We start from the raw sequence: 56,120 nt of genomic DNA on the forward strand, positions 1-56,120 counted from the left end.
TCACCGACGCGGACGGCACTCCCGTCGCGGACGCCGACGTCCGAGTCGAGCAGCGGCGGCACGCGTTCGGCTTCGGCAACATCGGCTTCGACTTCGTCGGGCTGGCGAACGGCGAGCCGGACGTCGGGACGCCGGAGCTCGCGGACCTGTGGCTCGACGTCTTCAACACCGCGACCCTGCCGTTCTACTGGGGCCGGTTCGAGCCGGAGCGCGGGCAGCCGGACACCGGACGACTCCGGCGCACCGCCGGGTGGTTCCGCGACCGGGGCGTCGCGACGAAGGGACATCCCCTCGTCTGGCACACCGTGCAACCGGACTGGCTGCTCGGCCTGGGGAACGACGAGGTCGAGCGCCTGCAGCGCGAGCGGATCCGCCGGGAGGTCAGCGACTTCGCCGGGCTGGTGGACACGTGGGACGCGATCAACGAGGTCGTGATCATGCCGCACTTCGCGAACGGCGACAACGCGATCACGCCGCTCGCACTGGCACGCGGCCGCCTGGCGATGATCCGGATGGCCGTCGAGGAGGCCCGCACCACGAACCCCGCCGTCACGCTGCTGCTCAACGACTTCGACCTCTCGGACGCCTACGAGTGCCTGATCGAGGGCGTCCTCGAGGCCGGTATCCGCATCGACGCGATCGGGCTGCAGACCCACATGCACCAGGGCTACTGGGGTGAGGACACCATGCTCGCGATGGTCGACCGGTTCGCCCGGTACGGCCTGCCGCTGCACCTGACCGAGACGTCACTCGTGTCCGGCGAGCTCATGCCCGCGCACATCGTCGACCTCAACGACCACGTGGTCGGCTCGTGGCCGTCGACGCCCGAGGGCGAGGCACGTCAGGCGGACGAACTCGAACGGCACTACCGCAGCCTGGTCGGGCACCCGGCCGTCGAGGCGATCACCTACTGGGGCATCACGGACGAGGGGGCGTGGCTGGGCGCACCGATCGGGCTCGTCCGGGCCGACGGCACCCCGAAGCCGTCCTACGACGCCCTCCGTCGGCTGGTGAAGGACGAGTGGTGGACACCGCCGACCACCCTGCGCACCGACGACGCCGGGCGGGTGGTGTTCCGCGGGTTCCGCGGCGAGTACGCCGTCCGCGTCGGGGCACAGGAGACCACCGTCACCGTCGGCGACGACGGCCCGGCGCAGGTGCGGGTCCGCGCCGCCGGCTGACGGCCGCGCTACGGTGCTGTCATGCGAGCGACCGTGCGGGACGTGGCCGCCCTCGCGGGGGTGTCGCCGAAGACGGTGTCCAACGTCGTCAACGGCGGTGTCGTCGTGCGCCCGGAGACGCGGGCCCGGGTGGAGGCCGCGGTCGCCGAACTGGCGTACGTGCCGAACCTCTCCGCCCGTGGCCTCCGCAACGGCCGGACCGGCGCCATCGCCCTGACGCTGCCGGAGCTCGCGAGCGCGTACTCGGCGGACCTCGCGCGGTGGTTCGTCGAACTCGCGCACGACCGAGGGCTCGTCGTGCAGTTGGAGCAGACCGCCGACGACCCGGAACGGGAGCGCGAACTGGTGTCGCGCGCGCGGGCGCACCTGGTGGACGGACTCGTGCTCAACCCGGTGTCGCTCAGCGCGAGCACCCTCGCGAACACCGAGGGGTTGCCGCCGACGGTCGTCATCGGCGAGGTCGAGCCCGAGCAGGTCGACCAGGTGCACGTGGACAGCCGAGCAGCGGCCCGGGAGGTCACGACGATGCTCCTCGACCGAGGGCACCGGCGCATCGCCGTGGTCGGGGCACCACGGCGTGACGGGGTCACCGCGACGGCGCGGCTGCGGCAGCTCGGCCACGACGACGCGGTCGGCAGCGCAGACCTGCACGTGGACCCGGCGCTCCGGGTCCCGCTCCCCGAGTGGACCACCGCGGCCGCCGCCACCGCCTTCGCCACCTGGCTCGACGGGAACCCCCTGCCCGACGCCGTGTTCGCGTTCACGGACTCCATCGCGTTCGGCGTGCTGCACGTCCTCGCAGCTCGGGGTGTGCGGGTTCCCGAGCAGGTGAGTGTCGTCGGGTTCGACGACGTCGACCAGGCCGCGTTCGCGATCCCCGCGCTCACCACGGTGTCGTTCGACCGTCGGGCCTTCGCGGACGCCGCCCTCGACCTGCTGGAGCGGCGGATCGCCGACCGGGAGGCACCGGTCCGGACGGTCGTCGTGCCGCACCGGATCGTGGAGCGCGCGAGCGTCGCGACGCGCTGACGAACGGGCCCCGGGGGGGGGGGGGGGGGAGTGGGCACCGGAGGAGTGGGCGCCGGACGAACGGGCCACCGCAGGAGTGGAGCCCGGAGGAGTGGGGCCCGGAGGAGTGGCCAGCGGGAGCAGCACACCGCGGGACCGGACGCCGCGGGACCGAGGAGGTCGCCCGCTCAGTCGCCGTCCGCCGCGCGCAACACCGCGACCGCCGTCCGCCGGTCGGCGAGGATCCGGAAGTGCCCGCCGAGTTCGAGCCGCACGTTCTCCGCGCCGGCGAGCTCACACCCACCGGGGATGAGCGTGTCGTACACCCCGTACACCGAGGTGATGCGGCTGTTCGCGTCCAGCTCACGCGCCAGCCCGGCGAGCACCGGGTCCGCAGCCCGGAAGACCCGGAGGTGCCGCACGGGCGCGAGCACCGCGTACTTCGAGCCGGCGAACGGCGTCGACACGGCGACCATGCGGTCGATCCGCCCATGCGGATCGAGTCGGGTCATCGCGTACTTCCCGATCAGCCCGCCCTTGCTGTGCGCGAGGACGAGGACGTGCTGCAGGTCGTGTTCGTCGAGGTACGCCATGACCGCCTCCGCCGACACCGGGACGGGTCGGACGTTGTGGCGCAGGTCGGTGAGCACGTGCACGGGGTGGCCGCGGTCGTGCAGGACGTCCATCAGGGGGGCGCATGAAGTGCCACGTCTCGTACACGCCCGGGATGACGACGACGGCCTGCCGGTCGCCGGTCCGGTAGTCGTCGGCGGTGGTCGGGCCGAGGCTCCGGACCTGCCACACCGCGGCGTAGAGCCAGTCGAGCAATGCCCACCGCACGCGTCGGAGGAGGCCGACCCGGACGGGAGGCCCACCGGCGGACACGTCGGTCGGCGCACCCTGGTGCGGGGCCGGGCCGGTCACAGCACGACTCCGTCGCGCGCCGACTCGAGCGTCTGGACCCGACGGAACTCGTCCACCAGTCGGGCGACGGCGACCGGCTGGTGTTCCTGCACGTGGTGCGGCCCGGGCAGTTCGACGAGTGCACCGCGCACCGCGGTCTCCGCGAGCCGCACGGCCCAGTCGTGCTTCGCGACGGGGTCCTGTGCACCGCGGATGACGAGCACCGGGACGGTCAGGGCCCGGACGCCGTCGGTCATCCGGAAATCCCGCATCGGCCGGAGTTCGCGGAGGTACTGGGGCATGCTCCGGAGGTAGTCGGAGAGGACGATCGCGTTCATCCGGGCGCCCTCGAGCAGGACGTCCACGCCGAGTGCGGCGGCGAGCCGGACGAGGGAGCGGCGGCGGTCGTCGACGACCGGACCGACGAGGACGACGGAGCTGACGACGTCGGGGTGACGGAGGGCGGCCTCGACGGCGATCTGCGTGCCCATCGACTGTCCCAGGACGACGACGTCCTCCGCTCCACGGGCGGTGACCGCGCGCACGACGAGGTCGGCGTACTCGTGCTCCTCGAACCGACGGCGGCCGTACGGCAACCCGCCGAACCCGGGCAGGTCGACCGACACGGTCCGGTGCGTCCGGGACAGCGCCGTCTGCACCCGGTGGAAGGACCGGTGCGACATCCCGATGCCGTGCACGAGCACGACCGTGGGGGCGAACGAGTCCCGCACCCGACCGGCCGGCGCCATCGTCCGCAGCCGGACGGGGTGTCCGTCGACCTGAACGGTCTCCACCAGTGCACGCATCCCCCGACCCTATGCCGACCGGGCCGCAGTGCCTGGGAACCGTTCCGCTGCCGGGCTCCAGGCGCTACCCTCGCCCACATGCGGAAGGTCACTGCGGGACTGTTCACCTCGGTCGACGGCGTCGTGCAGGACCCGTACGAGTTCCAGTACGACAGCTTCGACGACGAGCTCGGTGCCGCGATGACCGCGTGGATGGCGGCCACCGACACGGTGCTGCTCGGTCGGAACAGCTACCTGGAGTGGTCCGAGTGGTGGCCAGCGCACGCGGACGACCCCTTCGGCCAGTGGATCAACCCGATCGAGAAGCACGTCGCGTCGACCACCCTCGGCGACGACCTGGCGTGGGAGAACAGCACCCGGATCCCCGGCGACGTGCCGGCGTTCGTCCGGGAGCTGCAGCGACGGGACGGAGCCGACATCGCCGTGTGCGGCAGCGTCACCCTCGTCCGGAGTCTGCTCTTCGCCGGGGTGCTCGACGAGTTGCAGCTGATGGTGCACCCGGCGATCGCCGGACACGGTCGGAAGCTGTTCGAGCCGACGGACCCGCCGACGCGGCTCCGCCTGGTCGCGAACGCCGTGACGAGCAAGGGGAACGTGCTGAGCACCTACGGGCGGTTCGACGCCTGACGGCGGTGATCCGCGCCTCCCGGCTCTTGTCCGGAGCGTGGACAGCGGGTCTGCCTGATCGGCGTACCCTTCTGGGTGGCCCAGACCGCACGACCCCCGGAGCTCACCATGCCGCAGGACACCCGCCCGCACGTCGTCGTCGTCGGCGGTGGATTCGCCGGGATCGCCGCGATGCGCGAGCTCAAGGACGCACCGGTCCGGGTGACCCTCGTCGACCGGCACGTCTACAACATGTTCCAGCCCCTCATGTACCAGGTGGCGACCGGCGGGTTGAACGCCGGCGACGTGACGTACTTCCTCCGCAGCCTCCGCGCACGCCAGGCCAACGCGGACTTCCGGCACGGGCTGCTCACCGGCATCCGGCACGACGAGCGCATCGCCGAGATGTCCGACGGCGAGCACCTGCACTACGACTACCTGATCCTGGCCAACGGCGTGAACACGAGCTACTTCGGGACGCCCGGCGCCTACGAGTACGCGTACTCGATGTACTCCCGCTCCCAGGCCCTGCGCATCCGGGACGAGCTCTTCACCCGCCTGGAGCAGGCCGCGGCGAAGCAGGGTCCGGACGAGATCCGCGTTGTCATCGTCGGCGGCGGTGCCACCGGCGTGGAGATGGCCGGTGCGCTCGCGGAGCTCCGCGACCAGGCGCTCGTCGGCGCCTACCCGGAGATCGAGCGCGGCAACATCTCGATCACGCTCGTGCACCGCAGCGGCGAGCTCCTCAAGCCGTTCGCCCCGCGCCTCCGCCGGTACGCGGCCAAGATCCTCCGTAAGCGCGGTGTCGTGCTGCGGCTCAACGCCGGTGTCGAGGAGGTCCTGCCCGACGGCGTCCGCCTGGCCGGCGGCGAGGTCATCCCGGCGTCGCAGGTCATCTGGGCGACCGGTGTCGCGGCGCACAAGGAGGTCGGCAACTGGGGCCTGCCGCAGACGCACGGCGGTCGCATCCAGGTGAACGACGACCTCAGCGTGAAGGGCGTCGACCGCATCTTCTCGGCTGGGGACATCGCCGCGCAGGACGATGCCCTCGCCCAGCTCGCCCAGCCGGCGCTGCAGGGCGGCAAGCACGTCGCCGAGCAGATCAAGCGACTGGTCGCCGGCAAGCCGACCGAGCGCTTCAAGTACTTCGACAAGGGCACGATGGCGACGATCGGCACGAACGCCGCCGTCGCCCAGCTCCGCGGCGGCATCACGATGGTCGGGCCGGTGGCCTGGGCCGCGTGGGTGTTCGTGCACATCACGAGCCTGCTCGGCAACGGCAACCGCATGTCGACGCTGACCCACTTCTTCGTCCGCTACGTCTGGTTCATGCGGAAGCGCTCGATCCCGATCGTCGGCGACGTCCGACCGGTGCGCCCGAACGGCGACCGCGAGCCGGAGCACTGGCAGCTGCAGAAGGCGGAGTAGCGCCCCGCGCGACCACGAATCGGACGGGAGGTCCGTCACCAGCGGGTGACGGACCTCCCGTCCGCCGTCCGGCCCGGTCCGTGCGGTCAGGGAACCGCGCGCTCAGCTCCGTGCGGCCGTGTAGGCGCCGGCCGCGATGTCCTCGAGCAGGGTCGGCCCGGTCGGCTGCCAACCGAGGAGATCCCGAGTGGCCGTCGACGTCGCGGCCATCTCCATGGCGTAGAACGGTCCGACGAAGCCGAAGTGGTCGACCGCGTCGGCCGGCTCGATCGTCGTCACCGGTACGCCCAGGGCGTCACCGATCGCTCGCGCGATGTCCCGGGTCGGCACGGCGTCCTCTGCGGTGACGTGCATCCGAGTGCCCGCCGGTGCGCCCTCGAGGCCGAGTCGGACCAGGCGCGCGGCGTCCGTGCGGTGAACCGCAGCCCAGCCGTTCGACCCCTCGCCGATGATCGCGGCGGCCCCGTGCCGACGGGCGGCCTCGGTGATGAGCGAGACGAAGCCGGAGTCGCCGGAGCCGTGGACGGTCGGGGCAAAGCGCGCGATCACGGTCCGGACGCCCTGGTCGACGAAGTCGAGCGCACGGTTCTCACCACCGCCGCGCATGGAGTGCGGACCGACGGCCGGGTTCGGGTCCGCCTCGGTCGCGGCCCGGTCGCCGGCCAGTCGGGCCACGCCGGACGCGACCACCAACGGTCGCCCGCTGCCCACGAGCGCTTCGCCGAGGGTCTCGACGGCGGCGCGCTCGGCAGCGTCGCTGACTTCGGGGTGCGCGAAGTCGTGCTTGTTGGCGAGGTGGACGACGCCGTCGGCGGCATCGGCCCCACGGCGGAGTGCCTCGAGGTCGTCGAGGTCGCCGCGGAGGACCTCGGCGCCCTTCGCCTGGACGGCCGCGGCTGAGGTGTCGGACCTGGCGAGCCCGGTGACGCGGTGGCCGGCGGTGAGGAGCTCGTCGACGGTGGCGGAGCCGATCCAGCCGGAGGCTCCGGTGACGAACACGTGCATGATGGTGCCCTTCTCGTTGATGTCAGTTGCTGACATCAAGACGGTACACCCGATGTCAGGCGCTGTCATCATGACCGGTCCGTCGGTACACTCGGAGGATGGCGAGATGGCAACCGGGCACGCGGGAGCGCCTCCAGTCGACGGCTCTGGAACTGTTCCTCGACCGGGGCTTCGAGGCCACGACGGTCGCCGACATCGCCCGTGCCGCTGACGTCACCGAGCGGACCTTCTTCCGGCACTTCGCCGACAAGCGCGAAGTCCTGTTCGCGAGCCAGGACGCCTTCATCGGGCTGTTCGTCGGACCCGTCGAGGACGCCCCGGCCGACATCCCGCCGATCGAGCTCATCGCACGGGCGCTCGACGGTGCCGGCTCGTTCTTCCCCGACGACCGCCGCGAGTGGTCCCGCCGCCGGCAGAACGTGATCGACGCCGAACCCGCTCTCGGCGAGCGCGAACTCGCGAAGCTCTCCGGTCTCGGACGCAGGCTCGCCGAGGTCCTCCGCGGGCGGGGCGTCCCCGAGCCGGCCGCTACCCTGCTGGCGCAGTCCGGTGTGACGGTGTTCCACCTGGCCTTCGCGCAGTGGATCGCCCCGGGCGAGACCCGCACCCTGCCGGAACTCGCGACCGAGCGGCTCGACGCACTGGCCGCGTCGATGGTTCGACAGCACGCCTGACGGGCCGGAGCCGGTTCATGGACAGCGGGAGCACACTGGGACGATGACGCGGATCGCACCCCCGACGGACACCGTGCCCGTCGTCGCGCCGTCCGTACCCGCCGCGGCCGCGCCCGTGGCGGCCCCGCCAGCTCCGGCGTCGCCGCCGGGTCGCGCCCTGGCGTTGGACGGCCTCCGGACCGTCGCGATCGTCATGGTGGTCCTGTACCACCTGCACGTCCCGCAGTTCGAGGGCGGGTGGATCGGCGTCACGGTCTTCTTCGTGCTCTCCGGCTACCTCATCACCACGCTGCTCCTCCGCGAGCGGCAGCGGACCGGCACCATCCGGCTCGGGTCGTTCTGGTGGAAGCGCATGCTCCGGCTCTACCCGGCACTCGTCGCCCTCGTCGTGGCCGGACTGCTGCTCTGGAACTGGGTCGGCGACTACAAGGGCGCGTCGCTCTCGGCAGGTTCGGCGGCGTTCATCGCCCTGACCTACACCGGGAACCTCTACCGCTCGTTCTGGGACACCACGCAGGGGGGTCTTCGCGCACACGTGGAGCCTGTCGATGGAGGAGCAGTTCTACCTGGTCTGGCCACCGGTGCTGCTGCTCCTGCTGTCGCTCGGACGTCGTCGGCGGACACTCGTCCTCGGCCTGTCCACCGTCGTCGTGGCGGCGTCGGCAGCGTCGTGGCTCAGCTACCGCACCCCCTCGGGCGGCTCGACCCCGGACGTGTACTTCTCCCCCGTGCTCGGCGTCGTGCCGCTCGCCACCGGGTGCGTGCTCGCGCTGCTGCTCGACGACGAGCGGTGCCGTTCGTTCGCCTCCGGCCTCGCCGGACACCTGGGCACCTGGGCGGGCGCCGCGGCGGTGGTCGGCGTGCAGTTCTGGATCGGTGACGACTGGACCGACCACGCCTGGACCTTCGGCCTGCTCATGCCGGCCACCGGACTGGCGGCGGCGGTCCTCATCGGCGGGCTGGTCTCGGTGCGGACCCCGGTGTCCGTGGCCCTGTCCTGGTCCCCGGTCGCCTGGTTCGGACGCCGGGTGTCGTACTCCGCCTACCTCTGGCACCCGCTCGTGATCGCCCTGCTCGGCACGTTCGCGATCGGCTGGTTCGGGAACGTCTGGCTCTTCGCCGCCGCCGTCATCGTGTCGATCGGGGCGGCGTACGCGATCGAGGTCCCGGTCGAGAAGCTCCGCGCGCGTGTTCGGGAGGCCCGTCGCCTGGTCGCCGAGGACCACGCCGCCCGCAGCGCCGCCGCGAGCTGACGCGGACCCGACAGCGGGGCCGGTCGGTCAGCGGCTTCGGTCGGTCAGCGGCGTCGGTCGGTCAGCGGCGTCGGTCGGTCAGCGGCGTCGGCTGGCCTGGCGTCGCGCGTGGTTGTGGTCGATCGCCCGTCGCACGAGCGCCTGCAGTGCCGGGACGTCGACGTCGTCCCCCCTCGGAGTACTTGATCGCGCGACGCTGGTTGCCACCGAGTTCGTCGTTGAACAGGCCGTCCGGGTCCTCGAGGGCCGCGCCGTACATGAAGCCGAGCTTCACGGCCGTCCTGAAGACGTTGCCGACGACGAGGATGCCGTCGAGTTCCCACACCGGAGCGCCCCGCCACTTCCAGGTCTCCTCGATCGCCGGGTCGACGGCCAGGACCGCCGCACGTGCGTCGGCGAGGACCGCTCCGCGCCAGTCCGCGTGCGCCGCGATCATCGCATCGATGTGCTGTGCCGGCGTCGGCTCCACTGCCGGTGTCTCGTCGGTTGCTGCCATGCGCACACGCTAGTGGTCGGCACCCCTCCGACGCCCGCCCGGTCGTGGTGCCGGTGCAACGACGGACGGGAGGCCCGGTGCCAGCCGGCACCGGGCCTCCCGGTCGTGCAGAACGCGACTCAGCGGCGGGTGGTGCCGTCCTCGTCGAGCTCGATCTCCTCGTGCGAGACGTCCTCGGAGACCTGCTGCTGCTCGGTGACGGTCTCGGTGCCGAGGCGGACGCGCTCGACCGGGACGGTCTCCTTGTCGACCACGACGCGCTCCTCGCTGAGGGTCACCTCGTGCTCCTCGTCGGACAGGGCCGGGCCGTCGGTCGCCGCGCCGACGTTGCCGTCGGTGATCGGCTCGGTCTCGAGGCGGACCTCTTCGTGCTGCACCGGCACGGTGACGGACTGCTGTTCCGTGACGACGTGCTTGCGGAGGCGGGCACGGCCGGTCTGGACCTTCTGGGTGCCGACGTCCAGGCGCTCCTCGGACCGCGTCATCGCGTCGTCCGTGTTCGCCCCGGACGTGTCGTGGCCGGCGCTGCGGTCGACGTCGGTGACGTCACCGGTCGTGCCGGAGCCGGAGGCCGTGCCTGTGGTGAGGTCCGGGTCGGTGCCGGTCGTGCCGGTCGTCGACTCGGTGCCGAAGCCGGCCGAGGTGTCGGTGCCGGTGGTGGTGCTGCTGCTGCTGCTGCCCAGGCCGTAGTGGTCGAAGATGCGGTCCTGCTCGTCGTCGCTGAGGTCGCCGTCGGCGTCGATGCGCGGTGCGTCCTTGATGCGGTCCTTGTCGTACGCGACGCGGAGTTCGTCACCGGTCAGGTCGGCGCCCTCGAGGGGGGACGAACGACTCCGAGGTGCCGAAGAGGCCGGTGGAGACGCTGGCGAACAGCGGGTGGCCGTCGGTGTTGTCGACGTAGACCTGCTTGACGGTGCCGACCTTCTGGCCGTCCGGGTCGATGACCTTGGCGTCGAAGACGCTGTTGATGTTGTTCGTGTCGATCATGGTCGTTCCCTTCGTCGTGCGGTGGTGGTGTGTCAGGTGGGTTCGTGGGGGGCAGAGCGCCCGGGGCAGTGCCTCGGCTCAGCGGCCGAGACCGACGCGGTCGACCTTGCGGTGGTACCGCATGCCCGTGAGGCCGCCGAGGACCGCGCCGACCAGGCTGATGACGGCGACGACGATCACGGTGATGATCCCGGTCACGGTGAGCGTGCCCTCGTCGACCGGGATCCGCGGGAAGCTGTTGAGGTTCCCGAGGACGTTGAACTGGCTGCCCGCGACGGCGGTGACGATCGCCACGACGATCGCGATGACGACCGCCCAGATCCAGACGGCGACGCCCTGCTTGGCACCGGAGAACCGGGCCATGCGGCCGGCGACGTAGCCGCCGGCGTAGTAGGCGACTAACAGGATCACGGCGAGTGCGATGGCGCCGACGATGCCGACGACGTCGCCGTTCTGCGTCACGTCCTTCGCAGCGTCGTCGACGTCGCCGCCGTTCTGGCCGAGGCCGACGCCCGCGCCGACGGCGGTGAGGAGGGCCGTCAGGATGACCGCGGTGCCGGTGGCGGTGAGCCAGCCGAAGAACGCCGAGCCCCACTTGAAGCCGGCGAACTCCTCCTTCTCGCGTTCGAGGACGGTCTCACGCTGGGTCGCACCGCGCTCGGCGCGTCCGGCAGCACCCGCAGCGACGCCGTCGTTCCGTGCGTGGTCGCGTCCGTCGTTCCGGTCGTCACCGGGAGCGGCGACCGCGTGAGCGGCGTCGCCGTCGTGGTGCGTCTCGTCACGACCCGTGCCGTCGTGCGCGCCGGTGCCGCGGACGGGCCGGGTGTCGTCGTCGGGTGTGCTCATGGGTGCCTCCTGGCGGTGGTGCTCGTGCTGGTGGTCGATCCGCACGGAACGGAACTCGGGTGCGCCCGTGAGGGCTGGCAGATCCGGCACCTGGTGCGGTTCGCGGACAGTCGGGAACCGGTCGGTCAGGAGCCCGCGGACTCCTCGACCGTCACGTGCCGGACGCTCCGGGTGGCGGCCGCTGCCACGGTGGCGAGGACGATGAGCGCGGCGCACCCGAGCAGGGTCGGCACCGCTCCCACGGTGTGCGCGAGCGGTCCGACGAGCGCTTCGCCGACGGGCACCGCGACGACCGAACCGACCGCGTCGTACGAGTACACGCGGGCGAGGACGTCGCGCGGCACGTTCGTCTGCAGGGACTGGTCCCAGGCGATGGAGAACACCTCGATCGCGACGCCGGCGGCGGCGAATGCGACGACCAGCGCGACGACCGACGGGGTCAGCGCGAGGGCGAGCACGGGCACGGCGGCGACGACCATCAGTGCGACCCCGATGCCGAGTGCGTGCCGGGGTCGCCACCGGAGCGCGATGCCCGCGCCGATCGCGAGCCCCACGGAGAGCGCGGCGACGACGAGCCCCCCACGCGGCCCGACCGAAGGACGCGTCCGCCACGACGGGCCCGAGGACGGCCGTCGCGCCGACGAACGCCGCGTTGAGCACCGCGAACTGCACCACGACGATCCACACCCACCGGCGGCTGGCGAACTCGCGCCACCCCTCCTGCAGGTCGGACACGACGGACCGCGACGTCCCGCTGTCCGCGTCGGCCGCTGCCGCGCCGGTCCGAGGCAGTCGCATCCGTGCGAACAGCAGGCCGGCGACGGCGAAGCCGGCCGCGTCGACCGCGAGTCCCCATCCCGGCCCGACGAGGGCGACCAGGCCGGCACCCGCCGAGGCGCCGAGGATGCTCCCGCCGTTGAGGCCGAGCCGGAGCATCGCGTTCGCGGGGCGGAGCATCGGCGCGGCCACGGTGTCCGGCACGAGTGCCGCCGCGGCGGGGAGGCTGACCGCCGCGACGGCTCCGTTCAGGACGCTGAGGACGACGAGGGTCGGGATGCTCGCCGACCCCGTGAGGACGAGCGCAGCCACCACGCCCTGCGTGACGGCGGCAGCGCCGGACGTCCCGACGAGGACGACGTCGCGGGGCAGGCGGTCCGCGACCACGCCGCCGAACAGCAGGACCGCGACGTTCGCCACCGACCGTGCGGCCACGACCATCCCGAGGTCGGCCGCCGACCCGGTCAGGTCGAGCACGGCGAACGCGAGCGCGATGGGCGCGACCGCGTTGCCGAGGATGCTCGTCGTGCGGGCCGCCAGGAGCCACCGGAAGGGTGCGTGCCGGAGCGGACCGAGACGGTCGACCGTGGTGCTCACCGTCGTGCTCACCGACGTCGCACCGGGAACAGCGCCGCCGTCATCGACACCGGCTGTGTCCCGGGTGTCCGCGGCGGACGTGCGGCGGCGTGCAGGAGGGCGGCGGTCTGCCCGACGTGGTGCACCGCGCGGCGCCACGTCTCCGGGTCCACCCAGAGTTCGGCGTCGGCGGACATGCCGGGGCCGTCGACCTGGTCGAGGGCTCGCCGCCGGAGCTCGTCCGCGACCAACCCGAGGTAGGCGACGCGCTCCTCCGCCGTGTCCGGGTCGAGCGGGTGCACGTCGTGGACGTCGAACGGCACCGACGACGCCTCGTGCCGGTAGCGCTTGGCGTCACCGCCCCGGAGCCGGACGACCTCGACGACCCGGACGAGTCCGGCACGCTCGAGCACGCGCAGGTGGTAGCTCGCGGTCGCCTGCGAGAGCCCGAGCTCCCGGCCGGCTTCGGCGGCGCTCATCGCGACGCCGGTCAGGAGCGAGAGCAGTCGCAGGCGGACGGGGTGAGCGGTGGCGCGGAGCTCGTCGATGGCGGACACGGCGTCATGGTGACACTCGCGACGCGGCACCGTCAAAAGGTTCTTTGGGGGTCGTGGTGGCGTTCCCGGCAACCGGTGGTCCGGCCGTGCGTAGGCTCGGCCCGTGACCACGGACACCACGGACGTCCTCGTCGTCGGCGGCGGACCGGTCGGCCTCTTCCTCGGCGCGCTCCTGGCGGCCAGGGGAACCGCCGTGCAGGTCTGGGAGCGCCGGACCACCGACCCGGTCGGCTCGCGGGCGATCGGGATCCACCCGCCGTCGCTCGACGCGTTCGCCGAGGTCGGGTTGGCCGACACGGTGCTCGCGGAGGCGGTCCTCGTGCGGACCGGGGTGGCCCGGAGTCGCGGTCGGGTCCTCGGCACGCTGTCGTTCGACGGCGCCTCCGACACGCACCCGTACGTGGCGACGCTCGACCAGCACCGGACCGAGGTGCTCCTCCGCGACCGGCTCGATGCCGGTGCACCCGGAGCACTCCGGACCGGCACCGCACTCGTCGGGCTCACCCGGCACCGCGACCACGTGGACGCGACCGGCACCGACCGCGACGGCCGACCGGTCGAGATCCGCGCGTCCTTCGTCGTCGGCGCGGACGGCGCCCGGAGCCTGGTCCGCGACCTGCTCGGCATCGGGACGACCGGCCGGGACTACCCGGACCGCTACGTGATGGGCGACTTCGCCGACCCGGAGGACACGGACGCCCGTTCGGCCGCCCTCGTCGACGTCGGGGCGGCGGGCGTGGTCGAGTCCTTCCCGCTCCCCGACGGCCGCCGACGGTACGTCGTGCTCCTCCCCCGGGACGACGCCCTGGCGGACCCGGCCGTCCCCGCGGCCGCAGCCGACGCGCCGGAGGCGGACCGGGCCTCCCGGCTGGCGGCGATCGTGCGGAACCGCACGGGTGTCGCACCGGACCCCGCCACCTGCTCGATGCTCAGCGCCTTCCGCGTGCGTCGCCGCACCGCGGACCGCGTCGGACTCGGCCGGGTGGTCCTGGTCGGCGACGCGGCCCACGAGATCAGCCCGATCGGTGGACAGGGCATGAACCTCGGGTGGCTGGACGCGGCGGACCTGGCACCGGTCCTCGCCGACGCGGTCCGCACCGGTGCGGCCGGACCGTGGCCGGCGTACGCGCGACGGCGGCAGGCCGCCGCACGACGGGCCGGACGGCAGGCGGAGGGGAACATGGCCCTCGGCCGTGCGGTCCCCGACGTGGTCGGCGTCGGCCGGGAGGCGCTGCTCCGGTCCGTCCTGGCGCTCCCGACCGCGGGTGCCCTGGCCCGGCTGTACGCGATGGCCTGGGCGTAGTCGACCTCCCGTCCGTCCGACCGGCCTGCGTGACGGGCCCGTCCGAGCGGGACGCCACCGAGTGGTCGGGACGCCGCGGGAGGTGGCGGCGTCTCGGAGCCATCGAGGCGTCCCGAGCAGACGCCGCCGTCAACCGATGACCGCGTGCGGGTAGGCCGCCGCGCGGCCCTGGAAGGCGAGGATCGCCTCGTTGCGGACCTGCCCGTGCTCGATCTCGATCGCCCGACGGATCGTGTCCGACTCCGCCCACGCCGACGGCCCCGACATCACCGTCCGGAGGAACGGCATCAGCGCCTCGCTGATCTCCCACGTCGACGAGTTCCAGAGCAGTGACGGGCTGTGGTCGACGGCGTAGTAGTTCGTCGACCCGCCGACGGTGACCATGGGCTCGGCGAACGACGTCGGCCGTGCCCAGCTGAAGCCCATCCCCCTCGTCGATCGAGACGTCGACGACCAGGCTCCCCGGGCGGAAGGCCTCGAGGTCCTCGGTGCGGAGGTAGGTCAGGGGCGCGTTCGGGTCCTGGAGGGTGCAGTTCGCGACGATGTCGTTCCGCGCCAGGTACGGCGCGAGCGGGACCGAGCCGTCCCGGGTCCGGACCGTGCTGCCCGTCGGTGCGTCCTCGTCGTGCTCGATCTGCAGGATGTCGACGGACGGGATCGGCGACCCGACGGCGGCGATGTCGCGGTTCGTGAGGACGCGGACGTCGTGGATGCCGTGGGCGTTGAGGGCGGTGACGGCCCCACGGGCGGTGGCACCGAAACCGATGACGACGGCGGTGAGCCGACGCCCGTAGTCCCCGGTGGAGCCGCAGAGCTGCAGCGCGTGGATCACCGAGCAGTACCCGGCGAGCTCGTTGTTCTTGTGGAAGACGTGCAGGCCGAAGCCGCCGTCGGCCCGCCAGTGGTTCATCGCCTCCCAGGCGATCAGGGTCAGGCGCTTCTCGATCGCGAGCTGCGTCAGCGTCTGGTCCTGCACGCAGTGCGGCCACCCCCCAGAGCACCTGGCCGTCCCGCAGGTCGGCGAGGTCCGGTGCCTGGGGCTTCGGCAGGAGCACGACGTCTGTGGTGGCGATGATCTCCGCACGCGTGGCCATCGCTCCGACGAGGGGTTCGAGCTGCTCGTCCGGGACGCCGAAGCGATCGCCGTACCCGCGCTCGAGGACCATCCTGGCGCGGAGGTCGGGGTCGATGCGTTCGACGTGTGCGGGGTGGATCGGCAGGCGACGTTCGTCGGCCTTCCGGGAGACAGCCAGCACCCCGAGCCGGAGCAGGTGGGGTGTCGGCGTGGTTTCGGTCATGGTGCACTGTACGGCCCGCACGGTCGAGGGCCCCGCGTACCCGGACGCGGGGGGGCCGTTCACTCCGCCGCGGTGAGAGCAGCCAGCGCGCGCTCCAGGTGGCGCCGACCCGCGTCGTCCAACGGTGCGAAGAGCTCGTCGAGCACGTGGACCGCGATCGCGTGGCCGTCGTCGAGCGCTGCGCGGCCGGCGTCCGTCAGGGTGTGCACGAGACGGCGCCCGAGTCCCGCCGACCGTTCGATGAGGCCGCGTTCGACGAGCCGTGTCGCGAGCGTGCCGAACGCCTGGTCGCTCTGGAACGTGGCGACGGCGAGGTCGTGGCCGGAGGCTCCGGGCATCCGGTCGACCGCACGGAGCGCGTCCCACTGCACGAGGCTGACCCCGACGTCGCGGAGCGCAGCGTCCATCGTCCGGTGGTTCCGGTACTGCGCCCGCTTGAGCATCTGTCCGAGCAGTTCGAGGTCCGTCGCCATGGTGCTACGGTATCAACATCATTACATCAACATGTTGAGACAGGTGGACCATGACCAGCACCCTCCCCACTGACCTCCCCGTCGACCAGGACGGCGACCCCGCCGCGCGGATCGCCCTGGTCCTCCACGGCGGCGGTGGCCCGCAGACCGTCGCACCGATCGTCGGGCACCTCGCGGCGACCATGCACGCCGTCGCGCCGACCCACCCCGGCTGGGACGGCACCGCCCGGCCGGAGGCCATCGCCTCGGTCGCCGACCTCGCGCACGCGTACCTCGACCACCTCGTCGACCGCGACGAGCACGACGTCGTCCTGATCGGTTCGTCGATCGGCGGGTGGGTCGCCCTCGAGATGGCCGTCCAGGCGGCCGCCGATGACCGGTACCGCGGACGGATCGGTGCCGTCGTGGTGATCGACGGCGTCGGCGTCGTGGTGGACGGTGAGCCGATCGCCGACTTCTTCGCCCTCGACGCCCGCGGACTGGCCGAGGTGGCATGGCACGACCCCGAGCGCGGGTACCGGGACCCGGCCGGCTCCACCGACGAGCAGCGCGCGGTCCAGCAGGCGAACGGCCGCACCATGGCTGCCGTCGCCGGCACGAGCATGAGCGACCCGACGCTCCTCGGCCGTCTGGGGGGCGGTGGACGTCCCGACCCTCGTCGTGTGGGGTGCCAGTGACCGCGTCGTCACGCCCGCGTACGGCAGGGCCGTCGCCGCAGCCGTTCCCGGTGCGCAGTTCGTCGAGGTCCCGGCGGCCGGGCACCTCCCGCACCTGGAGGCCCCGGACGCGACGTGGGCGGTCATCGACCCGTTCCTGCGCCGGTCCTGATCGGGCGCTCCGCACGCCCTGGCGTCGGTCTCGCCCTGGGGCTGGTGTGCGGGCGGCCGCGGCTCAGGCCACCAGGGCCGCTCCCGCGAAGCCGAGCTCGACGACGAGCACGAGCGACGACGCGATCACCAGGCGGAACAACGTGCGGGTCGGCGGCCCGGTCAGCACGAGTCGCACCCCGACCGCTGCCAGGACGACCACGACGACCGCACCCAGCACAGCCAGCACAGAGCCGACCCCGCGGACCGGGTCGTCGCCGCCGAGCTGGCCGACGAGCACCAGGACGGCCGCGACGACGAGCGAACCGAACGCGACGACCCCGGACGCGTGCAGGCCGAGCCGGTGCGGGAAGCCGCGCACCCCGGTCGCCTCGTCGTCGACGAGGTCGGGCAGGACGTTGGTGCAGTGGATCGCGACGCCGAAGACCGCACCGGTCGCGATCGCCCACGCGGCGGGCCACCTGACGTCGGGCCCCGCCGCGATCGCGACGACCGGGAGCAGCCCGAACGCGACGACGAACGGCGCGACCGACCAGACCGTGCGCTTCAGGCCGGCGTCGTACGCCCACCCGGCCGCGACGAGGACCACGTGTGCGACCGCGGCGACCGGCCCGAGGAACAGCGACAGCACGACGGCGATGCCCGCGGTGACGACGGCGGCGGCGCGGACCGTCCCCACGGCGATGAGCCCACGGGCCACCGGCTTGTCGCTCCGCCCCACGGCTCGGTCACGGTCGGCGTCGATCCAGTCGTTGGCGAGCCCGATCGAGAGCTGGCCGGCGACCACGGCGAGCGCCACGAGCACGACGGTCCCCACCGGGTGCCCCACCGCGGCGGCGAGGACGGTGGCGAGGACCGTCACCGTCACGGTCGGGCCGGGGTGCGAGGACGCTACGAGCAGGCGGACGGTCGAGGGCCTGCGCGGAGGGGTCACCGTGCCAGCGTACGGAGCGGACGTGCGCTCGGTCGCCACGAGCCATGCCACCGGGCAGTGCGACGGCCGGCGGTCCCCCCTCGTGAGATCCGCATGCCGGACATCCTGGACGAGCACACGACCACCTCCGGCCTAGGGTCCGATGGGCGTCGACCACGGGGCGCACGCGGGAGGGATCACCATGACCACGACGAGCATCCCGGCCGGACGGCGGGGGGTTCCTGCGCCGGATGACCTTCGCCTGCGCGTGGGGCGAGGGCCTCGACGGGTTCGACCTCGGCGTGATCAGCGTCGCCCTGCCCGCCATCACCGTGGCGCTCGGCCTGGACCCGGTGCTCGCAGGACTCATCGGTGCGAGTTCACTGATCGGCATCTTCATCGGAGCGCCGCTCGCCGGCTGGCTCACCGACCGGTTCGGCCGCAAGCGCGTCTTCACGATCGACGTGCTGGCGTTCATCGTCCTCGGTCTCGCGCAGGCGTTCGTCGCCGACGGCTGGCAGCTGTTCGTCGTCCGGGTACTGCTCGGGGTCGCGATCGGCGCGGAGTACGCGATCGGTGCCGCGATGCTCGCCGAGTTCGCCCCCCGCGAAGGACCGCGGCCGACGACTGTCCGGGTTGCTCGTGTGTTGGTACGGCGGCTACCTGATCGCCGTCGTCACCGCCTACGTGATGATCGACGCGTTCGGCCTGAGCTGGCGGTGGGTGCTCGTGACGAGCGCGCTGCCGGCCGTCGTCACCGCCGTCGCCCGGATCGGGTTCCCGGAGTCGCCGCGGTGGCTGCTCGCCCGCGGCCGGGTGGACGAGGCGCGGACGATCGTCGCCGAGCACCTCGGCGGCGACGCGTACTTCCGCGACGAGCAGTACGCGGCGGAGCAGCAGAAGGCCGGCGGGTACCGCGTCCTGTTCTCGAAGGAGAACCGGCAGCGTCTCGCGTTCATCTCCCTCTTCTGGGCGTGCAACGTCGCGCCCTACTTCGCGATCTTCACGTTCGCCCCGACGGTGCTGAAGTCCCTGCAGCTGCACGACGAGGCCGCGGGCACGATCACGGTGAACGCGATGGCGGCGGTCGGCGCACTCGTCGGCATGCTCACGATCGAGCGGCTCGGGCGTCGCCGGCAGCTGATCCCGCCGTTCTGGATCATGGCCGTGGCGCTCGTCGTCGTCGGACTGTGGGGATCCGCGCCCGGCGTCGTCGTCGTGCTGTGTTTCGCGGTGTTCTCGTTCATGAACGCCGTGCAGGGCAACCTGACCGCGGTCTACCCGATCGAGGTGCTGCCGACCGAGGTCCGTTCCACCGGCGTCGGGTTCGCTGCCGCGTGCAGCCGCATCGGCGCGGCCGCGGGGACGTTCCTGCTCCCGGTCGGCATCTCGACGATCGGCATCGGTGCGTGCATGCTCATCGCCGCGGCCGTCTGCGTCGCCGGCGGGATCCTGTCGCAGGTCATGGCACCCGAGACGACGGGCAAGGGGCTGCACGACACCAGCACGCAGCCGCTCCGGCAGCAGACGCCGTCCGCCGCAGGGCGCTGACGCGCGGGCTCGTCACCGGCCGGCCGCCGCCGCCCCTTGCTCACCGGCCGGCGCCGGAACCGACCGACGCCGTGACCCGATCAGTCCCGACGCCAGAGCGATGCCGAGAAGCACGACGAGACCGCCCACCGGCTCGTTCCACCGCAGCGGCTCCCCGAGCACGAGGACGCCGAGTGCGACCCCGACGACCGGCGTCAGGTAGGTCACGGTGGAGGCGCGCCCGGCGCCCCAGGCCCCGACCAGCCGGGTGTTCCACGCGTACGCCAGCCCCGTGCCCACCGCGCCGAGCGCCACCATCGCGGCTCCGATCCTCCAGTCCAGCCGCACCGGACCGGTCGCGATGACGGGTGCGACCAGGAGCATGAGCACCGCGGCGAGCGTCAGCTGCACCGTCGCGACGGTGGTCGGGTCGATCCCGCCGCCGACGCCGAAGCGGCGGAGCCACGCGAGGCCGATGCCGTAGGACGCCGTCATGCCGAGGAGCGCGAGCTGTCCCGGCACGCTCGCCAGGACCTCCGGGTCGCCGAGCACGTCCCAGGGACCGACGAGCACGAGGACCCCGACGATGCCGAGCACGATCCCCCCCGATCTGCCGCCGGTTCAACCGCTCGGTCGGCACCAGGACGGCCAGCGCGAGCAGCGTCATGATGGGCGTCGTCGCGTTGTAGATGCTGGCGAGCCCGGACGGCACGGTCTGCTCGGCCCACGCCATGAGGGACGACGGCACGGCGTTGAGGAACACCGCGACGACGAACAGGTGTCCCCACAGCCGCCGTTCACGCGGCCACCGACGGCGCGTGACGAGCAGCACGACGACGAGCGTCAGTGCGCCGAGCACCGTCCGGACCGTGGCGACCTGCTGGGGCGCCAAGCCCTCGAGCCCGATCTTCGCGAAGAAGAAGCTCGAGCCCCACGTGAGGGCGACGAGGACGTAGAGGAGGGCGTTCACGAGGCCTAGTCTCGGGAGTGTCCGGTCATGCGGCAAACGCATGACGCTCATGCCGTCATGAAGGAAGCGCATGACCGTATCGCTCCCCCCAGCTCCGCGCGTTCGTCGCGACCGTCGACGCGGGCTCCTTCACCGCGGCCGCGCTCGCGCTCGGTGTCGGGCAGTCGGCCGTCTCGCACGCGGTCGCCGGACTCGAACGCGAGGTGGGCGGCCCGGTCGTGCTCCGCGGCGCCGCCACCGCGCCGACGCCGCTCGGCGACCGCTTGCTCGCCCACGCCCGGAGCGTGCTCGCCTCGGTCGACGCCCTGGAGGCCGTGGTGCGGCCCGCCCCGGCACGCGGCACCGTGCGCCTCGCCGCCGTCCCGACGGTGTGCCAGGGGCTGCTCCCCCGGCTCCGCGCGGTCTGGGCGGTCACGCTGCCGGACGTCGACGTGCAGGTGTACGAGGGCGACGACGACGAGATGCCGGAGTGGCTCGAAGCGGGCACGGTCGACGCCGCGGTGCTCGTCGACCCGACCGCGGTACCGGACGGCGGGGTCGTCGTCGCACAGGACGAGATGGCCGCCGTCGTCCGCCGGGACCACCCGCTGGCCGAGCTCCCGGCGCTGACCCTCGACGACCTGCACGAGGACGGCCTGGTCGCGGGCGGCGGTGGCTGCGAGCACCAGATCCAGCTCATGCACGAGCGGGCCGGACAGCCGTTCCGCTACGCCCACCGCGTGCGGGAGATGAGCACGATGTTCGGCATGATCCAGCGCGGCGAGGGCGTCTCGATCGTGCCGACGCTCGGCCGCGTGATGCTGCCGCCGGACCTCGTCATGCTGCCGATGTCGCCCGGGTACCAGCGGACGCTGGTGCTGAGCGGGCCGTCCTCGCGGCCGTGGCACCCCCCTCGCCCGGGCCCTGGTCGACGCCGTCTGAACCCGGAGCCGTCCCCGGTCGGCAGGATGGGGTGATGGCCTCGACGCACACGAAGACCTTCACGGACCCGGACGAGGCCGCCGCCGAGGCGGCCGGCCTCGAGTGGCTCGCCGAGGCCGAGGAGACCGGTGGCACCCGGATCGCCCGCGTCCTGGGGCGTCCACACCCGACCCTGCTCGAACTGGAGCTCATCGCCGACGGGACCCCGACCCGTGCGCAGGCGGCGCGCTTCGGTCGCTCGCTGGCCCACACGCACGCCGCCGGTGCCGCGCACTGGGGTGCCCCGTCGCCCGGGTTCCCGGCGAACGGTCCGCTGCGGATGGGCCGCTCGCGCACACCGTTCGTCCCCGCGTCCGAGGCGCCGACGTCCTGGGGCGCGTTCTTCGCCGAGTACCGGATCCGGGACTTCGTCGAGCGGATCGTCGACGCCGGCGGGTACGACGGTGCCGAGGCCGCCGTGTTCGAGCGGGTCTGCGACCGCCTGGAGGACGGCTCGCTCGGGTCCCCGCAGCCGGCGCTCGTCGGGGACGGTCCGGCCCGACTGCACGGCGACCTCTGGGCCGGGAACGTGCTCTGGCCGCGAGAGGCGGACGCACCGACCGGCGCCGTGCTCATCGACGCGACCCCGCACGGCGGTCACGCGGAGACGGACCTGGCGCTGCTGGCACTGTTCGGCCTCCCGGAGCTCGGGACCGTGTTGGCCGCGTACGACGACGAGTCGCCGCTCGCGCCCGGGTGGCAGGACCGCGTGGCGCTGCACCAGCTCGCCCCGCTCCTGCTCCACGTGTTCCTGTTCGGTGGCTCGTACACCGACGCCGCACTGCGCGCCGCCCGCCGCTACGCCTGACGGCCCGGACCGCATCCAGGCCGGACGGGTGGCCATCCCCCCTGCCAGGCTGGGGAGATGACCTCCGTCCCCGAACCCTGGATGCAGCGACTCCGCGACGGCGCCTTCCCGCCCGTACGGAAGACCGTCGTCGCCGTCGCGGTCCTCGGCGTGCTCGGGCTCGCCGGCATCGCGCTCGAGCTCTCCAGCGGGGTCGGTGTCGGGTCCGGCGACGGCCGCAGCAGTCGGGGCTGGCTGCTGCCCTGGTTCCTCCTCTTCGCCGCGGTCGCGCTCGCGGTCGGCACCGCCCGGTACCGCCGTCGCGACCGTGCCGCGCTGGCCCGTGCCCGGGCGTGGCAGGTGCGGCCGCGCCTGTTCCTGCCGGCACACGTGAACCTCCGCGGTGACCTCGCCGCGTTCGGCATCGCTCCCCGCCGTCGGGCGCGACCGGCGCTCTGGACCGTCGACGAGGTCGGGCTGCACGCGTGGACACCCGACCAGGCCGAGCCCGTCGTCGAGATCCCGTGGGTTGACCTCCGCGACGTCGAACCCGACGAGCGCAGGACCATCACCGGGCAGAGCGGTTGGTCGCTCGCCCTCGTCACGGGGGCAGGACGCCTCGGGGTGATCGCGCGCCCCGCGCTGGGATCGCCGCTCGGCGCCAGCGCTCGGAAGCAGGACGAGCTCATGCGGGCCGTCCGGTCCCTGCGGCAGGAGCTCCAGCACGCACCGGAGCCCCGCGGCTCGTCCCTCCCCCTGACCCTCCCCGGAGAACGCGACTTCGGCGTTGACTTTGCGTTTACAGCGCTGTAAAACTGGGCTGGCGCGATGGAGCGCGAAAGGGAGTGACCATGGTCATGGGCAGCACAACGGCACGGACGGCACTCAGTCGGCGCGGGTTCCTCGCCGGCACGGTCGGCGGGCTCGGCACGCTGGCGCTCGCCGGGTGCTCGGCCCCCTCGGCAGGCAGCACCGCGGCGGGTGGCAGCACCCTGCGCTTCTACGAGCAGAAGCAGGAGGTCATCGCCTACTTCGACGACCTGCTCCGCCGCTTCGAGCGGGAGAACCCCGGCATGCGCGTCGTGCACGACAGCACCGGCGCCATCGCCCCGCAGTTCGTCCGCGGTGAGCCCGCGGACGTCGGCTGCTTCAACGACAACCTCGAACTCGCGCGCTACATCGAACGTGGTGTGCTCCGTGACCTGAGCGACCTGCCGTCCGCGGGCCGGGTGCGGAAGAGCATCGACGGCCTGACGAACCAGTACGCGAAGTACGAGGACCGCACCAGCGTGCTGCCGTTCTCGCTCGCGGCGGCCGGCGTCATCTACAACAAGCGCATCTTCGCCGAGCAGGGCCTGCCGGTCCCGACCACGTGGGACGAGTTCGTGGACGTCTGCACCGCGCTCCGGAAGGCCGACATCACCCCGGTGTACGCGACCGACCGGGACACCTGGACACTCTGGCAGGGCCTGTTCGACTACTCGGTCGGGAGCCTGGTGGACACCGGCTCGTTCTTCCGGAAGATGAAGGCCCTCGGGACCGACGTCGGGCCGGACGCCGAGGTGTCGTTCGAGAAGGACTTCGCCCTGCCCATGGAGCGCGCGAAGACCATCTCGTCGTTCTTCAACCCCGACCACGCCACCCGGTCCTACGCGGACGGCAACCTCGCCTTCGGGCAGGGCAAGGCGGCGATGTACCTGCAGGGACCGTGGGCGCTCGGGCAGATCGCCCTGGTGGACGACCGACTGCCGGTCGGCACGTTCGCCCTGCCCGTCTCGAACGACCCGGGCGACCGCAGAGCCCGGGTCAACATCGACCTCGGGTTGTGGATCCCCACCACGACCCCGCACCTCGAGCAGGCGCAGGAGCTCGTCGAGTTCCTCATGCAGCCCGACGTGATCAACGCCTACAACCGCGACAACCTGGCGTTCTCGACCACCGAGGACGCTCCCCCCGCAGACCGACGAGCGACTCGAGGGGCTGCAGCAGTACGTCGACGACGGCGCGTTCTACCAGGGTGCCGGCACCTTCATCCCCACCTCCATCCCGCTCGGCAACTACCTGCAGACCGCCATCCGCAGCGGCGACTTCGACTCGATGCTGCGGCGGCTCGACACCGACTGGCGACGACTCGCCGGCCGCTCGGCGACGGTCTGACCGGCGCGACCAGGAACAGCCGGACCGGACCCCAGGAGCGATCATGACCATGCAGACCCCCCCTGACCCCCCGAGACCGAGGACCCCCGTCCCGGCCCCGCCACCGCAGCGACCCGCGTCCACCGCCGCGTCGGCTCTCTGCACCGCACCGAGGGCATGTACTACCTGTTCCTCGTGCCCGCCCTCGTGCTGTTCACGGCGTTCGTCGTCGCGCCGGCATGCGTCGGCATCTTCTACAGCTTCACGGACTACCTCGGGTTCGGGCAGTGGCACTTCCTCGGCATCGAGAACTACCGCGCACTCGTGTCCGACCCGGCGATCCTCGGGTCGTACGGGTTCACGCTCGGCTTCGCGGTGGTGACCGTCATCGTCACGCAGACGATCGCGCTGTCGCTCGCCATCGCCCTGTCCAAGCGGGTCCGTTTCGCCGCGGGTCTGCGGTCGGTGTTCGTCATCCCGATGGTCGTGTCCGGCATCATCGTCGCCTACGTCTTCAACTACCTGTTCTCGAACACGTTGCCGGCCCTGGCCACGTCGGTCGGGTTCGGCCCGCTCGAGCAGAGCATCCTCGGCGACCCGAACCTGGCGTGGCTCGCCATCGTCATCGTCTCGGCGTGGCAGACCATCCCGGGCGCGCTCCTCATCTACACCGCCGGACTCACCTCGATCCCGGCCGACGTGTACGAGGCCAGCTCCCTCGACGGCGCCGGGACGTGGAAGCAGCTCCGGTCGATCACCCTGCCGCTCATCGGTGGCTTCATCGTCATCAACACCGTGCTCGGCGTGAAGGGCTACCTCGGCGCCTACGACGTCATCGTCGGCCTGACGAACGGCGGGCCCGGCTCCGCGACGAGCAGTGTCGCGATGACGATCTTCACCGGCTTCACCAGCGGTGACTACGCCTACCAGATGGCCAACGCGACCGTCTTCTTCATCATCACCGTCCTCATCTCGGTCCTGCAGCTCGCAGTGACGCGCGGAAGGAACCTCCGACTCGCATGAGCGCCATCGACACCCGGTCCCCGGCCACCGCAGCCGCCCGCACCGCCCCCGACCAGCCGCGCCGCCGCCGCCTCGAGCGCGTCAACTGGCCGCTGACGATCATCCTGGCGCTCGCGTCCCTGACCGTCCTCGTCCCGCTGTACGTCACGGTCGCCATGGCGTTCAAGACGAGCGCGCAGGCGGTCGACGGCAACGCGCTGTCCCTGCCGACCCCGTTCAACCCGGCGAGCTTCGCCGAGGCGTGGGCGCTCACCCGCTTCCCGGTCTCGTTCTCGGTGTCGCTCGGCGTCGCCGCACTCACCGTCGTCGCGACGCTCCTGCTCAGCTCGTTCGCCTCGTACGCCATCGTCCGGAACTGGCACCGCCGCTTCTTCCGCTGGTCGTTCGTGTACCTGCTCGCGGCGATGTTCCTGCCGTTCCCGGTCGTGGCGCTCCCCCCAGATCAAGCTCACCGCGATGATCTCGCTCGACAACCCCATCGGCGTCGCGATCCTGCACGCCATGTTCCAACTGTCGTTCAGCGTGCTGCTCTACTCGGCGTTCCTGCGCTCCATCCCGGTCGAACTCGAGGAGAGCGCCCGCATCGACGGCGCCTCCACGTGGCAGATCTTCTGGCGCATCATCCTGCCGCTGCTCGGACCGATGAACGCGACCGTCGGCATCTTCGCCTTCCTCGCCTCGTGGAACGACTTCATGATGCCGTCGCTCATCACCGCGGACCCGGGGCTGCAGACGCTGCCCGTGGTGCAGAACATCTTCCAGAGCCAGTTCGGCACGAACTACAACGTCGCGTTCGCCTCGTACCTCATGGCGATGGCGCCGACCGTCATCGTCTACCTGTTCGCGCAGCGCTGGGTGATCAGCGGCGTGACGCAGGGCGCCGTCAAGAGCTGAACCGAGCCTCCAGACCGACACCGGCCGGAACGGCCGAGACAGGACCACCAGCGTGACCACACCCCCCTCCCGGCCCCCCTGCCCACCATCCGCCCCTTCCCCCGGATCCGACCCCGTCGCCTCCGCCGAGGCCGTCGTGCACGGCGACCACTGGCGGGTCACGGTCCTGCAGGACGGCCTGTTCCGGGTCGAGTGGAGCGAGGACGGCGGCTTCGAGGACCGCGCCTCGACGTTCGCCGTGCGCCGGCGGCTCGAGGTGCCCGAGTACACGGTGCTGCGCCGCGGCGCGGGCGTCGAGGTGACGACCGACCGTGCGACCCTGCGGTACGACGGGCGGCCGTTCTCGTCGGCCGGCCTGGTCGTCGAGACCTCCGGACCCGACGCCAACCGCTGGCGCTACGGCCAGGAGGCCCGTGACCTGGGTGGCACCGGACGCACCCTCGACGACGTGGACGGGCGGATGCCGCTCGAGTCCGGCGTCCTGGCGCGCGACGGCATCGTCATGCTGGACGACAGCGAGTCGTTCCTGTTCGAGGACGACGGCTGGGTCGGCAGCCGGGTCCCCGGCCGGCGGGACGTCAGCGTCTTCGCGTACGGGCGCGACTACGCCGCGGCGCTCCGGGCGTTCCACGCGGTGTCCGGGCCGCCGACCCTGATGCCCCGGTGGGCGCTCGGCAACTGGTGGAGCCGCTACCACCCGTACTCGGACGAGTCGTACCTGGCCCTCCTCGACCGGTTCGACGAGGAGCGCCTGCCGCTCTCCGTCGCCGTGATCGACATGGACTGGCACCGGGTGGAGTCCGTCCCGTCCCGGTTCGGCAACGGCTGGACCGGCTACTCGTGGGAGCCCTCGCTCTTCCCCGACCCGCCAGCGTTCCTGGCCGAGCTGCACCGGCGCGGGATGCGCACGACGCTCAACCTGCACCCCGCGGACGGCGTTCGGGCGTTCGAGGACGCCTACCCCGCGATGGCCGCGGCGATGGGGGTCGACCCGGACACCGAGCAGGCGATCCCGTTCGACCCCACCGACCCGGACTTCCTCCGCGCGTACCTCGAGGTGCTGCACCGTCCCCTCGAGGAGCAGGGCGTCGACTTCTGGTGGATCGACTGGCAGCAGGGCCGGACGTCCTCCGTCCCGGGGGGTCGACCCGCTCTGGGTGCTCAACCACTTCCACCTGCTCGACTCGGCCCGTGACGGCGGCGGCGGCATGACGTTCTCCCGCTACGCCGGACCGGGCAGCCACCGCTACGCCGTCGGGTTCTCCGGGGACGCCGTCGTCTCGTGGGCGTCCCTGGCGTTCCAGCCGGAGTTCACCGCCACCGCCGCGAACATCGGCTACCCGTGGTGGAGTCACGACATCGGCGGGCACACCCGCGGGGTCCGGGACGACGAACTCGCGACACGGTGGGTGCAGTTCGGCGTGTTCTCGCCGATCATGCGCCTGCACTCGGCGAACAACCCCTTCATCCGCAAGGAGCCGTGGGTCTTCCCCGCCGAACCGCGGGCGGCGATGGGCGACGCCCTGCGCTTCCGGCACCGCCTCGTGCCGTACCTGCACACCATGAACCACCTCGCCGCGGACGGCACCCCGCTCGTCCGGCCGATGTACCACCTCGAGCCGCACCGGGACGAGGCGTACCGCGTCCCGAACGAGTACGCCTTCGGCACCGAGCTGGTCGTCGCGCCGATCGTCGAACCGCGTGACCCGGTGACCCTGCGTGGGCACGCCCGCGCCTGGTTGCCGGCCGGGACCTGGACGGACGTGTTCACGGGCACCACCTACGCCGGGGACCGCTTCGTCGACCTGCACCGGACGCTCGACACGATCCCCGTGCTGCTGCGGGCCGGCGGGATCCTGCCGCTCGCCGCACCGGAGGAGGTCGACGCGACGGTGAACCCGGCCGCGCTCGAGGTGCTCGTCGCGCCCGGGGCCTCCGGCAGCTTCACGCTCGTCGAGGACCGCGAGGACACGTCCGGGCAGGAGGACACCGGCGGATCCGCGGGACCCTCCGGCGCCGACGGCACCGGTGCCTGCCGGACGACGCTCACCTGGGACCGGGACACCGCCTCGTTCCGCGTCGACGCGGCGGTCGGGGACGTCGACGTCGTCCCGGTCCGTCGACGGTGGCGCGTCACGTTCCTCGGGTCGCCCGCCGCCGGGCAGGAGGCCGCGGTCGTCCGGCCCGACCGGTTCTCGGTCGACCTCGACGTCCCCACCGACGAGGGCGCGTTCCTCACGTTGGCCGGTCCCCCGTCGGTCGGCGTCGACGCACGGGACGCCGCGCGGGAGCTGCTCGAGCGCGCCCAGGCCGGGAACCCCGAGAAGCTCACCGCGTGGGAGATCGTGGACCGCGACGTGCCGCGGGCCGACCGGATCGTCGAGCTCGAGACGGTCGGGCTGCCGGACTCCCTGCGGAGCGCCCTGGTCGAGCTGCTGGGGAGCGTGCAGCCGGACGGGCGCTGACGACGGGCTCGCCGCGGTCCGTCAGGCCGCCACCATCCGCGCGAGCAGGTCGCGGAGCAGCGGGTCCGTGCCCGCGAACCGGCCCTGCGCCGCCGCCTGGTACATGCCGAGCAGGAAGCGCACCATGCGCTCGTCCTGTCCGCCGGCGACCGCGCGGGCGACCCACTCGTCCTCGTCCACGACCTCGAAGCGCACCGGCGTACCGGACACCGCTGCGGCGGTGCGCGCCAGGTCCTCGAACGTCGGTGCCTCGCTCGCCGTGAGCGTCACCGGGCCGTCGAGGGGTTCCGCCGCGAGGAGGATCTGCGCGGCGGCCTCGGCGGCGTCCTCGCGGGCGGTCCAGGACACCGGCCCGTCGGCCGGTACCGACACGACACCCGTGGCCTGCCACGGTCCGGTCATCCACTGGATGCTGTGCGCGTAGAAGCCGTTCCGCAGCGAGGTCCACGGCAGCCCGGACGCGGCGAGCATGTCCTCGGTCGCGGCGTGGTGCCGGGCCGGCAGGAACGGCGAGCCGGCACCGGCTCCCTGGTGGCTCGTGTAGAGGACCCGTCCGACCCCGGCTGCCACCGCGGCGTCGACCGCGTTGCGGTGCTGGCCGATCGTGTCGCCGGCAGGGTCGTTCGACGAGACGAGCAGGAGCTGGTCGGCACCGGCGAAGGCGGACCGCAGTCCGTCGGGGTCGTCGTAGTCGCCCTGCCGGACGGTGACGCCCTGCTCGGCGAACCGTGCGGCTCGGGCCGGGTCACGGGTGACGACGGTGACCTCCGATGCGGGCAGCCACTCGAGCAGGTGGTCGGTCGTCGCGCCGTTCAGGGCGCCGGTCGCTCCGGTGACGGTGATCATCGATGCCTCCTTCGTGCTAACGGTGGTAACAGAACGAACGTACCACCGGAAACACAGCGGTAGCAAGGAGTCGTTATCGTTGATCCATGCCCGATGCCCCCCGTGCCCCGCGCCGACGTCCGCGACCGGATCGTGACCGCCGCCGCGGAACTCCTGCGCCGGGACGGAGCGGCCGGTGTCACGACCCGGGCGGTGTCGGACCGCGCGCACGTGCAACCGCCGACGATCTACCGCCTGTTCGGCGACAAGGACGGCCTGCTCGACGCCGTCGCGGAACACGCGATGACCGAGTTCGGTCGGACGAAGGCCGATGCCGTCCACGCAGCCGCCGAGCACGAGGTCGACCCCGTCGCCGACCTCCGCACGGGTTGGGACCTGACGATCGGCTTCGGGCTCGACAACCCCGACCTCTTCGTCATCATGAGCGACCCGCGACGGGGCAACGGGTCACCGGCCGTCGCCGCGGGGCTCCGCCTGCTCGAGGACCGTCTTCGCCGCGTCGCAGCGGCCGGGAGGCTCGCGGTCCGCGAGCGCGACGCCGTCCGGCTCCTGCACGCGGCCGGCACGGGCGCCGTGCTCACCCTCCTCGAGGAGCCCGAGGGCGAGCGGGACCCCGCCCTCGCCGACGCCGCGTTCGCGGCCGTCATGACGCAGATCTGCACGCCCGACCCGAGCGGGGCGGCGCCGGACGGGCCGTCCGCGACCCGGACGGCCGCGCTCACCCTCCGGTCGGTCGCGCCGGACCTCACGGCCCTGTCCCCGGCCGAACGGTCGGTCCTCGCCGAGTGGCTGGACCGCGTCGTCGACCACGAGGGCGAGCCCGGCCACCGTGGCCGACGCGGAGAGCAGGGCGGATCCGGCCACGACGAGGACTGAGCACCTCCCGGTCTACTCGGGTGGGGCCTCCCGTCAGTCGACGGACCCGTCCGGGTAGGGCGCGCTCTCCCCGACCAGGATCCGGTGCCCGACGGTCACGGCACGCCCCTCGCCCGGCCGACCGGCGATGCGCTCCTGCAACCGGTCGAGTGCCGCCTCGGCGAGCGCGACGGTGTCCGGCGCGACCGAGGTCAGACTCGGCACCAGGCTCGCGGCGAGGCCGATGGCGTCCCACCCGACGACGGCGACGTCGCGCGGCGCCTCGAGCCCGCGCAACCGCATCGCACGGAGGGCGCCGACCGCGGCGAGGTCGTCCCGGCAGAGCAGCCCGTCGATCGAGAGGCCGTGGTCGAGCGCGCGTCCGAAGGCCTGCTCGGCCCCGCGGGCGTCGCCGACTTCGCGCGGCACGCACAGCGACGGGTCGAACGGCAGGCCGGCAGCGGCCAGGCCGTCGCGGTACCCCTCCATGCGGAAGGCCGAGGTGCGGGACTGCTCGCCCACCTCGTGCCCGAGGAACCCGATGCGGCGTCGCCCGAGTGCGGCGAGGTGCGCGACGGCCTCGGACGCGGCCAGGACGTTGTCGATGGCCACGAGGTCGCCGCCCGGGGGGTCGGACGTCCTCGCCCAAGAACACGACGGCGGTGTCCCCGCGCGCCCGGTCGATCTCGACCGGTGTGAGGACCTGGGGGGTGGATGACGACGCCGTCGACGACGCCCGCCTCACGCCCACGGACGGCGGAGAGCTCGCCGCCCGGCGCTCCGGCGGTCTCCTCGAGCAGGAGCTGGTACCCGCGGTCGGCGCACACGCGGGAGAACACGTGCGCGAGCTCGGCGAAGTACGGACGGCGGAGGTCGGGGAAGGCGAACGCGAGCATGTTCGTCCGTCCGGTGGCGAGGCTCCGCCCGGAGACGTTCGGCCGGTACCCGAGCTCGTCGACGGACCGCTGCACGCGCTCCCGCATGGCGTCGCTGACGTGCCGGTACCCGCGGACCACGTTGGACACGGTCTTCATCGAGACGCCGGCGTGCTCCGCGACGTCCTGCAGCGTGACCTGGCCCACGCGCTCACCGTACCGTTGACGCTGCGTTTACAGCGCTGTAAATTGCTCGACCATGAGCACCGTCGCTTCCCCGGTCCCCGTCGACGTCACCGACCTCCCCCCTCGCGAGTCGTCAGGACGGCCGGTACCCCCGACCGCAGATGCTCCGCCGCGACTGGACGGACCTCAGCGGCACCTGGTCCTTCCGGTACGACGACGACGACTCCGGAGCGGACTCGGGATGGGCCACGGGCCTCCCGGCCCCCCCGCGCGATCACGGTGCCGTTCCCGCCAGAGTCCCCGGCGTCCGGGATCGGCGACCCGGGGTTCCACCCCGTGGTCTGGTACGCGCGGACGATCGGCCGCGCCGAACTCGAGGCAGCCGGCCACGGCACCGCACGCCCCCGCCTGGTGCTGCACTTCGGCGCCGTCGACCACCGCGCGCAGGTGTGGATCGACGGCCGGTTCGTCGGCGAGCACGAGGGCGGGCACACGCCGTTCTCGTTCGACGTCACCGCGCTGCTGACCGACGGCGCCGACGGCGTGACCGACCACCTGCTCGTCGTCCGCGCCGAGGACGACCCCGCCGACGTCACCCTCCCCCCGCGGCAAGCAGGACTGGCACGAGGACGCGCACGCCATCTGGTACCGCCGCACCACCGGCATCTGGCAGCCGGTCTGGCTGGAGGCCGTGCCGCGCACCGCGATCAGCTCCCTCCGGTGGTCGCCGGCGGGGCCCACGGCGACCGCGTTGACAGTCCGGTTCCGGGGCCGCGTGCCGGCCGGATCGCGGCTGCGGGTCGCCCTGCGGTTCGACGAACGGGACGAGGACCTCGGGACCACCGACTGGGACGCCACCGCGAGCCGGCCGACCCTCGACGTGACGGTGCCGGTCGCACGGCAGCGCAACGGCCAGGCCGAGGACGAGCTGACCTGGTCGCCCGAGCACCCACGCCTGGTCGACGCCGTGCTCACCCTCGTGGACCAGGACGGCCACGTGCTCGACGCGGTGTCGAGCTACCTCGGCATGCGGAGCGTCGGCGTCGGCGGTGGCCGGTTCCTGCTCAACCGTGCGCCGTACCCGGTGCGCAGCGTGCTCGACCAGGCGTTCTGGCCGGAGTCGCACCTGGCCGCACCGCACCCGCTCGCCCACCGCCAGGAGGTCGAACTCATCAAGGCCCTGGGGTTCAACGCCGCACGGATGCACCAGAAGATCGAGGACCCGCGGTTCCTGCACTGGGCGGACCGCCTCGGCCTCATGGTGTGGGGCGAGGCACCGGCCGCGTACGAGTTCTCCCCCCACCGCCGTCCGCCGTCTCACCGCGGAGTGGACCGCGGCCGTGGAACGGGACGCCTCGCACCCGTCCATCGTCACCTGGGTCCCGTTCAACGAGTCGTGGGGCATCCAGCACGTCGTGTCCGACCCGGCGCAGCAGGCGTACTCCCGCGCCCTCGTCGACCTGACGCGCGCGCTCGACCCATCCCGCCCCGTGATCGGGAACGACGGCTGGGAGCAGCAGGACACCGACATCGTGACGATCCACGACTACGAGGGCGACGGTGCGGTGCTGGCGCGCACCTACGCGGACGACGCAGCCCGCACCCGTGCCCTCGAAGGACTCGCCCCGTCCGGCCACCCACAGTTCGTCGGCGGGGCCGTGGACCAGGGGCAGCCGGTGATGCTCACCGAGTTCGGCGGGGTGCGCCACCAGTCGGGCGGGCGCCGGGAGGAGGGCTGGGGCTACACGACCGCCACCGACGGCGACGACTGGGTCGAGCGCATCACCGCGCTGCACGACGCCGTCCGCGCCAGCACCTTCCTCGCCGGCTCGTGCTGGACGCAGCTGACGGACACGATGCAGGAGGCGAACGGGCTGCTGAACGCCGACCGGTCACCGAAGGTCCCCGTCGAGCAGATCCGCCGGGCCGTCACCGGGCAGTGACCCCGTCGGGGTGCACCTCCGACCCACTCCGGTGATGTGTAGAGTGTTGCGCCGCGAGGAGGGTGGCGGTGCGAGCAACGAGCGGGACCGGACGAGCGGCGTTCGCCGACGAGTCGAAGGCGCGCGACTACCTGCTCGCAGCGACGCTCCTCGAACCCGGGGACGTCGGAGCAGCCCGGAACCTGGTCCGGTCGCTCGTCCTGCCGGGGCAGCACCGCCTCCACATGGCGAAGGAGAGCGACGGGCGTCGTCGCATGATCCTGGACGCAATCGCGAGCATCCCGTCCTCGACGACCATCCACCGCGCTCCGAAGGACGGCCGGTCCGAGGTCGACCGTCGAGCGGCGTGCCTCCGAGCACTGGTGATCGACCTCACGCGATCCGGCTGTTCAGGGCTGTGTCTGGAGCGTGACGAGACCCTGGAGCGCCGGGATCGCCGACAGATCATCGATACCTTGCACCAGCAGGGAGCGCAGCTGCGGCACCGGCACGCCACCGCTCGCGAGGAGCCCCTCCTCGCCCTGCCCGATGCGCTCGCCTCGGCATGGGCGAAGGGCGGGGACTGGAGGCGCCGGGTGACCCACCTGGTCGACTGCCGGACCGTCGCGCGGTGACGCCCGGGAAGACGCGAGACCCGAGCGCCACAACCGTCCGGATGGGTCTCGGGTCCACTTCTCGGAGCTCAACGCAACGAGCACACCCATGCTACCAGGCGGGACATGTCACACGCCAGCGGCCCTGCCGCCCCACCCCGCCGCCTCACCCCGTTAGGTCCTTCGCGAGCATGAGCTCCGCGGACCGCACGGACGCCGTCTCCGCGGGCGTGAGCTCCCGCCCCTGGACCTCGGCGTCCCGGATCGCGATGAGCAGGTCGTAGGTGCGCACCTGGAGACCGCCTCGCCGTCTGCGTGCGCGCAGGTCGAGGCGGCGGGCGATGCGGGCGAGACGGATGCGGTGTCCGCGGAGCCGGGCCTCCCGGGCCCATCGCCGGACGGTCATCGACGCCATCGCGGCGACCATGAGCACGATCCCCAGGTAGAACGGCGGGTCGAACGCGGTCCGGAGGACGTCGCGGAGCAGCACCGGCCCGAGCACGAAGTGGTCGGCCGTCAGGGACGCGATCTCCTCGACGCTCGCGATCGCGACGAGGGACAGCCCCACCCGGAACACGACGAGCGCCCCGCGGCTGCCGAGCACTCCGCGGGCGAGGGTGGTGGCGGTGATCGCGGCGACACACGCCATGTAGATGCACGCGTACAGCCAGGTGGCGGTCTGGTCGATCTCGTCCACGATGAAGGTGAAGACGGTGTCCCCGCGGTCCCGGATGAACAGGAACGGCACCGTGAAGGACACGAGCATCGCCACCAGGGCGAGCGGGTGCGCCAGTGCCGGACGCCGGTCGACGTCACGCACGCTGCCGCGGAACAGCAACCAGAACGCCGTCGTCGCGCAGAGGTTCTGCACGAGGTTCACGACGTTGGTGCCGCCGAGCAGCGCGTCCAGGTCCCGCTGCGGGACGACCGCGCCGAGCGTCAGCAACCCGAGCGCGCCCACCCCGGTGGCCGCCCAGCTCGCTCGCCCGTGCGGGTTCCGTCCGATCGAGGGCGCGCGGATCGCGAAGCTCGCCGCGGCACACCAGAACGCCAGGGCGTGCAGGACCCCCCACTAGCCGTAGGTCCGCTCGTCCGCCCCCCACGGTGCCGGACAGGAGGACCGTGGCCAGTTCGTACGCGAAGGTCTCGGCGAACTCCTCGTCGTCACCCTGCAGGGACGAACCCGCGGGTGCGGGGAGCGTGTGCTGGACGTCGTCGACCGAGCGGTGGCAGACGGTGCCGCCGGCGGACCACGCGGCGAAGTCGAGCTGGGTCCGCGGGACCGGCACGCCGGTGTCCCCGCGCACGAGGTGGCCGAGTTCGTGCAGGACGCAGTGCATCCGGTAGAGCGGCGTCGACCCCGGCGGCAGCAGCACGAGCGCCGCGTCGGGCGACTGGGACACGAGCGCGGTCAGGGCGCCCCAGCTCGGGCCGCGGACGTCCACGACGCGGATCGGCTTGCCGATCCGTGCGGCGACGGCGTCGACCACGTGACGGAGGCGGGGCGCGTTCGGGAGCACCGCGACGACGTCGCGGATCGCCCCGGCACTGACAGCGTCCACACCGCAAGCCTAGGGCGTGGGTGCGGGTCCGATCCGGGAGGCACGACCCCTCTCCGAGGGACGCTCACGTCGGGCCGGGGTCGGGTCAGGTCGGTGTGCGGCCGGCCGGCTCAGGCGCCGGTCGCCTCGTAGTGCCGCGCACCGCCGGTGACCCCGGCGAAGCGGAACGGCCCCGCGGTGACGCGCGGACGCTCGACGTCGTCGCTCGTCGCGGCACCGGCGGCGTGCAGCTCCCGGTACGCCTCGACGGACAGCGGGACCCGTGCCGCGAGCAGCTCGGCGACGCGTCCGGTCCGGCGGTGGTCGCGGTACTCCGGCCGGACGACGCCGGTCATGAGCTCACCGACGCTGCCGGAGCCGTAGCTGAACATGCCGATGCGGGCGCCGGCCAGGTCGTCGTCCAGGTCGAGCAGCGCGCCGAGGGCGATCCAGAGCGACGCCGTGTACGTGTTGCCGGTCTGACGGTTGTACGTGAACCCGACGGCGAGCTCGGTCTCCTCGAACGGGACGTCGACGTGCTGTGCGAGCTTCCGGTGCGCCTTGATCGCCATCTTCGTGAACGGCTGGTGGTGCACGAAGCGGTCGATCGCCTCGATGCCGGGGCCACCGCGCGCGGCGAGGTCGTCCCAGGCCCCGATGAAGGCGTCGACGTACGCGGTGACCGACAGCCGCCCGTCCACCAGCGCGGTGGAGCGGTCGTTCGGGCGCCAGAAGTCGTCGACGTCGGCGGTGAACAGACCGGACTGCGGCTCGAGCTCGACCAGGTCCGGGTCGGCGGCGATGAGCATCGCGACCGCGCCGGCGCCCTGCGTGGGCTCCGCGGCCGTCTCGACGTCGTAGCGGGCGACGTCGGCGGCGATCACGAGCACGCGTTCACCCGGGTCCCGCGCGATGATGCCGAGGGCCATCTGCACCGCGGCGGTCCCGCCGTAGCAGGCCTGCTTCAGCTCGACGACACGGACGTTGGTCGGCAGACCGAGCAGCCCGTGCACGAACACCCCGGCGGCCTTGGACTGGTCGATGCCGGACTCGGTCGCGAAGAGCACCGTGCGGATGCCCTCCACGCCGTGACGGTCGAGGACCTCCTTCGCGGCGGCGGCGCCCATGGTGACGATGTCCTCGTCGGGGGGCGGGCACGCTGAAGGCGTCCTGACCGATGCCGACGTGGTACTTCGCCGGGTCGACGCCCGTGGTGGCAGCGAGGTCGTCGAGGTCGAGCACGTGGTGGCCGGTGGCGATCGCGAGGTCGTGGATGCCCACGGTGAGCGGCTGTTGCGTGGTCATGCCGACGCTCCTTCCGGTCGGTGGCCGCGTCGCTCCATGGCGACGTGTGCGGCCATGAGCTCGCCCGGGTTCGTCTGGGCGGCGAGCAGTGAGAGTTCACCGCAGAGCACGGTGGCGGCGCAGAGCGCGGCGAGGCGTCGGGCGTTGGCGCCGGGCTCGCGGTCCTCCCGGCAGCCGAGTCGCACGAGGGCGTCCTCGACGACGGGCAGGTCGTTGCCCTTGCCGTTGCCGACCGTGCCGACGATGAGGTGCGGGAGCGAGCACGAGAAGTACAGGTCGTCGCCTCGGGCCTGGGCGAGCGTGATGCCCTGGGAGCCCTCGACGATGTTCGCCGCGTCCTGCCCGGTGGCGAGGTAGAACCCGAGCAGCATGTTCGCGTAGTGCGCGTTCGCGGAGCGCAGTGCCCCGGCGATCGTCGACCCGACCAGGTTCTTCGCCGTGTTGAGCTCGACGATCCGTTCGGTGGAGGACCGCAGGCGCTTCTCGACGACCTCGCCCGGGATGACGATCTCGGCGATGGTGTTCCGGCCGCGGCCCCGGATGCCGTTCACCGCGGTGGCCTTCTTGTCCGAGCAGAAGTTGCCCGAGATCGACACGTACCGCAGCTCGGGCTCCCAGGCCAGGATCGCCGGCAGGAGCGTGTCCGCGGCCTGCGTGACCATGTTGTGACCGGAGGCGTCGCCCGTGGTGAAGGCGAAACGCAGGAAGAGCAGGTCACCGACGATCTCCGGGTGCACCTCGATGAGCTTCGCGAAGCGGCTCTGCCCGGTGACGATGGTCTCGAGGTCGCCCTGGCGGGCGAGGATCCGTCCGGCGGCCATGTGCGCGGCGGCGGCACTGGAGGCGCGGACGACCACCGAGCGGGTCATCCGCTCGTCGACGACGGTCGAGACGATGCCGCCCTCGACCATGCGCGAGATCCGTGCGCCGCGTCCGACGGACGGCCAGAGCGGGGACTCGTACGTCGCGAGGGGCACCTCGTGCTCGCCCTCGACGGCGTTGCCGCTGACGCGGATCGGTCCGACCCACTTCGTGGGGATCGGGGTCTGCAGGTCGGTCATCGCGTGGTCCCTTCCTCGGGTTGCACCGCGACGCTGAGGTGCCTGATGTCGTGTGCCTCCCAGGTGCGGAGGATGTCGGCGGGGTCGCTGTCGGCGGGGACGAGCGCGATCCCGCAGTCGCCGCCACCGGCCCCGGACGGCTTCGCGGCGCCACCGGCTGCCTCGACGACGTCGCAGAGCGTCGCGAGGCGCGGCGTCTCGATCTGCGAGCCGACGGACGTCCCGAGGTCCTGCAGCAGGCCGCGGGCGCGCCGGAGTGCGCCGAGCGTGCGCTCGGCGTCCCCGGTCCGGAGGCCCGTGGTCAGGTCGTCGACGCAGGCGCGGCTGGCGTCGAGGAACGCCGCGTAGTCACCGTCGCGGTGTCGACGCACGACGCCGACGAGCTTCGTCGTGGACGCCGGTGACCCGGTCCAGCCGACGAGGAGCCGCAGGTCGGTCGGGGCGGGCAGGTGCTCGACGTCGAAACCGGTCCAGGCGTCGTCGTCGTCGAGGATCGACGAGACTGTCCGCTCGTCGAGCAGGCCGGCCAGGACCTCGCGGTCGGGCGCGCTGTAGCGGAGCCATCCGCCGAAGGTGCTCGCCGCGAGGTCGCCGCCGGAGGCGCGGGGTGCCACGCGGATTGTCGCGAGCAGCGCCACCATGAAGCGTCGGCGCTGCGACAGGCCGAGGCCGTAGAAGCGGTCGAGGGCGCCGACGGTCGCGACGGTCACCGCGGCCGACGAGCCGAGCCCGAACTTCCGGCCGCTGGCGTCGTCGAGCTGGCTCGCGATGCGCAGGTCGTGGAACCGCGGCGCGATCCCGAGCTCGGCGCGGAGCTTCTCGACGAGGTCGATCGTCGCCATGACGTAGTCGTAGGGGTGGTGCTCGCGGTCCAGTGCGAGGCCGTCCTCGGCACGGGTCCACGTCAGCGGGAGGTTGCCGTACTCCTCGGAGTGCACGCTGCCGGCCTCGTGCCCCTCGGAGACGCGGGCGGTGATCGCACGGTCGAGGGCGATCAGCACGGACGGCTGACCCGGCTCGACGACGGCGTACTCGCCCGCCACGAACAGCTTGCCGTGGGCTCGGAACTCGGTCACGCGGTGGTCTCCTCTGCTCGGGGGGTGGTCCCCCGGGCGTTCGGAGCCGACCAGGTGAGCGGCTGGTCCGGTGCCGGACTCGATGACCGCGCCGAACCCGTCCAGGGACGCGGCCACGCGGGCACGGTCCCCCCGGCCGGCAGAGCACGACGACGTTCGGGCCGGCGTCGGCGGTGGCGTAGGCCTCGAGGCCGTCGGCCCGCAGCGCGGCGACGGCGTCGAAGACCGCGACGCTGCGGCTGTTCAGGTAGCGGATCGGGGGGGAAGGCGCCCTCGATGGTGGCGTGCATGCGGAGCGCGTTGCTCTCGGTCAGCTCGCCGATGCGGGTGAAGTCGCCGGCCGCGCACGCGGCGAGCATGTCCTGGACGGTCTCGGTCGTGGAGGTCACCCAGGCCGGGTAGAACGGCGACGTCGCGATCGTCCGGCGCATGGCCTCGCGCGAGCCGATCTCCTTCGGGCCGTCGTCGATCGTCACGACCACCATCGCCATCGGCGGCGCGGGGATCGTCTCGGCGAAGGACCCCTCGTCGTCGCCCGCGTGCCAGACCGCGACCCCGCCGGGGATCGACCGCGTGGCCGAGCCCGAACCGCGGCGGGCGAGCCGGGAGAGGTCCCGCGACGACAGGTCGAGGCCGTACGCGCTCGCGGCGGCGACGGCGAGGGCGGCGAAGCCCGATGCGCTCGAGGCCAGTCCGGCGCCCGTGGGCACGGTGTTCTCCGAGACGACGGCGGCGCGGGCGTCCGAGCCGGACAGGTCACGGACGAGGTCGAGGAAGCGCTCGACCCGCACCAGCGCACCGTCGTCGACGACGCGACCGTTCAGGGTCAACGTGTCACGCGCCTCCCGGTCGGCGTCGAGCGTGACGGAGGTCGTGGTGGGGAAGACGTCGAGGCCCATCGAGACGCTGCCCGTGGCGGGCAGCGCGAGGTCGGCGTCCGCCTTGCCCCAGTACTTCACGAGCGCGATGTTGGGGTGCGCGACGGCGGTTGCGGTCATCAGGCACGGGCTCCGATCGAGGTGGTCCAGGTGGCGGCGGCGCCCGCGTCGCGCAGTGCGGTCACGATGCGGGTGGCGTGCTCGTCGTCGGCGGCGAGGGCCAGGACGCATCCGCCCCGTCCCCCCGCCGGTGAGCTTCGCGCCGAGGGCGTCCGCGCTGCGTGCGGCGCCGACGAGCCGATCGAGGTCCCCGCTCGACACGTCGAGGGTGGTGAGCAGTTCGTGCGCGGCGTCCATGGTGGCACCGAGGGCCTGGGCGTCGCCGTCGACGAGCGTCCCCCCGCGCTGCCCGGGCGAGGTCCCCGATGCGCTGCACGACGGCGTCGACCACCTCGGGGGGCGCGGTCGTGGCGTTCCCGGACGGCCGCGACGGCCTCGCGCGTGTGTCCGGGGACACCGGTGTCGGCGACGACGAAGACGAAGCGCCCGGTGAGTTGCACCGGCTCGATGACGTCGTGCTCGAACCAGACGGGCTCGTCGGCGACGACCCCCCCGGGCGTCGAGTCCGGACGGGCGCCCGTGGGCGACGCGCTCGCACGCCTGGATGAGGTCGTGGTGGGTGGCGCGGTCGAGCACGACCCCCCAGGGCGTCGGCGACCGCGGCGGTCACGGCCGCGGCGACGGCGGCGCTCGACCCCATCCCGCGGGCGGTGGGCACCTGGCTGTCGACCCGGACGTGGAACGCGGTGTCCACGGCGTGCGGGTACCCGAGGTCGGCGAGGTGGCGGAGCGTCGCGGTGACGGCGGTCGTCGTGGGCAGCACGGCGGCCGGCGCGAGGCCGAACGGCCCCGTGTGGACGGAGGATTCCAGCACGTGCTCCGCCCCGGACGAGTGCGTCGCCGGCAGGGGCGTCGCGGTGGCCGTCACGCGGACGTCGGTCACCGGCAGCACGAGCGCGGGTGCGCCGTAGACCACGGCGTGCTCGCCGATCAGGATCGTCTTGCCGTGGGACACCGATGAGCCGACTCGCGGGATCGCTGTGGTCGTCGTCGGTGCGGTGGCGGGGTGGTTGCTGGTCATCGTCGGTCCGGCCAGCCTAACCGGACCCGACGACGGACGTCCGTCCGGTGCGCTCTCGGCGGACGGATGCCGTGTGTCGGCTGGACGTCGTCCCGATCAGGTTGTGCACAACCCGGTCGCGTGCAACAGTGACGTCATGCCGGTGACCGACGAGATGGTGTGCTTCTCCCTCTACGCAGCGACCCGGGCGACGACCCAGGCGTACCGCGCGCTGCTCGAGCCGTGGGGCCTGACCTACCCGCAGTACCTCGTGCTCGTGACGCTGTGGGTCGAGGGCGACCAGACCGTGTCGAGCCTCGGCGACCACCTGCAGCTCGACTCCGGGACCCTCTCGCCGCTCCTCAAGCGCATGGAGCAGGGCGACCTCGTCCGTCGCGAGCGCCGCAGTGACGACGAGCGCGTGGTCACCGTGACGACCGGCGAGCGCGGCCGGTCCCTCCGCGCCGAACTCGCGCACGTCCCCGCCCGCGTCGCCGCCGGCACCGGGCTGCCCGACGAGCAGTCCGCCGCCGACCTCATCGCGACGCTGCAGCGCCTCACCGAGACGATGCACCGCGCGGCGGCCACCGCGGCCCCGCTGACCCGCTGACCTCGGTCCCCACTGACCTCGGTCCCCACTGACCAGACAGACCCCACGAAGGAAGGAAGGACACCACATGGACGTCCTCTACACCGCAGAAGCCCTGTCCACCGGCGAAGGCCGCAACGGCAAGGTCCAGACCAGCGACGGCTCGTTCGAGCTGGACATGGCGATCCCGAAGGAGATGGGCGGCTCCGGCGCCGGCACGAACCCCGAGCAGCTCTTCGCCGCCGGCTACGCCGCGTGCTTCCACTCCGCACTGCAGGGCGTCGCCCGCGCGCAGAAGGTCAAGGTCACCGACTCGTCCGTCGGCGGCCGCGTCCAGATCGGCCCGAACGGCCAGGGCGGATACCAGCTCGCCGTCGTGCTCGAGGTCGTCATCCCGGACATGGAGCACGACCAGGCCCAGGCCCTCGCGGACGCCGCCCACCAGGTGTGCCCGTACTCGAACGCGACGCGCGGCAACATCGACGTCACGATCACGGTCTCGGAGGACTGAACCGTGGCAGACCAGACCATGCGCGCCGTCGTCCACCCGGAGTTCGGCGAGCCCGCCGACGTCCTGACCGTCGAGCGGCGCCCCGTCCCCACCCCGGGCGCCGGCCAGGTGCTCGTCCGGACCGTGCTCTCCCCGATCCACAACCACGACCTGTGGACGATCCGCGGCACGTACGGCTTCAAGCCGGAGCTGCCCGCGCCGTCCGGCACCGAGGCGCTCGGCGTCGTCGAGGCCCTCGGCGAGGGCGTCACGCACCTGTCCGTCGGCCAGCGCGTGGCCGGTGGCACCTTCGGCGTCTGGGCGGAGTACTACGTCGCCGACGCCGCCGGGCTGATCCCCGTGCCGGACGCGATGCCCGACGAGTCCGCCGCCCAGCTCGTGTCGATGCCGTTCAGCGCGATCAGCCTGCTGCACTCGCTCGACCTGCACGAGGGCGACTGGCTCATCCAGAACGCCGCGAACGGCGCGGTCGGCCGCATGGTCGCCCAGCTCGGTGCCGCCCGCGGCATCAACGTCATCGGCCTCGTCCGCCGTGCCGAGGGCGTCGAGGAGATGCGCGCCCAGGGCATCGAGCGGATCGTCGCGACCGACACCGAGGACTGGCAGGACCAGGTCTCGGCCATCACCGGCGGCGCCCCGATCCGCGCCGGCGTCGAGTCGGTCGGCGGGAAGGCCGCGGGCGACATCGCGTCCGTGCTCGGTGACGAGGCGACCCTCGTCGTCTTCGGCGCGATGGCCTCCCCCCACGCTCGAGATCCCGTCCGGCAAGGTCATCTTCGGCCAGCTCACCGTGAAGGGCTTCTGGGGCAGTGTGGTCAGCCGGACCATGCCCGCGGAGACGAAGCAGGAGCTGTTCGGCGAGCTCATCAGCCGCGTACTCGACGGGTCGCTGACGCTCCCCGTGTCCGAGACCTTCGCGTTCGAGGACGCCCGCGACGCCGCCCGTGCGAGCGACACCGCCGGCCGCGTCGGCAAGGTGCTCCTGCGCCCGTAGCCCGACCGGAGACACACGGGAGGCCCGTCACCAGCCGGTGACGGGCCTCCCGTGTGTCCGCCGTCGCGTCGGTCAGCGGCGCCCCGCCGCGTCGACGGTGAAGAGGCTGCCCGAGGCGACGCCCTCCTCGACCTGCTCGAGGGTGCGGCCGCGCGTCTCGGGCACGAACCGCCAGATGAACAGCAGCGCCAGGATCCCGACGACCCCGAAGCCGAAGAACGTGCCGGTGATGCCCGTCGCCGCGACGACGGACGGGAACCACAGCCCGACGAGCGCGGTCGCGATCCAGAGGCAGAACACCGCGATGCCCATGCCGAGGGCCCGGATCTGCGTCGGGAACACCTCCGACAGCACGACCCACACCGCGATGTTGAGGAACGTCTGCATCGAGCCGACGAACGCGACGACGAGGACCAGGATCACCCACGGTCGCGCCGGGTTGCCCGCCGGCAGGGCGACCGAGGCGGTGCCGATGAGGAAGTGGCACACCGTCGTCAGGGAGAAGCCGAGCAGCAGCGTCGTCCGCCGGTCGATCCGCTCCATGTTCGCGATCGCGATGACGCCACCGACCACCGCGATGACCCCCGGGGCGATGGTCGCGATGAGCGCGGCTGATGCCTTGAACCCGGACTCGATGAGGACGGACTGGCCGTAGTACATGATCGAGTTGATCCCGGTGAGCTGCTGCGCGACCCCGAGTCCGGCGCCGACCAGCACGATCCGGACGAGCCACTTGTTCCGGAGCAGGACGGTCCACCCGCTCTCCCGCTGCTCCTGCGCCTCGTGCTCGTGCGCGCGGCGGATGTCCGCGAGTTCGGCCTCGGCACGGTCCGCCGACCGCACCTGCCGCAGGACGGCGAGCGCCGCGTCGTCACGGCCGTGCGTCGCGAGCCACCGGGGCGACTCCGGCACGCGGAGCATCCCGACGAACAGGGCGACGGCGGGGAGTGCGCAGACGGCGAGCATGATCCGCCAGACCCCGTCGCCCTCACCCCAGAGGCTGGCGATGACGGCGTTCACGACGAACGCGGCGAGCTGCCCGATGACGATCATGAGCTCGTTGCGACCGGACAGCGACCCGCGGATCTCGTACGGAGCGAGCTCGGCGAGGAACACCGGCACGACCGTCGAGGCACCGCCCACCGCGAGGCCGAGCAGCACGCGGCCGACGACGATCACGCCGAACGACGGGGCGGCGACGCACACGAGCGTCCCGACGAAGAACAGCACCGACAGGAGGATGATGGTCCGCCGTCGACCCCAGGCGTCGGCGACCCGTCCCCCGAACACCGCGCCGACTGCCGCGCCGAAGGCCAGCGAACTCGTGACGACACCCACCGTGACGTCCGTCAGGCCGAGCTCCTGCCGCATCGGCAGGAGCGCGCCGTTCACCACCCCGGTGTCGTACCCGAAGAGCAGACCGCCGAAGGTCGCGACGAGCGCCAGCAGCCCGAGGCGGCGGCGGTGCGGTCCGGTGCCCACCGGGGGGGAGCCCGGCCTCGTGTGCTGTGGATCGGGTGTCGACCATGCGGTGTGTCCTTCGTCCGTGATCGCGAGCGGGGGTCCGGCAGGGACCGGCGCGGCCCACCGTCCCGGGACGGCTCCCGGCGGGCCACCTGTGATCTTCCCACCGCCGCGCAGGTCCGACGCGCAGGAGCCGGGCCGACCGTGGTGCCGGTAGGCTCCCGGCGCGAGGGACCAGGCACGACGGGACGGGGGGGACCATGCGTCGCGGGTACGCAGGACAGGGACACGCAGGACAGGGGCACGCCGGACCGGGGCACGCCGGACAGGGGCACGCCGGACCGGGGCACGGCCGAGGCAGGCCCGGCCGACTGCTCGGAGCGGTCGCGCTCGCCACGGTCGTCGTCACGACCGCAGCGGGGTGCGCGTTCCTCCGCGGGCCGGACGAGCTGCCGGCGCCGAGCCGCAGCGCCACCGCCGACGGGACGGGCAAGGCCCCCGACCCGAGCGCCAGCGCCGAGGCCCGCCGCATCGCCGAGTTCGCGTCACCACGGACCCCGACCGCCGTCCCCACCGAGGCCGCGGCGCCGGAGCCCACGGTCTCCCCGATCCCGGTCGGCACCGTCGTCAGCGAGGCGGACGTCGTCACGCCGAAGGGCAGCGTGCGGTTCCACTACCGCGTGGTCGTCGCCGACAACGGCTACCCGACCGTGCAGTGGTCGGGGTTCACCTCGACGCTGCCGGTCCCCGTCGGTGCGACCTTCCTCGAGACGCCGCCCTCGGTCGGCGACGGCCTCTCCTGGCACGGCGTCGGGGACACCGTGCTCGGGGGGCGGCTCCCCCCGCGGTCCCGACCCCGGCCAGGACCGACATGGACCCCGGACGGGTGGACCCGTCGTGGCTCGGCACGCTCGTCGTCTACTCGGCGGCCGAGTCCGCGGCCCCCGACCTGCCGGTCGAACTCGGGCCGGACAAGGTGCTCGCGGTCACACCGGTCAACTGGTCGGTACCGGCGCGGACGACGAACGTGCACCCCGTCGACGGTGGGGCACGCCCGAACGCCACCGGGATCACGAGCAGCGAGGGGTCCCCGGACGGGTCACCCGTTGCCTACCGGATCGCGTCGGAGGACCTCATCGGCGCCGTCGCAGCCCGGCTCGGCATCACGGTGAAGGACCTGGTCTGGTTGAACCCGGACGTCACCGTGTACGGCGACCAGCAGTACCTGTACGAGGACACCGTGCTGAACCTCGACCCGTTCCGGCGGTAGTCCGAGCCCGGGCGGGGCCGCGTCCGGGTCAGGCGTGCTCGGCCCCGCCGTCGTCGTCCCGAGCGACGGGTCCGGCGTCGAGCACGTCCCCGAGCGCGGACATCCCCGCCCCGTGGTCCGTGTAGCGGCGCACGGTCCGTCGTGCGGCGGCCCGTGCGGCCCCGGCGAGCCGCTCGTTGCGGCGCGCGGCGTCCGCCACCCGGCCTGCGTGCCCGGCGGTCGAGAGCAGCACGTTCGCGAATGCGCGGGCGTCCCCCCTGCTCGGGGATGCCCGTCACCGTCCAGGCGCTCCGGACCTGGGCGTCCGGGGTCATGCCGCGGCGGGTGCCCATGCGGCGCCAGTCGGACAGCGCGCCCTCGGTCCGGTCGGCCGCGCGGTCCGACTCCGCCGCCCGTTCGGCGTCCGCCGACCGGCGACGCTCGGGTGCCGGGGCCGCCGACGCCGCTTCGGCGCGCTCGCGGGCACCGCGGTCGTCGCCGCCGGCGGCGGCGATGCGGGCGGCGTGGGCCGCTGCTGCGGCCGCGAGGATCTCGGAACGGTCCATGCGACGACGGTACCGTGCACGACCGACGTGGGTCGGGCCTCCCGGCCGTCCGGACGACGGGAGCGGCAGGCGCGCGGACCGGAGGACCGACGTGCGGGTGACCGCGAGCGGCGGTGCGCGCACCGGGGGGGGCGCACCGCCGCCGGGTCAGGTCGTGCGGGCGGCCTCCGTGGTCAACCAGACCGCGGCGTCGGCAGCGAGGATCCCGTCCACGAACGCGCCCGGCACCGACTCGACCAGGACCTCCCCCGCCGGACACGCCCTCCCCGGCCGGCAGCCGCACCGGCTCGGAGCCGAGGTTGCCGACGACGGTGACCCGGCCGTTCGACCACGCCAGCACGCTGCCGGTACCGGTCTCGTGCCAGCGCAGGGTCCCGGCGCCGAGGGCCGTCCGCCGTCGGACGTCGAGCGCCCGGCGGTACATCGCCAGGGTGGAGGTCTCGTCGTCCTCCTGCTCGGCGACGGCGTACGCGCCGAAGTCGACCGGCTGCGGCAGCCATGTGTCCGCGGCGGACGAGAAGCCGAAGGACGGCCCGTCGGAGGTCCACGGGATCGGCACTCGGCACCCGTCGCGGCCGCGGATCCGGTGGCCGGAGCGCTCCCACACGGGGTCCTGGCGGACCGCGTCGGGAAGCGTGGTGACCTCGGGCAGGCCGAGTTCCTCACCCTGGTACAGGTAGGCGGAGCCCGGCAGGCCGAGCATGAGCAGCGTCGCGGCCCGGGCACGGCGGAGACCGGTGGCACGATCCGGCTGCGGGTCGTCCACGCCCACACCGGCCTCGAGCTCGACCGGTCCGTCGTAGCCGAAGCGGCTCGCGTGCCGCATCACGTCGTGGTTCGAGAGCACCCACGTGGTCGGCGCACCGACGGCGTCGTTCGCGGCGATGCTCGTGTCGACGTTCGCCCGGATCGCCGCCGCGTCCCACGGGAGCGACAGGTACGCGAAGTTGAACGCCTGGTGCATCTCGTCGGACCGGACGATGCGGGCCGCCCGCTCCGGTGGGAGCCACGCCTCGGCGCAGAGGATGCGCTGGCCCTCGTACTCGTCCAGGATCCGTCGCCACTCGCGGAAGACGGCGTGGATGCCCTCCTGGTCCCACATCGGCGGCATCACGCCGTCGACCGGCTCCACGACGCCGTGGGTCGCGTGCGGCCAGTCCGGCAGGCCCGGGGCCTTCACGATCGCGTCACACACGTCGACCCGGAACCCGTCCACCCCGCGGTCCAGCCAGAACCGTAGCGTCGTCTCGAACTCCCGGTGCACCCGGGGGGGTCGTCCCAGTTCCAGTCCGGCTGCTCGGGCGCGAAGAGGTGCAGGTACCACTGGCCGAGGGTGCCGTCCGCCTCGGTGACGCGGGTCCAGGCCGGGCCCTCGAACATCGACTGCCAGTCGTTCGGCGGCAGGTCGCCGTGTTCGCCGCGTCCGTCGCGGAAGTGGAACATCCCACGCTCCGGGCTGCCCGGCGCGGCGGCGAGCGCGGCACGGAAGAGCACGTGCTGGTCCGAGCAGTGGTTCGGGACGAGGTCGGCGATGACCCGCAGCCCCAGGTCGTGCGCCCGTGCGAGCAGGGCGTCCGCGTCGGTGAGCGTGCCGTACAGCGGGTCGACGTCCCGGTAGTCGGCCACGTCGTAGCCACCGTCGGCCTGCGGGGACGGGTAGAACGGCGAGAGCCACACGGCGTCGGCACCGAGCGCCGCGACGTGGTCGAGCCGCGCCGTGATCCCGGCCAGGTCACCGGTCCCGTCACCGTCGAGGTCGGCGAAGGACCGCGGGTAGACCTGGTAGATGACGGCGGTGCGCCACCAGTCGGGCGCGGTGTCGGTCACAGCAGCGTCGGTCTCGTCGGCGTGGGTCACGTCGGGGGGTGGTCATGCGGTCGGCACCTTCCGGTCGTAGAGCTCGGGGCGGCGGTCCCCGATCCAGTCGTTGTGCGGGCTCGTGGACTTGTCGCGGGCGAGGGCCGGGAAGACGTCGACGGTGATGGCGGTCGCGCCGGCCCCGGGCTCGGTCTCGGCGGCGACCCAGCCGAACTGGTCGACGATCACGCTCGCCTCGTTCCAGTCCTGGCCCCGTTCCGTGCCCGCGCGGTCGCAGCACGCGATGAACACGCCGTTGGTCCGCGCGGTTGCCTGCGCGGCGATCACCTCGGCGACACGGTCGCGCTCCGGGTGGTCCCCGACCGGCCAGTTCGTCGGGACGGCGATGAGGTCCGCGCCCGCGAGCGCGAGCATGCGGGGCATCTCCGGGAACTCCATGTCGTAGCAGACGAGCACGCCGATGCGGCCGTGCGCGGTGTCGACGACGGGAGGCGCGGCGTCGCCCGGCGTGAACACGAGGGTCTCGCGGTCCCACAAGTGCGTCTTCCGGTAGACGGTCCGGACACCGGTCCGGTCCACGACCGCGACGCTGTTGCGCAGGACGCGGCCGTCCCGCTCGCAGAAGCCCACCACGACGACGGTGTCCGTCCCCGTCAGCGCGCCGGCGACCCGGGCGAAGAGCGGGTCGTCCGCCGTGACCGCGAGCGCCGCTGCCTCGTCAGCGTCCCGGAAGACGTACCCGGTCGTGGCGAGCTCCGGCAGGACGAGGACGTCGACCCGGTCCTCGACGGCCCGCTCCACCGCGGCGAGGACGCTCCTGCCGTTGCCCTCGAGGTCACCGAGCACCGGCGCGAGCTGGTCGCACCGGACCCGGGCCACGCCGGCCCCGCCGGCCGTCACTTGACCGCGCCTTCCGTCAGCCCGGTGATGAGCCGACGCTGGAGCAGGACGTAGGCGACGACGATCGGCAGGGCGACGAGCACGGCTGCCGCGGCGGTGACGTCGGGCTGGGCGCCACGCTGCGCGCCGGAGAAGAACGACAGCGACAGCGGCGCCGTCTGGACGGCCTCGTTCTGCGGCACGAGCACGAGCGCGAGCAGGAACTCGTTCCACGTGAACAGGAAGAGGATCGTCGCGAGCGTCGCCACGGCCGGAAGCGCGACCGGGGTCAGCACGCTGCGGAGGATCCGGAAGCGGGAGGCGCCGTCGATGCGCGCCGCCTCGAGCAGCTCACCCGGGACGGAGGCGAAGAACGACCGCATCCAGAACACCCCGAGCGGCACCGACAGACCGATCTGCGGCAGGATGAGCGCCCAGTACGTGTCCACGAGACCCCACCCGGCGAGCATCTGGTACAGCGGCAGCACGGTGACCTCGTACGGCAGGACGAGCCCGACGAGCAGGAGGCCGAGGAGCAACCGGCCCCCCGGGCACCCGCATGTGTGCGAGGGCGTAGCCGGCCAGGCAGGCGACCGTCGCGGTCACGACGACGACCGTGATCGCGACGACGGCGCTCGAGACGAGGGCGGACGCGAACCCGCCCTGCGTCCAGGCGTCGACGTAGTTGTCGAACCCGACGCCGCCGTCGTCCCCGCTCAGCGAGGTGACGATCACCGACGCGAGGGGGAACACCGCGACGAGCGCGGCGACGACGAGCACCGCGTGGGTGACGAGGGTCTCGCTGCGTGCGACCTTCACGACGCCGCTCCCTTCCGCTCGCGGAGGGCGAGCTGCACGATGCCGACGACCACCAGGATGAGCACCGTCAGGACCACGGCCAGCGCGGACGCCTGCCCGAGGGCACGGTCCTGGAACGCGTCCTGGTAGACGAAGACGCTCGGCACCGTGGTCGACGTCCCGGGGCCACCGCGCGTGGTGTTCCAGATGAGGTCGAAGTTCCGCAGCGCGAACGTGATGGTCAGGATGAGCGCGATGGAGATCTGCGGGCGCAGGGCCGGCAGTGTGATCGACGTGAACTCCCGGATCGCCCCGGCGCCGTCGAGCCGGGCCGCCTCGTAGAGGGACCGGTCGATCGTCGCGATGCCGGCCAGGAAGAGCACCATGCACAGGCCGTACTCGACCCAGGTCCCGATGAGCCCGATGGACGGCAGGGCGGTGCCGAAGTCACCGAGCCAGCTGCGGGCGAGACCGCCCAGCCCGACCGCCCGGAGGAAGCCGTTGACGGGGCCGTCCTCGGCGAGCAGCCCGCGCCAGGCGACGGCGACGACGACGCTCGACAGGATCTGCGGCAGGAACAGCACCGCCCGGAACACGGTCAGGCCGTGGATGCGGATCCGCGACATCGCGCCCGCGAGCAGCAGCCCGACCAGGACGGGCAGTGCGGCGTAGAAGAACAGCAGCACGACCGAGTGTCCGAGCGCCTGACGGAGGTCGGCGTCCGCGAAGACCGCCGCGTAGTTCGACAACCCGGCCGGGGTGGCGACGCTGATGCCGTCCCAGTCGTAGAACGAGATGCGCACCGACTGGACGATCGGCACCACGACGAACACGACGAAGAACGCCAGGGCCGGGGCGACGTACAGGAGCGAACTCCAGCTGACACGGGTGGCGGCCGGGCGACGCCGACGTGGCGCCGCCCGGTCGGTCCCGCGCTCGACGAGCGTGGCCGCCATGTCAGTCGTGCGCCTTCGCCCAGGTCCGCTGGACCGTGTCGGTGAACTCGGACGGCGTCGTCCGGCCGGCCATCACCTCCTGCAGCGCTCCGCCCATCGCGGTGAGCATGTCCGTGGTGCTCCAGTCGTAGTACCCGACCTGGGTGCCCGCGGCGATGGTGTCCTTCAGCGCGGTCAGGGTCTGCTCCTGGAGCCGGTCCTGCGAGCTGACGCCGTCGGTGACCACCGGCAGGCGGCCGGTGTCGAGGATCCACTGGCCGACCTCGGGGCTGTGCATCATCCCGAGGAACGCGATGGCCGCCTCCTGGTGCTCGGACTTCGTGCTGATGTGCCACGGGGACGCGGTGGCGCCGACACCGCCGGACGTCAGCGGGGCGAACCCGAAGGAGTCCGAGTCGAGCGAGGCGCCGTTCCACGAGCCGCCGACGAAGAACACGCCCTTGCCGTCGGCGAACCGGGCGATCGCGTCCTCGTTGCTCAGCCCGTCGTAGCCGGACCCGAAGTACCCCTTCTCGGCCCAGTCGCGCATGGTCTGGGCGGCTTCCTCGTTGCCCTTGGTCGCGAAGGTCGAACCCGACTTCCCGCCGATCCAGGCGGCGATCGACGACGGGTCCTGCTTCGTCGCGGCGATGTCCGAGAAGACGTGGGTGGCGGCGTACTGGTCGGAGTTGCCGAGCATGATCGGCTGCTCGCCCGCTGCCTTCGCCGTCGCGAGGTCCTGCTCGAGGTCGTCGATCGACGTCGGCGGTTCGAGCCCGAGTTCGTCGAGCTTCCGCTCGTCGTAGTAGATGCCCTGCACCTCGCTGATCACGGACATGCCGTAGAGCGTGCCCGAGCCGAACGCCGTGCCGTCGTCGTTCCAGCGTGCGGGCCCGAGCGTCGAGGCCCCGGTGCCCGTCGACCACCCGTACACGTCCGCCACGTCGTCGAGCGGCCGGACCAGGTCGCCCTTGACGAGCGCCCCGTCGACCGCGTAGCCGATGTTGCCCTGGAAGAGGTCCGGGGCGTTCGCCGAGTTGGCGGCGTTCACGACGGTCGCGATGAGGTCGTCGAAGCTCTTGTACGTGATCCGGACGTCGACGTCCGGGTAGGCCTTCTCGTAGGCCGGGACGAGCTTCTCCATGAGCGGCTTCTCGGCGACGTCGGCCCACATCGTCAGCGTCGTGTCACCGTCGATGTCCGACGCGGCGACCTTCTTCGTGATCTCGGGCTGGTCGACCTGGCCGACGGGCCCTCCGGAGCCGGGGGCCGAGCACCCGGCGAGGGCGACGACGAGGCCGATGACGGGCACCGTGGCGAGGAGACCTCGACGGCGTGCGGCTGGTGTGGTCATGGTCACTTCCGGGTCGTGTGGTCGGGTTCGGGGGGTGGTGGAGCGTGTGAGCCGCTCGGTCCGCAGGGTGGCGGTGGCGCGGTGGGCGGACATGCCCTCGCTCGCCGAGATGACGTCGACGGCGTCGGCCAGCTCGGGGGTGGCCTCGCGGGCGATGTGCTGGTAGGTGAGCGGCTTGAGGAACCGGCTCACCGACAGGCCGGCGCTGTGCTTCGCGCCGCCCGCGGTGGGGAGGGTGTGGTTCGTGCCCGCCATGCCCTTGTCGGAGTAGGCAACGGTGCTCCACGTGCCGATGAACAGCGAGCCGTAGTTCGTGAGGCGGTCGTGGTACCAGTCGTCGTCCGCGGTCTGCACCTCGAGGTGTTCCGGAGCGTACTCGTCCATGACCGCTGCGGCGGACTCGCGGTCCCCGACGAGCACGACCGAGCCGTGGTCGCGCCAGGCGGGTCCGCAGATCTCGTTCGTGGACAGGGTCGGCAGCTGCCGCTCGACCTCCGCGATGACCGCCTCGCCGAGCGTGCGGGAGGTGGTGACGAGCGCCGCCGGGGAGTTCGGGCCGTGCTCCGCCTGGCCGAGCAGGTCGGCGGCCACGAGCTCCGGGTCGGCGGTCTCGTCCGCGATCACGGCGACCTCGGACGGCCCGGCCAGCAGGTCGATGGCCACGGCACCGAAGAGCTGGCGCTTCGCCTCGGCGACGAAGGCGTTCCCGGCACCGACGATCATGTCGACCGGTGCCGCGCCGAGCAGACCGAACGCCATGGCGGCGAGCGCCTGGACGCCGCCGACGACGAACAGCCGGTCGACACCGGAGACGTACGCCGCGTACGCCACGGCCGCGTTCACGCCACCGTCCGGCTGCGGCGGGGTGCAGGCCACGACGGTCGGGACGCCCGCGGCCTTCGCGACGCCGACGCTCATGAACGCGCTCGCGGTGAGGGGGAAGCGCCCGGCCGGCAGGTACGCGCCGACACTGCCGACCGGGACGTAGCGCTGTCCCACGGTGAGCCCGGGGACGAGTTCTGCGGAGAAGTCCGCGAGGTGCTCGCGCTGCAGACGCGCGAACTGCTGCGTGCGCGCGGCACCGAGGTCGATGGCCGCACGGAGTTCGGGGGGTGAGCCGGTCACCGGTCGCGGCGAGTTCCTCGGCGCTCAGCTCGACGACGTCGGCGTGGTCGAGTTCGCGGGCGTACCGCTGGACGGCCTCGAACCCGTCCCGCTGGATCTCGGCGAGCATCCCGGCGACCCGTTCGGCGACGGCGGGGTCGCGCTGGGCCTCGGGGGGCGTCCACGGCCGGGGCCTTGAGGAACGAGAACCGGTCGGCGTTGTCCGCCACGAAACGAGGGCTGAGCTTCATGGAGACGACCCTGCCCGGGCTGATCGGCAAGGACAAGGCCAGATGATCCACGACCACCCATAGGGTTCCCCTGTGACCCTGACCCAGTTGCGTGCCTTCCTCGTCATCACGACGGCGGGCTCGTTCTCCGCTGCCGCCGCCCAGCTCGGCATGGCGCAGCCGTCCGTGTCGGAACTGGTCCGTCGGCTCGAGGAGTCCTACGGGGTGCGGTTGTTCACCCGGGGCAGCCGCCGCCTCGTGCTGACGAGCGCCGGCGAGGCGCTCCTCCCGCACGCGCGCCGGGCGGTCGAGGCGGCCGACGACGCCGACCGGACGCTCCGGGACCTCACGAGCCTCCAGGGCGGTGTCGCCACCTTCGGGCTCCTGCGCAACGCGAACTACTACTTCCTGTCCCGCCTGCTCGAACGGTTCCACTCCCGCTACCCGGACGTCCGGCTCCGCGTGATCGGCCTGAACTCGGTCGAGGTCGCCGATGCCGTCACCGCCGGGGACCTCGAGGCGGGACTCGTCGTCCTGCCGATCGACGCCGACGGTCTCGAGGTGACGCCGCTCCGCCGCGACGACGTCCTCTACGCCTCGGCGGACCCGGCGCGGACCGCGCGGCCGGTGACGATCGAGGACCTGGCGGCCGCGGACCTCATCCTGTACGACGCCCACTACGGGTGGCGTGATCCGACCCGGCGGCAGCTCGCCGAACGGGCGCAGTTCGCCGGGGCCACGCTCACCGCCCGGATCGAGGTCGAACACGTCGACTCGGCGCTCGACCTCGTCGCCCGGGGTGCCGGTGACACGATCGTCTCGCGGGCCGTCGCCGAGGCACCGACCTTCCCGGCCGGGATCCACACCGTGCCGTTCGCGGAGCCGCTGTACGACACGATCGCCCTCGTCCGACGGCGGGACGTCCCGCTCTCCCCCCGCGACCCGCGAGATCGCACGGCTCGCGCGCCGGATGCTCCTCGAGCGGTGACCCCGCGCAGCGCGACGGCTCAGCGCGCCCCGGCCAGCGCCCGCAGGCCGTCGTCGATCGACACCGTCGGCTCCCAGTGCAGGTCCCGCCGGGTCCGCCGCTGGTCGAACCAGTGTGCGGTCGACAGCTGCTCCGCCAGGAACCGCGTCATCGGCGGCTCGTCGGTGCCGGGTCGGACGCGCCACACGGCCTCCACCGCGGACCCGACCGCGCGGGCGAGCCCGGACGGCGCGTGTGCCCCCCGGTGCCGGGACGCCGGACGCGACGCAGATCCGTGCCAGCAGTTCTCCGACCGGTCGGGGCTCCCCGTTCGTGACCACGTAGACGTTGCCGTGCACGGCCTCCGCGCGGTCCAGCGCGGCGACCATGGCGGTCGCGGCGTTGTCGACGTAGCAGGAGTCGATGAGGGCGGCACCGGAGTCGAGCACCGGCAGACGGCCACGACGTGCGCGGTCCACGATGCGGCCGACGAGCTGCTCGTCGCCGGGGCCCCAGACCAGGTGCGGACGGACGGCGACGACCGCGAACCCGGGGGGCGTCGGCGGCGAGCGCGAGCAGTTCGGCGGCGGCCTTCGTCCGGGCGTACTCGCCGCGGGCGTTGCCGGGCGAGGCCGTCGTGGCGTCATCCCCGGCGATGGACGCTCCCGCGTGGGCGACCGACGGGGACGAGACGAAGACGAACCGCGTGACGCCGGCGTCGCGCGCGGCCGCGAGCAGGTCCCGCGTGCCCGCGACGTTGACCCGTTCGAAGTCGGCCGGGTCCCCGGCCAGCGAGACCTTGGCCGCCAGGTGCACCACGGCGTCGACGCCCCGCACGGCGGACCGCACCGCTGCCGGGTCGGTCACCGTGCCGAGGACGTCGACCACCCCGTCGACGCGCGACGGTCGCCGCTGGAAGGTCCGGACGTCGTGCCCGGCGTCCCGGAGGGCAGCGGCGACGGCGCGCCCGAGGAAGCCGCTGGCACCGGTCACCAGGACCGTCACGGGCGGGTCATCCGTCCGCCCGCCAACACCGAGGACGCCCAGCGCGCCAGGCGTGCCCGGTCCACCTTCGAGTTGTGGCGGATGTCGGTCGGCAGTTCCGGCACGACGAGCACCGCGGCGACGGGCACCCCGGCCGCTGCCCGGACGGCGTCCGCGAGCGCCGGGTCGGCGAGCGCGGGGCGACGGGCGGCCGGGACGGTCTCCACGACGGCGACCACCTGCTGCGTACCGGACGGACCGACGCCGACGACACCCGCGCGCCCGACGCCCGGGACGCGTTCCGTGCGCTGCTCGGGCCCGACCGGGGTCACGACACCGGTCGGGGCCGTGATGACGTGCTGCATGCGGCCCTCGACCCAGAGCCGCCCGGAGGCGTCGAGGTGTCCGACGTCACCGGTGCGGTGTCCGCGCGGGTCGTCCACCCCGAGACGGGAGACCCGGTCGGTGCGCCAGAGCCGGTCGTAGTGGTCCCGCACGTGCGGCGCCGCGACGACGATCTCGCCGGTGACGTCGGGCGTCTCGATGAGCGCTCCGGTCGCCCGGCCGTCCTCGTCGAGGGGCGCGATCCGCACCCGGACGGACGCAGCGGGTCGGCCGACGCAGATGCCCGCCGACGAGGACGCCGAGGCGGCCGTGACCCCGTCGAGGTCCACGTCGGTCATGAGCAGCCCCTCGGTCATCCCGTAGGGGGGTGTG

52 protein-coding genes and 12 pseudogenes (2 of these 64 running past the window's edge) are annotated in these 56,120 nt (G+C 72.9%); 31 read left to right on the top strand and 33 right to left on the bottom strand.

What is annotated here, in order from left to right; genetic code table 11:
• A protein-coding gene (locus DEJ15_RS15740) for an endo-1,4-beta-xylanase (protein WP_110825955.1) crosses the window boundary here: on the top strand, positions 1-1,181 show its 3' portion. 52 nt of this gene lie to the left of the window's left edge; only the last 1,181 of its 1,233 coding nucleotides appear in the window; its start codon lies beyond the left edge, outside the window; its stop codon occupies positions 1,179-1,181.
• Between the two features lie 21 nt (positions 1,182-1,202).
• Positions 1,203-2,210, top strand: coding sequence for a LacI family DNA-binding transcriptional regulator (locus tag DEJ15_RS15745; RefSeq protein ID WP_110825954.1), 1,008 nt, complete (start codon positions 1,203-1,205; stop codon positions 2,208-2,210).
• Between the two features lie 167 nt (positions 2,211-2,377).
• Here the strand turns inward: DEJ15_RS15745 and DEJ15_RS15750 are convergent, their stop codons facing one another.
• Entirely contained in the window at positions 2,378-2,875 is a 498-nt protein-coding gene (locus DEJ15_RS15750; RefSeq protein ID WP_284175247.1) for an esterase/lipase family protein, read from the bottom strand.
• 234 nt (positions 2,876-3,109) lie between these two features.
• Positions 3,110-3,898: an alpha/beta fold hydrolase gene (locus DEJ15_RS15755; protein WP_110825953.1), complete on the bottom strand. Its 789-nt coding sequence runs from the start codon at positions 3,896-3,898 to the stop codon at positions 3,110-3,112.
• 78 nt (positions 3,899-3,976) lie between these two features.
• Between DEJ15_RS15755 and DEJ15_RS15760 the strand changes: the two genes are divergently transcribed.
• Entirely contained in the window at positions 3,977-4,525 is a 549-nt protein-coding gene (locus tag DEJ15_RS15760) for a dihydrofolate reductase family protein (protein WP_110825952.1), read from the top strand.
• A gap of 108 nt (positions 4,526-4,633) precedes the next feature.
• Positions 4,634-5,932 (top strand): NAD(P)/FAD-dependent oxidoreductase, encoded by a 1,299-nt coding sequence (locus tag DEJ15_RS15765; protein WP_110826048.1) that lies wholly within the window; start codon positions 4,634-4,636, stop codon positions 5,930-5,932.
• Positions 5,933-6,034: 102 nt separating this feature from the next.
• On the opposite strand, the gene DEJ15_RS15770 is transcribed toward DEJ15_RS15765, so the two are convergent.
• A complete protein-coding gene (locus DEJ15_RS15770; RefSeq protein WP_258366004.1) occupies positions 6,035-6,973 on the bottom strand; it encodes an SDR family oxidoreductase in 939 nt (312 codons plus the stop codon).
• Between the two features lie 62 nt (positions 6,974-7,035).
• Here DEJ15_RS15770 and DEJ15_RS15775 point away from each other — a divergent pair, with 62 nt between their 5' ends.
• From DEJ15_RS15775 to DEJ15_RS15785, 3 genes and pseudogenes are all read left to right on the top strand, one after another.
• Positions 7,036-7,611 carry a TetR family transcriptional regulator gene (locus DEJ15_RS15775; RefSeq protein ID WP_110825951.1) on the top strand — a complete coding sequence of 192 codons (576 nt, stop codon included), beginning with the start codon at positions 7,036-7,038 and terminating at the stop codon, positions 7,609-7,611.
• Between the two features lie 43 nt (positions 7,612-7,654).
• Positions 7,655-8,050, top strand: a pseudogene (locus tag DEJ15_RS15780) (acyltransferase family protein); the annotation flags it as partial.
• Positions 8,051-8,159: 109 nt separating this feature from the next.
• Entirely contained in the window at positions 8,160-8,864 is a 705-nt protein-coding gene (locus DEJ15_RS15785) for an acyltransferase family protein (RefSeq protein ID WP_284175248.1), read from the top strand.
• Positions 8,865-8,925: 61 nt separating this feature from the next.
• On the opposite strand, the gene DEJ15_RS15790 is transcribed toward DEJ15_RS15785, so the two are convergent.
• The 5 genes from DEJ15_RS15790 to DEJ15_RS15810 form a co-directional block, all read right to left on the bottom strand.
• A complete protein-coding gene (locus DEJ15_RS15790; RefSeq protein ID WP_284175249.1) occupies positions 8,926-9,360 on the bottom strand; it encodes a DUF1801 domain-containing protein in 435 nt (144 codons plus the stop codon).
• A gap of 119 nt (positions 9,361-9,479) precedes the next feature.
• Positions 9,480-9,845: a YsnF/AvaK domain-containing protein gene (locus DEJ15_RS19025; RefSeq protein WP_349814745.1), complete on the bottom strand. Its 366-nt coding sequence runs from the start codon at positions 9,843-9,845 to the stop codon at positions 9,480-9,482.
• A 307-nt stretch (positions 9,846-10,152) separates the two neighbouring features.
• Positions 10,153-10,347, bottom strand: coding sequence for a PRC-barrel domain-containing protein (locus DEJ15_RS19030; protein ID WP_349814746.1), 195 nt, complete (start codon positions 10,345-10,347; stop codon positions 10,153-10,155).
• A 78-nt stretch (positions 10,348-10,425) separates the two neighbouring features.
• Positions 10,426-12,567, bottom strand: coding sequence for an MFS transporter (locus DEJ15_RS19035; RefSeq protein WP_349814747.1), 2,142 nt, complete (start codon positions 12,565-12,567; stop codon positions 10,426-10,428).
• Between the two features lie 8 nt (positions 12,568-12,575).
• Positions 12,576-13,103: a winged helix-turn-helix domain-containing protein gene (locus tag DEJ15_RS15810; protein ID WP_110825946.1), complete on the bottom strand. Its 528-nt coding sequence runs from the start codon at positions 13,101-13,103 to the stop codon at positions 12,576-12,578.
• A gap of 103 nt (positions 13,104-13,206) precedes the next feature.
• On the opposite strand from DEJ15_RS15810, the gene DEJ15_RS15815 reads away from it, so the two are divergent.
• Positions 13,207-14,406, top strand: a complete 1,200-nt coding sequence (locus DEJ15_RS15815) for an FAD-dependent oxidoreductase (RefSeq protein WP_110825945.1) — start codon at positions 13,207-13,209, stop codon at positions 14,404-14,406.
• Positions 14,407-14,535: 129 nt separating this feature from the next.
• Here DEJ15_RS15815 and DEJ15_RS15820 read toward each other — a convergent pair.
• Positions 14,536-15,704, bottom strand: a pseudogene (locus DEJ15_RS15820) (N(5)-(carboxyethyl)ornithine synthase).
• Positions 15,705-15,763: 59 nt separating this feature from the next.
• Entirely contained in the window at positions 15,764-16,177 is a 414-nt protein-coding gene (locus DEJ15_RS15825; RefSeq protein ID WP_110825943.1) for a MarR family winged helix-turn-helix transcriptional regulator, read from the bottom strand.
• Positions 16,178-16,227: 50 nt separating this feature from the next.
• Here DEJ15_RS15825 and DEJ15_RS15830 point away from each other — a divergent pair, with 50 nt between their 5' ends.
• Positions 16,228-16,854 carry an alpha/beta fold hydrolase gene (locus tag DEJ15_RS15830; RefSeq protein ID WP_284175250.1) on the top strand — a complete coding sequence of 209 codons (627 nt, stop codon included), beginning with the start codon at positions 16,228-16,230 and terminating at the stop codon, positions 16,852-16,854.
• Complete coding sequence (locus DEJ15_RS15835; protein WP_284175251.1) at positions 16,838-17,005, top strand: alpha/beta fold hydrolase; 168 nt, start codon at positions 16,838-16,840, stop codon at positions 17,003-17,005. The genes DEJ15_RS15830 and DEJ15_RS15835 overlap by 17 nt, the downstream gene beginning before the upstream one ends.
• 63 nt (positions 17,006-17,068) lie before the next feature.
• Here DEJ15_RS15835 and DEJ15_RS15840 read toward each other — a convergent pair whose 3' ends face one another.
• Positions 17,069-17,938 (bottom strand): UbiA family prenyltransferase, encoded by an 870-nt coding sequence (locus DEJ15_RS15840; RefSeq protein ID WP_110826046.1) that lies wholly within the window; start codon positions 17,936-17,938, stop codon positions 17,069-17,071.
• A 230-nt stretch (positions 17,939-18,168) separates the two neighbouring features.
• Between DEJ15_RS15840 and DEJ15_RS19040 the strand changes: the two are divergent.
• Both DEJ15_RS19040 and DEJ15_RS15845 read left to right on the top strand, forming a co-directional pair.
• Positions 18,169-18,507 (top strand): annotated as a pseudogene (locus DEJ15_RS19040) (MFS transporter); the annotation flags it as partial.
• The gene (locus DEJ15_RS15845; protein WP_284175252.1) at positions 18,494-19,468 is read left to right on the top strand and encodes an MFS transporter; all 975 of its coding nucleotides are present in this window, start codon (positions 18,494-18,496) and stop codon (positions 19,466-19,468) included. The pseudogene DEJ15_RS19040 and the gene DEJ15_RS15845, both read left to right, overlap by 14 nt.
• 12 nt (positions 19,469-19,480) lie before the next feature.
• Here the strand turns inward: DEJ15_RS15845 and DEJ15_RS15850 are convergent, their stop codons facing one another.
• Complete coding sequence (locus tag DEJ15_RS15850; protein ID WP_284175253.1) at positions 19,481-20,044, bottom strand: EamA family transporter; 564 nt, start codon at positions 20,042-20,044, stop codon at positions 19,481-19,483.
• A 67-nt stretch (positions 20,045-20,111) separates the two neighbouring features.
• Positions 20,112-20,489 (bottom strand): annotated as a pseudogene (locus tag DEJ15_RS15855) (DMT family transporter); the annotation flags it as partial.
• A 77-nt stretch (positions 20,490-20,566) separates the two neighbouring features.
• Here DEJ15_RS15855 and DEJ15_RS15860 point away from each other — a divergent pair.
• From DEJ15_RS15860 to DEJ15_RS15900, 9 genes and pseudogenes are all read left to right on the top strand, one after another.
• Positions 20,567-20,614 (top strand): annotated as a pseudogene (locus tag DEJ15_RS15860) (hypothetical protein); the annotation flags it as partial.
• 6 nt (positions 20,615-20,620) lie between these two features.
• Positions 20,621-21,373, top strand: coding sequence for a LysR family transcriptional regulator substrate-binding protein (locus tag DEJ15_RS15865; RefSeq protein WP_284175254.1), 753 nt, complete (start codon positions 20,621-20,623; stop codon positions 21,371-21,373).
• Complete coding sequence (locus DEJ15_RS15870; RefSeq protein ID WP_110825939.1) at positions 21,373-22,185, top strand: fructosamine kinase family protein; 813 nt, start codon at positions 21,373-21,375, stop codon at positions 22,183-22,185. The genes DEJ15_RS15865 and DEJ15_RS15870 overlap by 1 nt, the downstream gene beginning before the upstream one ends.
• 57 nt (positions 22,186-22,242) lie before the next feature.
• Positions 22,243-22,977, top strand: coding sequence for a hypothetical protein (locus DEJ15_RS15875; RefSeq protein WP_284175255.1), 735 nt, complete (start codon positions 22,243-22,245; stop codon positions 22,975-22,977).
• A gap of 44 nt (positions 22,978-23,021) precedes the next feature.
• Positions 23,022-24,368 carry an ABC transporter substrate-binding protein gene (locus DEJ15_RS15880; RefSeq protein ID WP_284175256.1) on the top strand — a complete coding sequence of 449 codons (1,347 nt, stop codon included), beginning with the start codon at positions 23,022-23,024 and terminating at the stop codon, positions 24,366-24,368.
• A gap of 109 nt (positions 24,369-24,477) precedes the next feature.
• On the top strand, positions 24,478-25,323 hold the full coding sequence (locus tag DEJ15_RS15885; RefSeq protein ID WP_110899799.1) for a carbohydrate ABC transporter permease: 846 nt from the start codon (positions 24,478-24,480) through the stop codon (positions 25,321-25,323).
• Positions 25,320-26,217: pseudogene (locus tag DEJ15_RS15890) on the top strand (carbohydrate ABC transporter permease). The gene DEJ15_RS15885 and the pseudogene DEJ15_RS15890 overlap by 4 nt, the downstream one beginning before the upstream one ends.
• Positions 26,218-26,353: 136 nt before the next feature.
• On the top strand, positions 26,354-27,412 hold the full coding sequence (locus DEJ15_RS15895) for a TIM-barrel domain-containing protein (RefSeq protein ID WP_284175257.1): 1,059 nt from the start codon (positions 26,354-26,356) through the stop codon (positions 27,410-27,412).
• Positions 27,375-28,682, top strand: a complete 1,308-nt coding sequence (locus tag DEJ15_RS15900; RefSeq protein ID WP_284175259.1) for a TIM-barrel domain-containing protein — start codon at positions 27,375-27,377, stop codon at positions 28,680-28,682. Before DEJ15_RS15895 ends, DEJ15_RS15900 begins: the two co-directional genes overlap by 38 nt.
• A gap of 21 nt (positions 28,683-28,703) precedes the next feature.
• Here the strand turns inward: DEJ15_RS15900 and DEJ15_RS15905 are convergent, their stop codons facing one another.
• The gene (locus DEJ15_RS15905; protein WP_110825935.1) at positions 28,704-29,528 is read right to left on the bottom strand and encodes an NmrA family NAD(P)-binding protein; all 825 of its coding nucleotides are present in this window, start codon (positions 29,526-29,528) and stop codon (positions 28,704-28,706) included.
• A 93-nt stretch (positions 29,529-29,621) separates the two neighbouring features.
• On the opposite strand from DEJ15_RS15905, the gene DEJ15_RS15910 reads away from it, so the two are divergent.
• Positions 29,622-30,404: a TetR/AcrR family transcriptional regulator gene (locus tag DEJ15_RS15910; RefSeq protein WP_284175260.1), complete on the top strand. Its 783-nt coding sequence runs from the start codon at positions 29,622-29,624 to the stop codon at positions 30,402-30,404.
• 33 nt (positions 30,405-30,437) lie between these two features.
• Here the strand turns inward: DEJ15_RS15910 and DEJ15_RS15915 are convergent, their stop codons facing one another.
• Positions 30,438-30,995, bottom strand: coding sequence for a LacI family DNA-binding transcriptional regulator (locus DEJ15_RS15915; protein WP_284175261.1), 558 nt, complete (start codon positions 30,993-30,995; stop codon positions 30,438-30,440).
• A gap of 785 nt (positions 30,996-31,780) precedes the next feature.
• Between DEJ15_RS15915 and DEJ15_RS15920 the strand changes: the two are divergent.
• From DEJ15_RS15920 to DEJ15_RS15930, 4 genes and pseudogenes are all read left to right on the top strand, one after another.
• Positions 31,781-31,933: pseudogene (locus tag DEJ15_RS15920) on the top strand (hypothetical protein); the annotation flags it as partial.
• A 397-nt stretch (positions 31,934-32,330) separates the two neighbouring features.
• A pseudogene (locus tag DEJ15_RS19775) lies at positions 32,331-32,420 on the top strand (hypothetical protein); the annotation flags it as partial.
• Positions 32,421-32,514: 94 nt separating this feature from the next.
• Positions 32,515-33,387: a glycoside hydrolase family 2 TIM barrel-domain containing protein gene (locus DEJ15_RS15925; protein ID WP_284176242.1), complete on the top strand. Its 873-nt coding sequence runs from the start codon at positions 32,515-32,517 to the stop codon at positions 33,385-33,387.
• A gap of 68 nt (positions 33,388-33,455) precedes the next feature.
• Positions 33,456-34,001, top strand: coding sequence for a hypothetical protein (locus DEJ15_RS15930; RefSeq protein WP_146232900.1), 546 nt, complete (start codon positions 33,456-33,458; stop codon positions 33,999-34,001).
• Between the two features lie 145 nt (positions 34,002-34,146).
• Here DEJ15_RS15930 and DEJ15_RS15935 read toward each other — a convergent pair whose 3' ends face one another.
• The 6 genes from DEJ15_RS15935 to DEJ15_RS15960 all read right to left on the bottom strand — a co-directional run bounded on the left by DEJ15_RS15935 (position 34,147) and on the right by DEJ15_RS15960 (position 40,982).
• Positions 34,147-34,941: a hypothetical protein gene (locus DEJ15_RS15935; protein WP_284175262.1), complete on the bottom strand. Its 795-nt coding sequence runs from the start codon at positions 34,939-34,941 to the stop codon at positions 34,147-34,149.
• 711 nt (positions 34,942-35,652) lie between these two features.
• Positions 35,653-36,648, bottom strand: coding sequence for a hydroxymethylglutaryl-CoA synthase (locus DEJ15_RS15940; protein ID WP_284175263.1), 996 nt, complete (start codon positions 36,646-36,648; stop codon positions 35,653-35,655).
• A 174-nt stretch (positions 36,649-36,822) separates the two neighbouring features.
• Positions 36,823-37,887 (bottom strand): hydroxymethylglutaryl-coenzyme A reductase family protein, encoded by a 1,065-nt coding sequence (locus DEJ15_RS15945; RefSeq protein ID WP_110825927.1) that lies wholly within the window; start codon positions 37,885-37,887, stop codon positions 36,823-36,825.
• Entirely contained in the window at positions 37,884-38,963 is a 1,080-nt protein-coding gene (locus DEJ15_RS15950; protein ID WP_110825926.1) for a phosphomevalonate kinase, read from the bottom strand. Before DEJ15_RS15950 ends, DEJ15_RS15945 begins: the two co-directional genes overlap by 4 nt.
• Positions 38,960-39,961, bottom strand: coding sequence for a diphosphomevalonate decarboxylase (gene mvaD, locus DEJ15_RS15955; protein WP_284175264.1), 1,002 nt, complete (start codon positions 39,959-39,961; stop codon positions 38,960-38,962). Before mvaD ends, DEJ15_RS15950 begins: the two co-directional genes overlap by 4 nt.
• Positions 39,962-40,022: 61 nt before the next feature.
• A complete protein-coding gene (locus tag DEJ15_RS15960; RefSeq protein ID WP_284175265.1) occupies positions 40,023-40,982 on the bottom strand; it encodes a GHMP family kinase ATP-binding protein in 960 nt (319 codons plus the stop codon).
• Between the two features lie 136 nt (positions 40,983-41,118).
• Between DEJ15_RS15960 and DEJ15_RS15965 the strand changes: the two genes are divergently transcribed.
• The 3 genes and pseudogenes from DEJ15_RS15965 to DEJ15_RS15975 all read left to right on the top strand — a co-directional run bounded on the left by DEJ15_RS15965 (position 41,119) and on the right by DEJ15_RS15975 (position 43,055).
• Entirely contained in the window at positions 41,119-41,571 is a 453-nt protein-coding gene (locus tag DEJ15_RS15965; RefSeq protein ID WP_181419616.1) for a MarR family winged helix-turn-helix transcriptional regulator, read from the top strand.
• Positions 41,572-41,638: 67 nt separating this feature from the next.
• Positions 41,639-42,061 carry an organic hydroperoxide resistance protein gene (locus DEJ15_RS15970; RefSeq protein WP_110825923.1) on the top strand — a complete coding sequence of 141 codons (423 nt, stop codon included), beginning with the start codon at positions 41,639-41,641 and terminating at the stop codon, positions 42,059-42,061.
• An 18-nt stretch (positions 42,062-42,079) separates the two neighbouring features.
• A pseudogene (locus DEJ15_RS15975) lies at positions 42,080-43,055 on the top strand (zinc-binding dehydrogenase).
• Between the two features lie 72 nt (positions 43,056-43,127).
• Here DEJ15_RS15975 and DEJ15_RS15980 read toward each other — a convergent pair.
• Positions 43,128-44,537 carry a sugar porter family MFS transporter gene (locus tag DEJ15_RS15980; RefSeq protein ID WP_284175266.1) on the bottom strand — a complete coding sequence of 470 codons (1,410 nt, stop codon included), beginning with the start codon at positions 44,535-44,537 and terminating at the stop codon, positions 43,128-43,130.
• A gap of 853 nt (positions 44,538-45,390) precedes the next feature.
• On the opposite strand from DEJ15_RS15980, the gene DEJ15_RS15985 reads away from it, so the two are divergent.
• Complete coding sequence (locus DEJ15_RS15985; RefSeq protein ID WP_284175267.1) at positions 45,391-45,789, top strand: hypothetical protein; 399 nt, start codon at positions 45,391-45,393, stop codon at positions 45,787-45,789.
• Positions 45,790-45,817: 28 nt separating this feature from the next.
• On the opposite strand, the gene DEJ15_RS15990 is transcribed toward DEJ15_RS15985, so the two are convergent.
• From DEJ15_RS15990 to DEJ15_RS16020, 8 genes and pseudogenes are all read right to left on the bottom strand, one after another.
• Positions 45,818-46,021 (bottom strand): hypothetical protein, encoded by a 204-nt coding sequence (locus tag DEJ15_RS15990; protein WP_284175268.1) that lies wholly within the window; start codon positions 46,019-46,021, stop codon positions 45,818-45,820.
• A gap of 761 nt (positions 46,022-46,782) precedes the next feature.
• Positions 46,783-47,598 (bottom strand): annotated as a pseudogene (locus DEJ15_RS19780) (alpha-amylase family glycosyl hydrolase); the annotation flags it as partial.
• The gene (locus tag DEJ15_RS19785) at positions 47,511-48,191 is read right to left on the bottom strand and encodes an alpha-amylase family glycosyl hydrolase (protein WP_502866124.1); all 681 of its coding nucleotides are present in this window, start codon (positions 48,189-48,191) and stop codon (positions 47,511-47,513) included. The gene DEJ15_RS19785 and the pseudogene DEJ15_RS19780, both read right to left, overlap by 88 nt.
• Before the next feature lie 12 nt (positions 48,192-48,203).
• Positions 48,204-49,052 (bottom strand): nitrilase-related carbon-nitrogen hydrolase, encoded by an 849-nt coding sequence (locus DEJ15_RS16000; protein WP_220032721.1) that lies wholly within the window; start codon positions 49,050-49,052, stop codon positions 48,204-48,206.
• Positions 49,049-49,519, bottom strand: a complete 471-nt coding sequence (locus tag DEJ15_RS16005; RefSeq protein WP_284175269.1) for a carbohydrate ABC transporter permease — start codon at positions 49,517-49,519, stop codon at positions 49,049-49,051. Before DEJ15_RS16005 ends, DEJ15_RS16000 begins: the two co-directional genes overlap by 4 nt.
• Before the next feature lie 327 nt (positions 49,520-49,846).
• Positions 49,847-50,785 (bottom strand): carbohydrate ABC transporter permease, encoded by a 939-nt coding sequence (locus tag DEJ15_RS16010; RefSeq protein ID WP_110825917.1) that lies wholly within the window; start codon positions 50,783-50,785, stop codon positions 49,847-49,849.
• A 1-nt stretch (position 50,786) separates the two neighbouring features.
• The gene (gene hisD, locus DEJ15_RS16015) at positions 50,787-53,243 is read right to left on the bottom strand and encodes a histidinol dehydrogenase (RefSeq protein WP_284175270.1); all 2,457 of its coding nucleotides are present in this window, start codon (positions 53,241-53,243) and stop codon (positions 50,787-50,789) included.
• Positions 53,240-53,473 (bottom strand): hypothetical protein, encoded by a 234-nt coding sequence (locus DEJ15_RS16020; RefSeq protein WP_284175271.1) that lies wholly within the window; start codon positions 53,471-53,473, stop codon positions 53,240-53,242. The genes hisD and DEJ15_RS16020 overlap by 4 nt, the downstream gene beginning before the upstream one ends.
• 72 nt (positions 53,474-53,545) lie before the next feature.
• Here DEJ15_RS16020 and DEJ15_RS16025 point away from each other — a divergent pair.
• Positions 53,546-54,379 (top strand): annotated as a pseudogene (locus DEJ15_RS16025) (LysR family transcriptional regulator); the annotation flags it as partial.
• Positions 54,380-54,459: 80 nt separating this feature from the next.
• Here the strand turns inward: DEJ15_RS16025 and DEJ15_RS16030 are convergent.
• The 3 genes and pseudogenes from DEJ15_RS16030 to DEJ15_RS19050 form a co-directional block, all read right to left on the bottom strand.
• Positions 54,460-55,424 (bottom strand): annotated as a pseudogene (locus DEJ15_RS16030) (NAD-dependent epimerase/dehydratase family protein).
• Positions 55,421-55,846 carry an acyl-CoA synthetase family protein gene (locus DEJ15_RS19045; protein ID WP_349814749.1) on the bottom strand — a complete coding sequence of 142 codons (426 nt, stop codon included), beginning with the start codon at positions 55,844-55,846 and terminating at the stop codon, positions 55,421-55,423. Before DEJ15_RS19045 ends, DEJ15_RS16030 begins: the two are co-directional and overlap by 4 nt.
• Positions 55,815-56,120, bottom strand: partial view of an AMP-binding protein gene (locus DEJ15_RS19050; protein ID WP_349814750.1) — the final stretch only. It continues 723 nt past the right edge of the window; 306 of the gene's 1,029 nt are visible here — the last part of the coding sequence; the start codon falls outside the window, past its right edge; its stop codon occupies positions 55,815-55,817. Before DEJ15_RS19050 ends, DEJ15_RS19045 begins: the two co-directional genes overlap by 32 nt.

It is taken from the genome of Curtobacterium sp. MCJR17_043 (genome assembly GCF_003224315.2).
In the GTDB taxonomy this organism is placed as follows: Bacteria; Actinomycetota; Actinomycetes; order Actinomycetales; family Microbacteriaceae; genus Curtobacterium.

Coding starts and splice junctions, on each gene's coding strand:
- DEJ15_RS15745 (WP_110825954.1), top strand. CDS start 1,203: ATGCGAGCGACCGTGCGGGACGTGGCCGCCCTCGCGGGGGTGTCGCCG.
- DEJ15_RS15750 (WP_284175247.1), bottom strand. CDS start 2,875: ATGGACGTCCTGCACGACCGCGGCCACCCCGTGCACGTGCTCACCGAC.
- DEJ15_RS15755 (WP_110825953.1), bottom strand. CDS start 3,898: ATGCGTGCACTGGTGGAGACCGTTCAGGTCGACGGACACCCCGTCCGG.
- DEJ15_RS15760 (WP_110825952.1), top strand. CDS start 3,977: ATGCGGAAGGTCACTGCGGGACTGTTCACCTCGGTCGACGGCGTCGTG.
- DEJ15_RS15765 (WP_110826048.1), top strand. CDS start 4,634: ATGCCGCAGGACACCCGCCCGCACGTCGTCGTCGTCGGCGGTGGATTC.
- DEJ15_RS15770 (WP_258366004.1), bottom strand. CDS start 6,973: ATGTCAGCAACTGACATCAACGAGAAGGGCACCATCATGCACGTGTTC.
- DEJ15_RS15775 (WP_110825951.1), top strand. CDS start 7,036: ATGGCGAGATGGCAACCGGGCACGCGGGAGCGCCTCCAGTCGACGGCT.
- DEJ15_RS15785 (WP_284175248.1), top strand. CDS start 8,160: ATGGAGGAGCAGTTCTACCTGGTCTGGCCACCGGTGCTGCTGCTCCTG.
- DEJ15_RS15790 (WP_284175249.1), bottom strand. CDS start 9,360: ATGGCAGCAACCGACGAGACACCGGCAGTGGAGCCGACGCCGGCACAG.
- DEJ15_RS19025 (WP_349814745.1), bottom strand. CDS start 9,845: ATGACGCGGTCCGAGGAGCGCCTGGACGTCGGCACCCAGAAGGTCCAG.
- DEJ15_RS19030 (WP_349814746.1), bottom strand. CDS start 10,347: ATGATCGACACGAACAACATCAACAGCGTCTTCGACGCCAAGGTCATC.
- DEJ15_RS15825 (WP_110825943.1), bottom strand. CDS start 16,177: ATGGCGACGGACCTCGAACTGCTCGGACAGATGCTCAAGCGGGCGCAG.
- DEJ15_RS15830 (WP_284175250.1), top strand. CDS start 16,228: ATGACCAGCACCCTCCCCACTGACCTCCCCGTCGACCAGGACGGCGAC.
- DEJ15_RS15870 (WP_110825939.1), top strand. CDS start 21,373: ATGGCCTCGACGCACACGAAGACCTTCACGGACCCGGACGAGGCCGCC.
- DEJ15_RS15875 (WP_284175255.1), top strand. CDS start 22,243: ATGACCTCCGTCCCCGAACCCTGGATGCAGCGACTCCGCGACGGCGCC.
- DEJ15_RS15880 (WP_284175256.1), top strand. CDS start 23,022: ATGGGCAGCACAACGGCACGGACGGCACTCAGTCGGCGCGGGTTCCTC.
- DEJ15_RS15885 (WP_110899799.1), top strand. CDS start 24,478: ATGTACTACCTGTTCCTCGTGCCCGCCCTCGTGCTGTTCACGGCGTTC.
- DEJ15_RS15905 (WP_110825935.1), bottom strand. CDS start 29,528: ATGATCACCGTCACCGGAGCGACCGGCGCCCTGAACGGCGCGACGACC.
- DEJ15_RS15910 (WP_284175260.1), top strand. CDS start 29,622: ATGCCCCCCGTGCCCCGCGCCGACGTCCGCGACCGGATCGTGACCGCC.
- DEJ15_RS15940 (WP_284175263.1), bottom strand. CDS start 36,648: ATGGGCGCCGCCGCCGCGAAGGAGGTCCTCGACCGTCACGGCGTGGAG.
- DEJ15_RS15945 (WP_110825927.1), bottom strand. CDS start 37,887: ATGACCGACCTGCAGACCCCGATCCCCACGAAGTGGGTCGGACCGATC.
- mvaD (WP_284175264.1), bottom strand. CDS start 39,961: ATGACCGCAACCGCCGTCGCGCACCCCAACATCGCGCTCGTGAAGTAC.
- DEJ15_RS15960 (WP_284175265.1), bottom strand. CDS start 40,982: ATGACCAGCAACCACCCCGCCACCGCACCGACGACGACCACAGCGATC.
- DEJ15_RS15965 (WP_181419616.1), top strand. CDS start 41,119: ATGCCGGTGACCGACGAGATGGTGTGCTTCTCCCTCTACGCAGCGACC.
- DEJ15_RS15970 (WP_110825923.1), top strand. CDS start 41,639: ATGGACGTCCTCTACACCGCAGAAGCCCTGTCCACCGGCGAAGGCCGC.
- DEJ15_RS15985 (WP_284175267.1), top strand. CDS start 45,391: ATGGACCCCGGACGGGTGGACCCGTCGTGGCTCGGCACGCTCGTCGTC.
- DEJ15_RS16010 (WP_110825917.1), bottom strand. CDS start 50,785: ATGGCGGCCACGCTCGTCGAGCGCGGGACCGACCGGGCGGCGCCACGT.
- DEJ15_RS16020 (WP_284175271.1), bottom strand. CDS start 53,473: ATGAAGCTCAGCCCTCGTTTCGTGGCGGACAACGCCGACCGGTTCTCG.